At 60.5% G+C, this 56241-nt stretch carries 55 protein-coding genes and 2 pseudogenes (1 of these 57 only partly in view); 27 read left to right on the top strand and 30 right to left on the bottom strand.

Going from position 1 to position 56241, the window contains the following annotated elements; genetic code table 11:
• The 4 genes from BSU04_RS37975 to BSU04_RS37960 form a co-directional block, all read left to right on the top strand.
• Nucleotides 1-339, top strand: the 3' portion of a protein-coding gene (locus BSU04_RS37975) for a YeeE/YedE family protein (RefSeq protein ID WP_089165368.1). 96 nt of this gene lie to the left of the window's left edge; 339 of the gene's 435 nt are visible here — the last part of the coding sequence; its start codon lies beyond the left edge, outside the window; its stop codon occupies nucleotides 337-339.
• A gap of 1 nt (nucleotide 340) precedes the next feature.
• Entirely contained in the window at nucleotides 341-781 is a 441-nt protein-coding gene (locus BSU04_RS37970; protein ID WP_089165367.1) for a YeeE/YedE family protein, read from the top strand.
• Between the two features lie 73 nt (nucleotides 782-854).
• Complete coding sequence (locus BSU04_RS37965; RefSeq protein ID WP_089165366.1) at nucleotides 855-1385, top strand: Mpo1 family 2-hydroxy fatty acid dioxygenase; 531 nt, start codon at nucleotides 855-857, stop codon at nucleotides 1383-1385.
• A gap of 182 nt (nucleotides 1386-1567) precedes the next feature.
• Nucleotides 1568-1888 carry a DUF4148 domain-containing protein gene (locus tag BSU04_RS37960; RefSeq protein ID WP_089165365.1) on the top strand — a complete coding sequence of 107 codons (321 nt, stop codon included), beginning with the start codon at nucleotides 1568-1570 and terminating at the stop codon, nucleotides 1886-1888.
• Nucleotides 1889-2133: 245 nt separating this feature from the next.
• Here BSU04_RS37960 and BSU04_RS37955 read toward each other — a convergent pair whose 3' ends face one another.
• Nucleotides 2134-3516, bottom strand: a complete 1383-nt coding sequence (locus BSU04_RS37955; RefSeq protein WP_089165364.1) for an aminotransferase-like domain-containing protein — start codon at nucleotides 3514-3516, stop codon at nucleotides 2134-2136.
• A 176-nt stretch (nucleotides 3517-3692) separates the two neighbouring features.
• Between BSU04_RS37955 and BSU04_RS37950 the strand changes: the two genes are divergently transcribed.
• The 3 genes from BSU04_RS37950 to BSU04_RS37940 all read left to right on the top strand — a co-directional run bounded on the left by BSU04_RS37950 (nucleotide 3693) and on the right by BSU04_RS37940 (nucleotide 6989).
• Nucleotides 3693-4979, top strand: coding sequence for a hydroxymethylglutaryl-CoA reductase, degradative (locus BSU04_RS37950; RefSeq protein ID WP_179258580.1), 1287 nt, complete (start codon nucleotides 3693-3695; stop codon nucleotides 4977-4979).
• 127 nt (nucleotides 4980-5106) lie between these two features.
• Nucleotides 5107-5607: a hypothetical protein gene (locus BSU04_RS37945; protein ID WP_256983782.1), complete on the top strand. Its 501-nt coding sequence runs from the start codon at nucleotides 5107-5109 to the stop codon at nucleotides 5605-5607.
• Nucleotides 5607-6989 carry a tripartite tricarboxylate transporter permease gene (locus BSU04_RS37940; protein WP_089165362.1) on the top strand — a complete coding sequence of 461 codons (1383 nt, stop codon included), beginning with the start codon at nucleotides 5607-5609 and terminating at the stop codon, nucleotides 6987-6989. The genes BSU04_RS37945 and BSU04_RS37940 overlap by 1 nt, the downstream gene beginning before the upstream one ends.
• Nucleotides 6990-7277: 288 nt before the next feature.
• Here the strand turns inward: BSU04_RS37940 and BSU04_RS37935 are convergent, their stop codons facing one another.
• Nucleotides 7278-7820, bottom strand: coding sequence for a DUF2867 domain-containing protein (locus BSU04_RS37935; protein ID WP_089165361.1), 543 nt, complete (start codon nucleotides 7818-7820; stop codon nucleotides 7278-7280).
• 153 nt (nucleotides 7821-7973) lie between these two features.
• Nucleotides 7974-8654, bottom strand: coding sequence for a TetR/AcrR family transcriptional regulator (locus tag BSU04_RS37930; protein ID WP_089165360.1), 681 nt, complete (start codon nucleotides 8652-8654; stop codon nucleotides 7974-7976).
• 109 nt (nucleotides 8655-8763) lie between these two features.
• Here BSU04_RS37930 and BSU04_RS37925 point away from each other — a divergent pair.
• Nucleotides 8764-9327, top strand: a pseudogene (locus tag BSU04_RS37925) (FAD-dependent oxidoreductase); the annotation flags it as partial.
• A gap of 41 nt (nucleotides 9328-9368) precedes the next feature.
• Here the strand turns inward: BSU04_RS37925 and BSU04_RS37920 are convergent.
• A complete protein-coding gene (locus BSU04_RS37920; RefSeq protein ID WP_179258579.1) occupies nucleotides 9369-9932 on the bottom strand; it encodes a LysR family transcriptional regulator in 564 nt (187 codons plus the stop codon).
• Nucleotides 9933-10043: 111 nt separating this feature from the next.
• Here BSU04_RS37920 and BSU04_RS37915 point away from each other — a divergent pair, with 111 nt between their 5' ends.
• A complete protein-coding gene (locus tag BSU04_RS37915; protein ID WP_089165358.1) occupies nucleotides 10044-11351 on the top strand; it encodes an aspartate aminotransferase family protein in 1308 nt (435 codons plus the stop codon).
• Nucleotides 11352-11568: 217 nt separating this feature from the next.
• On the opposite strand, the gene BSU04_RS37910 is transcribed toward BSU04_RS37915, so the two are convergent.
• Together BSU04_RS37910 and BSU04_RS37905 are read right to left on the bottom strand one after the other, a co-directional pair.
• On the bottom strand, nucleotides 11569-12078 hold the full coding sequence (locus BSU04_RS37910) for a GNAT family N-acetyltransferase (protein WP_089165357.1): 510 nt from the start codon (nucleotides 12076-12078) through the stop codon (nucleotides 11569-11571).
• Between the two features lie 289 nt (nucleotides 12079-12367).
• The gene (locus BSU04_RS37905) at nucleotides 12368-13423 is read right to left on the bottom strand and encodes a GlxA family transcriptional regulator (protein ID WP_256983764.1); all 1056 of its coding nucleotides are present in this window, start codon (nucleotides 13421-13423) and stop codon (nucleotides 12368-12370) included.
• Nucleotides 13424-13500: 77 nt separating this feature from the next.
• On the opposite strand from BSU04_RS37905, the gene BSU04_RS37900 reads away from it, so the two are divergent.
• On the top strand, nucleotides 13501-14049 hold the full coding sequence (locus BSU04_RS37900) for a cysteine hydrolase family protein (RefSeq protein WP_089165355.1): 549 nt from the start codon (nucleotides 13501-13503) through the stop codon (nucleotides 14047-14049).
• Between the two features lie 64 nt (nucleotides 14050-14113).
• Here BSU04_RS37900 and BSU04_RS37895 read toward each other — a convergent pair whose 3' ends face one another.
• Entirely contained in the window at nucleotides 14114-14776 is a 663-nt protein-coding gene (locus BSU04_RS37895) for an alpha/beta fold hydrolase (protein ID WP_256983763.1), read from the bottom strand.
• Between the two features lie 301 nt (nucleotides 14777-15077).
• On the opposite strand from BSU04_RS37895, the gene BSU04_RS37890 reads away from it, so the two are divergent.
• On the top strand, nucleotides 15078-15845 hold the full coding sequence (locus BSU04_RS37890) for an IclR family transcriptional regulator (RefSeq protein ID WP_089165353.1): 768 nt from the start codon (nucleotides 15078-15080) through the stop codon (nucleotides 15843-15845).
• Nucleotides 15846-15850: 5 nt separating this feature from the next.
• Here BSU04_RS37890 and BSU04_RS37885 read toward each other — a convergent pair whose 3' ends face one another.
• From BSU04_RS37885 to BSU04_RS37835, 10 genes are all read right to left on the bottom strand, one after another.
• A complete protein-coding gene (locus BSU04_RS37885; RefSeq protein WP_179258578.1) occupies nucleotides 15851-16675 on the bottom strand; it encodes a citryl-CoA lyase in 825 nt (274 codons plus the stop codon).
• Nucleotides 16676-16677: 2 nt separating this feature from the next.
• The gene (locus BSU04_RS37880; RefSeq protein WP_089165351.1) at nucleotides 16678-17877 is read right to left on the bottom strand and encodes a CaiB/BaiF CoA transferase family protein; all 1200 of its coding nucleotides are present in this window, start codon (nucleotides 17875-17877) and stop codon (nucleotides 16678-16680) included.
• 42 nt (nucleotides 17878-17919) lie between these two features.
• Complete coding sequence (locus tag BSU04_RS37875; RefSeq protein WP_089165350.1) at nucleotides 17920-19353, bottom strand: MFS transporter; 1434 nt, start codon at nucleotides 19351-19353, stop codon at nucleotides 17920-17922.
• A 195-nt stretch (nucleotides 19354-19548) separates the two neighbouring features.
• A complete protein-coding gene (locus BSU04_RS37870) occupies nucleotides 19549-19902 on the bottom strand; it encodes a c-type cytochrome (RefSeq protein WP_089165349.1) in 354 nt (117 codons plus the stop codon).
• A gap of 15 nt (nucleotides 19903-19917) precedes the next feature.
• The gene (locus tag BSU04_RS37865; protein ID WP_031360302.1) at nucleotides 19918-20241 is read right to left on the bottom strand and encodes a ribbon-helix-helix domain-containing protein; all 324 of its coding nucleotides are present in this window, start codon (nucleotides 20239-20241) and stop codon (nucleotides 19918-19920) included.
• A gap of 66 nt (nucleotides 20242-20307) precedes the next feature.
• Nucleotides 20308-21876 carry a GMC family oxidoreductase gene (locus BSU04_RS37860; RefSeq protein WP_089165348.1) on the bottom strand — a complete coding sequence of 523 codons (1569 nt, stop codon included), beginning with the start codon at nucleotides 21874-21876 and terminating at the stop codon, nucleotides 20308-20310.
• 45 nt (nucleotides 21877-21921) lie between these two features.
• On the bottom strand, nucleotides 21922-22554 hold the full coding sequence (locus tag BSU04_RS37855) for a twin-arginine translocation signal domain-containing protein (RefSeq protein ID WP_144021484.1): 633 nt from the start codon (nucleotides 22552-22554) through the stop codon (nucleotides 21922-21924).
• 41 nt (nucleotides 22555-22595) lie between these two features.
• A complete protein-coding gene (locus BSU04_RS37850) occupies nucleotides 22596-22991 on the bottom strand; it encodes a VOC family protein (RefSeq protein WP_089165347.1) in 396 nt (131 codons plus the stop codon).
• A gap of 263 nt (nucleotides 22992-23254) precedes the next feature.
• Nucleotides 23255-24172: a DMT family transporter gene (locus BSU04_RS37845; RefSeq protein WP_089165346.1), complete on the bottom strand. Its 918-nt coding sequence runs from the start codon at nucleotides 24170-24172 to the stop codon at nucleotides 23255-23257.
• Between the two features lie 220 nt (nucleotides 24173-24392).
• Entirely contained in the window at nucleotides 24393-25193 is an 801-nt protein-coding gene (locus BSU04_RS37835) for an SH3 domain-containing protein (RefSeq protein WP_089165344.1), read from the bottom strand.
• Between the two features lie 265 nt (nucleotides 25194-25458).
• Here BSU04_RS37835 and BSU04_RS49035 point away from each other — a divergent pair, with 265 nt between their 5' ends.
• The 4 genes and pseudogenes from BSU04_RS49035 (at nucleotide 25459) to BSU04_RS37820 (ending at nucleotide 27530) form a co-directional block, all read left to right on the top strand.
• Nucleotides 25459-25683 carry a GNAT family N-acetyltransferase gene (locus BSU04_RS49035; RefSeq protein ID WP_089165343.1) on the top strand — a complete coding sequence of 75 codons (225 nt, stop codon included), beginning with the start codon at nucleotides 25459-25461 and terminating at the stop codon, nucleotides 25681-25683.
• Nucleotides 25684-25778: 95 nt separating this feature from the next.
• Entirely contained in the window at nucleotides 25779-26309 is a 531-nt protein-coding gene (locus BSU04_RS37825; RefSeq protein ID WP_089165342.1) for a GNAT family N-acetyltransferase, read from the top strand.
• Nucleotides 26310-26506: 197 nt separating this feature from the next.
• Nucleotides 26507-26614: pseudogene (locus BSU04_RS45990) on the top strand (GntR family transcriptional regulator); the annotation flags it as partial.
• Nucleotides 26615-27068: 454 nt separating this feature from the next.
• The gene (locus tag BSU04_RS37820; protein WP_089165476.1) at nucleotides 27069-27530 is read left to right on the top strand and encodes a GNAT family N-acetyltransferase; all 462 of its coding nucleotides are present in this window, start codon (nucleotides 27069-27071) and stop codon (nucleotides 27528-27530) included.
• A 10-nt stretch (nucleotides 27531-27540) separates the two neighbouring features.
• Here BSU04_RS37820 and BSU04_RS37815 read toward each other — a convergent pair whose 3' ends face one another.
• The gene (locus tag BSU04_RS37815; protein ID WP_089165341.1) at nucleotides 27541-28062 is read right to left on the bottom strand and encodes a DinB family protein; all 522 of its coding nucleotides are present in this window, start codon (nucleotides 28060-28062) and stop codon (nucleotides 27541-27543) included.
• A gap of 99 nt (nucleotides 28063-28161) precedes the next feature.
• Between BSU04_RS37815 and BSU04_RS37810 the strand changes: the two genes are divergently transcribed.
• The gene (locus BSU04_RS37810) at nucleotides 28162-29322 is read left to right on the top strand and encodes a citrate synthase (RefSeq protein ID WP_089165340.1); all 1161 of its coding nucleotides are present in this window, start codon (nucleotides 28162-28164) and stop codon (nucleotides 29320-29322) included.
• A 25-nt stretch (nucleotides 29323-29347) separates the two neighbouring features.
• On the opposite strand, the gene BSU04_RS37805 is transcribed toward BSU04_RS37810, so the two are convergent.
• A complete protein-coding gene (locus tag BSU04_RS37805) occupies nucleotides 29348-30355 on the bottom strand; it encodes a zinc-dependent alcohol dehydrogenase family protein (protein WP_089165339.1) in 1008 nt (335 codons plus the stop codon).
• Nucleotides 30356-30458: 103 nt separating this feature from the next.
• Between BSU04_RS37805 and BSU04_RS37800 the strand changes: the two genes are divergently transcribed.
• Nucleotides 30459-31373, top strand: a complete 915-nt coding sequence (locus tag BSU04_RS37800; RefSeq protein WP_089165338.1) for a LysR family transcriptional regulator — start codon at nucleotides 30459-30461, stop codon at nucleotides 31371-31373.
• Nucleotides 31374-31456: 83 nt separating this feature from the next.
• Here BSU04_RS37800 and BSU04_RS37795 read toward each other — a convergent pair whose 3' ends face one another.
• Nucleotides 31457-31741: a hypothetical protein gene (locus BSU04_RS37795; protein ID WP_089165337.1), complete on the bottom strand. Its 285-nt coding sequence runs from the start codon at nucleotides 31739-31741 to the stop codon at nucleotides 31457-31459.
• A 364-nt stretch (nucleotides 31742-32105) separates the two neighbouring features.
• Between BSU04_RS37795 and BSU04_RS37790 the strand changes: the two genes are divergently transcribed.
• Complete coding sequence (locus BSU04_RS37790) at nucleotides 32106-33170, top strand: AraC family transcriptional regulator (protein ID WP_089165336.1); 1065 nt, start codon at nucleotides 32106-32108, stop codon at nucleotides 33168-33170.
• 26 nt (nucleotides 33171-33196) lie between these two features.
• On the opposite strand, the gene BSU04_RS37785 is transcribed toward BSU04_RS37790, so the two are convergent.
• From BSU04_RS37785 to BSU04_RS37775, 3 genes are all read right to left on the bottom strand, one after another.
• A complete protein-coding gene (locus tag BSU04_RS37785; RefSeq protein ID WP_089165335.1) occupies nucleotides 33197-34471 on the bottom strand; it encodes an MFS transporter in 1275 nt (424 codons plus the stop codon).
• Between the two features lie 210 nt (nucleotides 34472-34681).
• Nucleotides 34682-35776 (bottom strand): adenosine deaminase family protein, encoded by a 1095-nt coding sequence (locus BSU04_RS37780; RefSeq protein ID WP_089165334.1) that lies wholly within the window; start codon nucleotides 35774-35776, stop codon nucleotides 34682-34684.
• 43 nt (nucleotides 35777-35819) lie between these two features.
• Nucleotides 35820-37169 (bottom strand): NCS2 family permease, encoded by a 1350-nt coding sequence (locus BSU04_RS37775; RefSeq protein ID WP_089165333.1) that lies wholly within the window; start codon nucleotides 37167-37169, stop codon nucleotides 35820-35822.
• Nucleotides 37170-37262: 93 nt separating this feature from the next.
• Here BSU04_RS37775 and BSU04_RS37770 point away from each other — a divergent pair, with 93 nt between their 5' ends.
• Nucleotides 37263-38171 carry a LysR family transcriptional regulator gene (locus BSU04_RS37770; protein ID WP_089165332.1) on the top strand — a complete coding sequence of 303 codons (909 nt, stop codon included), beginning with the start codon at nucleotides 37263-37265 and terminating at the stop codon, nucleotides 38169-38171.
• A gap of 19 nt (nucleotides 38172-38190) precedes the next feature.
• Here BSU04_RS37770 and BSU04_RS37765 read toward each other — a convergent pair whose 3' ends face one another.
• The 3 genes from BSU04_RS37765 to BSU04_RS37755 all read right to left on the bottom strand — a co-directional run bounded on the left by BSU04_RS37765 (nucleotide 38191) and on the right by BSU04_RS37755 (nucleotide 41497).
• Entirely contained in the window at nucleotides 38191-39234 is a 1044-nt protein-coding gene (locus BSU04_RS37765) for a nucleoside hydrolase (protein WP_089165331.1), read from the bottom strand.
• Between the two features lie 2 nt (nucleotides 39235-39236).
• Nucleotides 39237-40349 (bottom strand): porin, encoded by a 1113-nt coding sequence (locus tag BSU04_RS37760; RefSeq protein ID WP_089165475.1) that lies wholly within the window; start codon nucleotides 40347-40349, stop codon nucleotides 39237-39239.
• Nucleotides 40350-40549: 200 nt separating this feature from the next.
• The gene (locus BSU04_RS37755) at nucleotides 40550-41497 is read right to left on the bottom strand and encodes an AraC family transcriptional regulator (RefSeq protein ID WP_256983759.1); all 948 of its coding nucleotides are present in this window, start codon (nucleotides 41495-41497) and stop codon (nucleotides 40550-40552) included.
• Between the two features lie 118 nt (nucleotides 41498-41615).
• On the opposite strand from BSU04_RS37755, the gene BSU04_RS37750 reads away from it, so the two are divergent.
• Nucleotides 41616-42698, top strand: a complete 1083-nt coding sequence (locus BSU04_RS37750; RefSeq protein WP_089165330.1) for an aldo/keto reductase — start codon at nucleotides 41616-41618, stop codon at nucleotides 42696-42698.
• A gap of 50 nt (nucleotides 42699-42748) precedes the next feature.
• On the opposite strand, the gene BSU04_RS37745 is transcribed toward BSU04_RS37750, so the two are convergent.
• On the bottom strand, nucleotides 42749-43513 hold the full coding sequence (locus BSU04_RS37745; RefSeq protein WP_089165329.1) for a GntR family transcriptional regulator: 765 nt from the start codon (nucleotides 43511-43513) through the stop codon (nucleotides 42749-42751).
• A 157-nt stretch (nucleotides 43514-43670) separates the two neighbouring features.
• Here BSU04_RS37745 and BSU04_RS37740 point away from each other — a divergent pair, with 157 nt between their 5' ends.
• The 6 genes from BSU04_RS37740 to BSU04_RS37715 all read left to right on the top strand — a co-directional run bounded on the left by BSU04_RS37740 (nucleotide 43671) and on the right by BSU04_RS37715 (nucleotide 52857).
• Nucleotides 43671-44891 (top strand): pyridoxal-phosphate-dependent aminotransferase family protein, encoded by a 1221-nt coding sequence (locus BSU04_RS37740; protein WP_089165328.1) that lies wholly within the window; start codon nucleotides 43671-43673, stop codon nucleotides 44889-44891.
• A 79-nt stretch (nucleotides 44892-44970) separates the two neighbouring features.
• The gene (locus BSU04_RS37735) at nucleotides 44971-48003 is read left to right on the top strand and encodes an FAD-binding and (Fe-S)-binding domain-containing protein (protein ID WP_089165327.1); all 3033 of its coding nucleotides are present in this window, start codon (nucleotides 44971-44973) and stop codon (nucleotides 48001-48003) included.
• A gap of 196 nt (nucleotides 48004-48199) precedes the next feature.
• Entirely contained in the window at nucleotides 48200-49501 is a 1302-nt protein-coding gene (locus BSU04_RS37730; protein WP_089165326.1) for an MFS transporter, read from the top strand.
• A gap of 71 nt (nucleotides 49502-49572) precedes the next feature.
• A complete protein-coding gene (locus tag BSU04_RS37725; RefSeq protein WP_089165473.1) occupies nucleotides 49573-50355 on the top strand; it encodes an enoyl-CoA hydratase/isomerase family protein in 783 nt (260 codons plus the stop codon).
• 1 nt (nucleotide 50356) lies between these two features.
• Nucleotides 50357-51586, top strand: a complete 1230-nt coding sequence (locus tag BSU04_RS37720) for a CaiB/BaiF CoA transferase family protein (protein WP_256983758.1) — start codon at nucleotides 50357-50359, stop codon at nucleotides 51584-51586.
• 374 nt (nucleotides 51587-51960) lie between these two features.
• On the top strand, nucleotides 51961-52857 hold the full coding sequence (locus tag BSU04_RS37715) for a DMT family transporter (protein WP_089165325.1): 897 nt from the start codon (nucleotides 51961-51963) through the stop codon (nucleotides 52855-52857).
• 220 nt (nucleotides 52858-53077) lie between these two features.
• Here the strand turns inward: BSU04_RS37715 and BSU04_RS37710 are convergent, their stop codons facing one another.
• On the bottom strand, nucleotides 53078-53452 hold the full coding sequence (locus BSU04_RS37710; protein ID WP_089165324.1) for a hypothetical protein: 375 nt from the start codon (nucleotides 53450-53452) through the stop codon (nucleotides 53078-53080).
• Nucleotides 53449-54048, bottom strand: a complete 600-nt coding sequence (locus tag BSU04_RS37705) for an NUDIX domain-containing protein (RefSeq protein WP_089165323.1) — start codon at nucleotides 54046-54048, stop codon at nucleotides 53449-53451. The genes BSU04_RS37710 and BSU04_RS37705 overlap by 4 nt, the downstream gene beginning before the upstream one ends.
• A gap of 83 nt (nucleotides 54049-54131) precedes the next feature.
• Between BSU04_RS37705 and BSU04_RS37700 the strand changes: the two genes are divergently transcribed.
• The gene (locus tag BSU04_RS37700; RefSeq protein WP_089165322.1) at nucleotides 54132-54887 is read left to right on the top strand and encodes a DeoR/GlpR family DNA-binding transcription regulator; all 756 of its coding nucleotides are present in this window, start codon (nucleotides 54132-54134) and stop codon (nucleotides 54885-54887) included.
• A 34-nt stretch (nucleotides 54888-54921) separates the two neighbouring features.
• Here the strand turns inward: BSU04_RS37700 and BSU04_RS37695 are convergent, their stop codons facing one another.
• On the bottom strand, nucleotides 54922-55440 hold the full coding sequence (locus tag BSU04_RS37695; RefSeq protein WP_256983781.1) for a nucleoside 2-deoxyribosyltransferase: 519 nt from the start codon (nucleotides 55438-55440) through the stop codon (nucleotides 54922-54924).
• Nucleotides 55441-56241: the final 801 nt, after the last annotated feature.

Below are 56241 nucleotides of genomic sequence, written 5' to 3'. Positions count from 1 at the left end.
CGTATTGCGGGGATCAGCGGGGTTCTTGGCGGCCTCCTGACTGCTGATGGATGGCGTGACGGGTGGAGAGTCTCCTTCGCTGCCGGGCTGCTTGCCGCGCCGGTGCTGTATGTTTTGACGAGACCTCTACCTCCGATCGTCATCCAGGCCAGCGTCCCGCTTCTTATTCTTGGCGGTTTGCTCGTTGGATTCGGCACGCGCGCGGCAAGCGGTTGCACGAGTGGTCATGGTGTGTGCGGAATATCGCGCGGGTCGGTCCGTTCGGTTGCCGCGACCTTGACATTCATGGTGGCGGGTTTCGTGACGGTCTTCGCAATCAGACATCTGTGGGGCGGCTAGCATGCGAAACATGAGCTCGTTTCTGGCCGGTCTGCTTTTCGGTGTCGGCCTGATCGTCTCCGGTATGGCAAACCCGGCGAAAGTGCTGGGTTTCCTGGACCTCGCGGGTCACTGGGATCCTTCGTTGGCCTTTGTCATGATCGGCGCGATTGCGCTTGCATCAATCGGCTTTTTTGCCAGCCGGCATACTGGAAAGCCGCTTCTCGACGACACCAGGCATCTCCCCACGAAGAAAAAAATCGATGTGCAATTGATTGTGGGAAGCGCGATTTTTGGAGCCGGTTGGGGGATAGCAGGATTTTGCCCGGGGCCGGTCATGGTAGCGGTGGGCGCGGGGAAAACCGAGGCTGTGGTATTTCTTTCAGCGATGCTTGCAGGCATGCTCGCTTTTAACTTGTTCGACGCCAGGCGAACAATCCGGGGCAACGCGGATGCGCGTTAAGCCGTCATCGCGTACGCTAACCCGGACGGACGAACGGTTTGAACGCGGTTGACACGCTTTCGGAGGTAGTGCCATGAAATCCCTGGTTGACCAGCTCGGAAAATACGCGATGTATCACCGCGACTCGCGCAACATCGTTTCGCACCTCTTTGGCATTCCACTGATCGTGGTCGCGGTTGCCACGTTGCTGGCGCGTCCGGCGGTTGGTGTAACGGGCACGCTGAGCGTGTCGCCGGCAATGCTGCTCGCCGCCGCGGTCGCCGTGTTCTATCTCAGGCTCGACATACGATTCGGTATCCTGATGACTCTCTTGCTCGCGCTGAGCGTGTGGGCGGGGAAGCTACTCGCGATGCAATCGACCGGACTGTGGCTCGCCTGGGGCCTGGGCCTGTTTTTTATCGGCTGGGTGATCCAGTTCATCGGACACTACTTCGAAGGTAGCAAGCCGGCCTTCGTGGACGATGCAATCGGGCTGGCGGTCGGGCCGCTGTTCATCGTGGCGGAGCTGGCATTCTTCCTGGGCTTGCGCGATCCGGTTCGCCGCGCGATTGAAGAACGCGCTGGCCCCATTCACGGCGGCACCGGTAAAAGAGCCGTTCGGTGACCGTTAGCCGTTTGTATGGCAGCGTTATCGCCGCGCATTCAGGAGTCTAGGGTTTACACCTAATTCGACAATAATCCCTTGCGCAGTCTGCTATTAATCTTAAGCGCGTACTTACCTACACTTGAATCACTGAAACGCGAACAGGGTTGTTCGCGAAGAAAATCAAGATTCGGAGGTAGGTCATGAAACTCGTTCAATCGCTTATTGTTGCTGCCGTCCTGGCTGTTCCGGCCGTGTCGTCTTTCGCTCAATCGAATGCGCCTGTCACTCGCGCCGAAGTGAAGGCTCAACTGGTCCAGCTTGAAAAGGCGGGTTACCAACCCGGCCGTGATGATCCGAATTACCCGGCTGATATTCAAGCTGCAGAAGCACGTGTTGCGGCGCAAAACGGCGCTGCTAACAGCTTCGGCGGTGTGACCGATGGCACGTCGGCATCAGGTGCCCGCGCCGTGGTGAGTCCCGCGCTGAACGACAACGCAAAGTCGGTTTACTTCGGTCATTAATCAAGATTAGTCAATCGCGTTACGAAACCGCCCAGCCACCCTGGCGGTATTGAAGACGGTTCGACGATGGTTGATGAGCGCGCAGCGATCCTGTGCGCTCATCCATTTTTCTCAACTATGTCGAATCAACGAATAGCACCTCCTCCAGCGGGGTTGCTCCGATCCCGATGGAATTTGCCCAGCTATAAGTTGGGCTTTTTTTGCCTTCGACGACCTGCAATGTCAAGTGACGGGTACGGGCGTCTTCAACCGAGTGTGCTGAGTGCGGCCGCGAATCGAGGGTCCTTCAGATACGCGACGTTAAACCGGCAGTACGGCGAAACGCCTTCCGCGTGCGGCGAGAACACGGTCCCCGGCGCGAGAATGACGGATTGAGCGAGCATCGCCTTGGCAAACTTGATTGAGTCTTCGCCATGGGGCAGCGCTGCCCAAAGATAGAGGCTTTGCTCGCTCACCTTGTAGATCTTCGCGCCCAGTGCGTGGAGCGCGTTGACGCCCGCTTCGGTCGCCCGCCGAAGCTTCTCCTGCATGTGATTGGTGTGACGCAGGAAATGGCCATCGCTCAGAATGGCCTCCAGCGTGCGCTCGCAATACTCCGAACTGCTCACGTGCGTCAGCATTTTCACATCGGCGAGATCGCTTGCCAGCGCCGGATCGCACGCAAGAAAACCCACACGCAACGCGGCAGAAACCGACTTCGCGAAGCTGCCGATATAAATCGTCCGGCGCAATTGATCGAGCGTCGAGATGCGCGTCAGCGAGCGCGGTTTCAGGTCCGCGAGCGCGTCGTTCTCGACAATCGTGAGGTCGTAGGTTTCGGCCAACCTGAGTATGCGATGCGCCTTCGCAGCGCTTGTGTCCGTCGCGGTAGGATTGTGTCCCACCGACTGCGTGAAGAAGAGTTTCGGCCGATAGGTTTTCAACTGCTCCTCGAGCACCGCAATGTCAGGGCCGTCGATCTCCCTCGGCACGCCGACCATGTTCGCGCCGCTCAACTTCAACTTCCCGAATAGCGGGTAATAACCGGGGTCGTCGACGAGTACGGTATCTCCCGGGCGCACGAAATATCGCAGCACCATGTCCATTGCCTGATTGGCGCCGTGCGTGAGCACGATCTGCGTAGGCGCCGCTTCTATCTCATACGCGGCCAGTTTTTGCTGAAGGTGCTGGCGCAACGGCAGATACCCGAAGCGGCTGCCGTAGCGAAACAGCGATCCCACGCCGGTACGAACCACGCGCTGATGAAATTGATCCAGACGGGTTTCCTCCAGCCATTCCACCGGCGGAAATCCTTCTCCCAGATTAAGAAACTCGGGCTTGTTCTGCAGTTGTTCCCGCATCAGCCAGACAACGTCCATCGCCCGATCCAGGGTAGTGGGTTCGTCCCCGACCGGCTGTACCTCGACCGAACGTGACACGAAGAATCCCGACCCTCGCTTCGGTTCGATCAGGCCGTTCGCCGTCAGGATGTCGAACGCGCTGATGACGGTGTTCTTGGAGCAACCGTTCCCCTCAGCGTATTCCCTAATCGATGGCAATTTGGCGCCGGCTTGCAGCAGACCGTCTTTGATCTGTCTGGCCAGATTGTCCGCGATGGATCGAGGCAGGCCCGTCTTTTCGCGTTGCATGATCGTGGTTACTCCGTGTTCGACTGAATTGTTCTGGGTACAGTGATTTCACTGTCTCGTGAAAGTGTGCCTTTTAATAGGGTACAGCCGGCCTATTATTCGCTCGATCAAGAAACTTCCGCAAGCCGGGCACGCGGGGCGAATGAATGACAGAGAAAAGCCAAGGAGCATTGCAAGTGAACATCGATTCGAAGTTGCCGAATTTTCGTGGGCTGTCGCCGGCGCAACGCCTGAAGCACATCGCCCAGGCGGCGAATCTGAGCGACGCCGATCACGCGTTACTCGGCAATCCGGGCGCACTCTCGCTGGAAACCGCCAACGGCATGATCGAGAACGTAATCGGGACGTTCCAGTTGCCGATGGCCGTGGCCGGCTACTTCCAGATCAACGGACGCGACGTGCTCGTGCCCATGACGGTAGAGGAACCATCGATAGTCGCCGCGGCCTCGTTCATGGCGAAGATGGCGCGCGAGGCTGGCGGCTTCATCACGTCGAGCACCGGGCCGCTGATGCGCGCGCAAGTGCAGATCGTCGGCGTGAGCGACCCCCATGGTGCACGCTTATCGATCCTCAAGCACAAGGAGGAACTGGTCCAGCTCGCAAATAGCCGCGACAAGGTGCTGATCGGTCTCGGCGGCGGTTGCAAGGACATCGAGGTTCATGTGTTTCCCGAGACGCCGCGCGGGGCGATGGTGGTCGCGCACCTGATCGTCGATGTACGGGACGCGATGGGCGCCAACACCGTCAATACGATGGCGGAGTCGGTGGCGGGTCGTATCGAGGAGATCACGGGCGGTAAAGTTCGCCTGCGGATCTTGTCGAACCTCGCGGATCTCCGTCTCGCCCGCGCGCAAGTTCGTTACTCCGCCGAAACGCTGGCGACCAAGGAGTATTCGGGTGAGCAAGTGATAGAAGGCGTGATCGATGCGTGTCTGTTCGCGGCCATCGATCCGTACCGCGCCGCGACGCATAACAAAGGGATCATGAACGGCATTGATCCGGTGATCGTCGCCACGGGTAACGACTGGCGCGCGGTCGAAGCGGGCGCGCATGCCTATGCGTGCCGGAACGGTCGATATACATCGCTGACCACCTGGGAGAAAGCGGGCAACGGTGATCTGGTCGGCACGATCGAGATGCCGATGCCCGTGGGTCTGGTCGGCGGGGCCACCAAGACGCATCCGCTCGCCCGGCTCGCCCTCAAGATCATGAATGTGCACTCGGCGCAGGATCTCGGCGAGATTGCTGTCGCCGTCGGTCTCGCGCAAAACATGGGCGCGCTGCGCGCGCTCTCCACCGAAGGTATCCAGCGTGGGCATATGGCGCTTCACGCGCGCAATATCGCGATGTCTGCGGGCGCGACAGGCGCGGACATCGATTGGGTAGTCAGAAAGATGGTCGCGGCAAACGATGTCCGTACCGACTACGCAATGACGCTGCTAGCAGGATCTCGCGACGCCTGATCAGCGACCTGACTGGCGGCCGAAACGCACGACGGCGGTACCGAAACAAAAACTTCCGCAAACGGAGGAGACAATGGAACATTCAGTATTGGACGCCGACGAGGCGTTAAGCCCGGCGTCCGTTGGCATGACCGCCGCAGTCGACGCGCAGACTTCCCACCTGGTTGAAGTCTGGGGAGACACCGTCGATATCCGGCATCTCGCGTGGTCGGTCGCGCTGGGCATAGGCATCAGCCTCGGCGCTTTTTTCTCGGCCAATTATTTTCTCGCGCTTTACGTACACGACGCCGCGATGACTCGCGCTTACGCAATGCTGGTGGGTCTCGCCGGCTGCCTGATCGCGGGCGCCGTGTGCGCGAAGCTGTTCAAGCCGAAACGCGTAGTGGTCGACCAGTCATCCGACACGGCTCGCCGTGAAGAAGTGCTCGACCAGCTTGCCGCCGAGGCGGGTGGCCTGGGGTTTGTTTCGGACTTGCCGCTGGCGGTTGCCACGGAGATGAAAGAGCTTGGTCTCTACGATGTATTCCTCAAACACGAGCAGCGCATCGACGCGTCAAAACGGGCGCTCGATGAGGGCCGTGTTACCACAGACGCCATTGAAGAAAATACAAGCAAGGAGTCCTCCTGATGGATGCTCTTGCTCACCAGGTGCTCGTTGCTGTATCCATGGGCCTGATTGGCGCCATCGTGTTCGCCGGGATCGGTCTTATCTCCGGGACGGACGAAACCACGACTCTTGCACCGCTCACATTGCTGGTTGCGCTACTCGGCGTGCCGCCCGCGGGCGTTTTCACGTTCTTCATGGCCGGGGCCGTGGCAAAGCACATGACGCACGCCATCCCGACCGCCCTGCTCGGCATTCCAGGCGACACGCTTGCGGCCCCCTTGCTTCAGCAGGCGACCATGCTGCGCAATCTCGGCGTGCCGCACATTGCGTTGCGAAAGATGATTTCGGGTGCGATTATCGCGGCCTTCGTCGCGGTGCCATTGGCCGTGCTCTTCGCTGTGTTGCTCGCGCCGTTCGGCCCGTCGATATCGAAAGCGGCGCCATGGGTGTTCCTTGCTGCAGCCGTTGCAATCGCGTACTTTTCATCGGGCCGATGGGCGTCGGTGTTGCTGCTCGTGCCGTTCGTGCTGGTGATCGTCGGGCTGCAGGCGTTGACCGGAAAATATGGCGTGAAACTCAGTGTCAGCTATTTTCTGGGCATTGCCATCGGTCCCTTGATAGCGGACCTGTTCTCGATCCTTTCGCCTGCCGATCGCGCGACCATGCGCCGCGATCGGGTCAAGACGTTCTCGCTTGCTCCCGACGTCAAGAGCTGGAGCGGCTACTTCCCCAACCCGCTCAAGGTGCTCGACCGGACGCAGCGGAACTGGACCATTGCGACGGCGGCGGTATCGAGCGCGACGTTCGTGTTCAGCCCGGTCGCGATGACCGTCGTGATGGGCGAACTGGTCGGCTCGCGGATCAAGCACGCGTACCATCGTTTGACTACGGTCATTGCTGCACGAAACGGCGTCACCGAGGCAACGTATATTGCCGAGGCGCTGATTCCACTGATCGCGTTCGGACTGCCTTTGAGTCCCGTGGCAGCGGGTCCGGCTGCGCCGCTTTTCAACGCGCCGCCGCGTTTTTTCGTCGATACAGCCACGGGGCACATGAACAATCTGCACACGCTGATGACGAGCTGGGAATTCCTCGGCTACGGATTAGCGTCGGTGGTGCTGGCCGCGCTGATTGCATATCCGTTTTCGATGAACTATGCGCACCGGGCGGCTTCGTTCGTTGCTCGACGGCTGAGCCACGAAGCGATTATCGCGACGTTCGCTGGGCTGATCGTGGTGATCAGCGTGTGGGAAGGGCAGTTGCTGGGATTCCTGGTGATCGTGACGATCGGGCTGCTGGGAGGACTGTTGTCCCGGCGCTTTGGCTTTAACACCGGCGTTCAGTTCATGGGGTACTACGCGGCAGTACTGAGCGTTCCGGCGTTGACCAAATTGATCGCTTGAGGCGAGCCGGGCAGGCGCTGAATGGCTCCGCCGGCATGCACGAAAACCAGTCTCATTGCTTGAGGCTCGCCTTGATCTGCGAGGCAACGTCTGCGCCTGAGCGCGCAGCGTTTTCGCCGTGCTCTATGGAAATGTTCGATCGATCCAAGCGACACCTGCCAGCGCTCAGCTCCCACAGAGAAGTGGGCGATTACGCCCCGTCCTTCGGCGGCCACCCGCTTGGCGAGATGCGGTGCGCTGTGGCGTGATGGTATGGTGATCCAGGCTCGCGGCGAGCATCAAGCCGCCTCAGGAGGCAGTCGGCCAGCCAATAAGCGCGGCGCGACGCATGCTTGATCGAACCACCATTTCATGGAACGGCGTGATCAGCAGGATGTAGGTACGTCCCAAAAGATTGTGGCATCGCACGACAGTCGATACCGTCAGGTAACGCCCACCGCCCGCGGTCTCTGCCCGCGTCTCCTGAAAGACGGACACCCTGAAGTCGAGATGCTTGTCGTCCTCGCCAAGGACGATCTCGTCGACGGTGCGCTCGTAGATCCTGAAAATGGAGATGTGCTTTTCACGCTCGGAACGCGCGAATTCCTCCAGGTGCTTTGCCGTCTTCAGGCCAAATCCGGCAACGAGCGTGTCGCGTACTCGAAGGAGCTGTCCAATCCACGCGGCCTGATGCGAAAACATGAACCGGGCGAGTAGTTCGGGATCGGTGGTCGCGTTGTCCGGCAAGCGGATGGTATAGGCGTCCGCGAGGTTCGGGTGCGCATACATTTGCGTTACGCGCGAGCTGGCAGGTAGTGCGACGGAGGTCACGGACACACTTGGATTTTGCATGGGTAAGCGACTCCTGTGAGCGGCCCGGGGATCAGATAAGCGCGAGCCTTATTTGCGACTGTACACCCGCCGTGCATGTCACCTTTTCTATGGCTGAACTGCACTTTCCCATGCGAACGGAAACACCAATGCGTTGTGGTACGACCCTTCCGATCAGCGACCGTGCGCTGACGCGATCCCGCGAAGGATGAGATGGATTCCGGCGAGAAAATCGACACGGTCATCGTGAACGCGCAGCAGTCCGGCCACGCTGAGGGTGAAAGGATACTCATTGGGATCGAGCTCGGACCACACGGTCGACACCTCGTCCAGGAAGTTAGACCTGTCAAGGCCCTGCTCCCGAGCGATATGCGCATTCGCCGCGTTCTGCCCGCTCACGCCAAGGATGTAACTCAATAACGCGGACACCGCTGCCCACTGAGCGTCCTCAGGTACGCCGAGGGCGCGGACCTGCTGGCCTATGCGTTCGAGAATACGCACCATGGGCAACTGCCCCGGGGCACGTGTGAGCGCCGAGCCAACCCACGGATGTGCATCGATCGCGTCGAACATGCCTAGCGCGAGCGCGCGAATGGCCGCTTCTGGCTCCGCGCTGATCGACGGCGCGTTCATCGCGCTAGCGATGATGGCGTCGCAGGCGGCGATCAGCAGATCGCTCTTGTTGTCGATGTGCCAGTAAATAGCGCCAGGACCGGTGGCGAGCCGCTCGGACAGGGCGCGGAACGTCAGACCGCGCTCTCCGCTACCGTCCAGGAGCGCGATCGACGCCTCGATGATCCGATCCCGCGAGAGCGATTCCTCCCGTCGTTGCGTGCTACCTGCTTTTTTTACCATGCCGCTTCTTGACACCTCTGGAATGTTGTTCCAATATTACTCTGGAATGATGTTCCAGAGTATGCCAGCAGCAGATCTTGTGGCGACTTCCGACCACTAGGGAATAAGAATGAATACTTCAGTTGCAATCATCGGCGCGGGGCTTGGTGGACTGACTCTTGCCCGTGTCCTTCACGTCCACGGGATTGCCACGACGATCTACGAGGCGGAAGCCTCGGCGAACGCGCGAGCGCAGGGCGGCATGCTCGATATCCACGAAAACAACGGACAGCTCGCACTCAAGGCGGCGGGGCTCTTCGATCAATTCCTCGACATCATCCACGCTGGCGGTCAGACAACGCGAGTTCTCGACAAAGACGGCAATGTCTTGTTTGAAGACCCCGACGACGGCACAGGCGGTCGACCCGAGGTACCTCGAGGAGACCTTCGCCGGATTCTGCTTGACTCACTTCCCGCCGGCACAGTCCGATGGGGACACAAAGTCACAGCAGCGTCTCCACTCGGCGGCGGGCGGCACGTGTTGACCTTTGCTGACGGCTCAACGGTGACTACCGATCTCCTCGTGGGTGCCGACGGCGCTTGGTCGAGAGTTCGTCCGCTTCTATCGGAGGCTAAGCCGGTGTATGTCGGCACGTCATTCATCGAGACGTACCTGTTTGACAGCGACACCCGCCACTTTCGAGCGCACGCCGCGCCGCCTGATGGTCAAGCGTTTCAGCCACCGACAAGGCTATTTGCAGAGTGCCATCGCTTGGCGGAAAGAAGTCTTGCGATGCGATCCACACCAGGTCCCTCCCAGCGAATCACCTGCTCCAGGTTCCCCTCTGGGGCGAGCGACACCAACGCCACATCTACGCGGCGCGCATCGAGCATTTTCTCGAGCAAGGGCGTAGGCGCGCATACGACTTCAAGTGCGACCCGCGGATGCTGCGCCGCTATCGCGCGCAGCACGGACGGAAGGAATTCAGTGCAATAGTCCTCGGGGCATCCGAGTCGAATCGACCCAGTGAGCCCGCGGCCGGTCACGTCGACCAGCGCCTCGTCATGGGCTCGCACCAGCCTTCGGGCGTGCGACAACAATCGATCTCCGCGCGACGTCAGTTCCACGCCGCGTGCGGTACGTACGAGCACCGCACCATCGACGATCTCTTCGATCCTCTTGAGTTGCATGCTGATCGCGGATTGCGTGCGGCCGACTTCCGCCGCCGCGCGCGTGAGCGATCCAGCGTCTGCTATTGCGACGAACGTCCTGAGCAAATCGAAATCCAGCTGCAACATGATGACATCAGCTCCTCGAATGGCAGGCATGAGAACTTTTCATTTCCACCCGCCGACTTAGTTCGCTTACATTGACCTTCGGCACACCTGCCTTCCACTCTGGACACAGTCATGTCAGCACAAACCGATCAGGACTTTTGGTCAAACGCTCAGCGGCACCTGATCCGCTACGGTGGAACATTCTCGCCCGTCATAATCGAGCGTGCCAGCGGCAGCCATGTCTATGATTCCACGGGCCGGGCGATACTCGACTTCACCTCTGGACAGATGAGCGCCATACTTGGCCACTCTCATCCGGAAATCGCCGAAGTGATCGCGGAGAGCGCGCGCAATCTCACTCACCTTTTCAGCGGGATGCTCTCGCGCCCAGTGGTGGATCTGGCAACGCGCCTCGCCGGCATCGCACCCAAGGGACTCGAACGTTCGTTGCTGCTCAGCACCGGTGGAGAAGCCAACGAAGCAGCGATCAAGATGGCAAAGCTCGTGACCGGTCGGCACGAGGTCATCAGCTTTGCTCAGTCGTGGCACGGCATGACGGGCGGTGCAGCTTCGGCCACTTACAGCGCCGGTCGCAGGGGTTACGGTCCGGCCGCCGTGGGGTCCTTTGCCATTGCGGCACCCTATCCGTACCGGCCACGATTCGAACGCAATGGTGCGTATGATTGGGCGGCTGAACTCGACTACGCATTCGACCTGATCGACAGGCAGTCCTGCGGCAGCCTCGCCGCGTTCATCGCTGAGCCAATCCTGAGCTCGGGTGGCCTGATCGAACTGCCGCAAGGCTATATGCGCGCGCTGAAAGCGAAGTGTGTCGAGCGTGGGATGCTATTGATCGTGGACGAAGCGCAAACCGGCATGGGCAGAACCGGAACCCTGTTTGCGTGCGAGCACGACGGCGTGGTGCCCGACATCCTGACCTTGTCCAAAACGCTCGGTGCGGGTCTTCCGCTCGCTGCCGTGCTGACGACCCAGGAAATCGAGAATCAAGCACACGAACGCGGGTTCCTGTTTTATACAACGCACGTGTCGGATCCGATGCCGGCAGCTGTCGGCCTGAAAGTCGTCGAGATCATCGAGCGGGATGGGCTGGTTGAACGCGCTGGTGTGCTCGGTGCTCATTTGCGCGACGGTCTGGAGACGCTTCAAAGCCGCTTTGAATGCATTGGCGATGTGCGCGGACGTGGGTTGATGCTCGGGATTGAAATCGTTGGCAACAGATCGACGAAAACTGCAGCCCCGGCGCTTTCCGCTGCGATCACACGTCGCTGCCTCGAACTCGGCTTGCACATGAATATTGTTCAGTTGCCGGGACTTGGAGACGTCTTTCGTCTTGCTCCGCCGCTTACCATTGCCGAGGCTGAGGTTGACAGGGGACTATCGATCATCGAGCAAGCTATCGAGGAAAGCGTGAGCACGTGACACGCATTGCCAGGTTGCAAAGCCCATGAGGCTAACGCTGTCAGTGGTCGAGCCGGCTGAAGCGGGAACAGCTTCTGCTGAAAGGTGCGAGCGGCCGAACTCCGCCGTTCAGCGGCCATTCACTTTTGAGCATCGAGGGATGGGTTATGGCCGCCGGACAGATAACCCATTTATCGCCGCCCCGAAAGCGACGTCAGTTTGCAGCCAAAATCGTAACTCACGGATGGCGATCTGGCACAAAGCCACAACTCGAGAAAAGCCGCTCCGACGCGTGGTTCCCGACAGTGACCATTGCGCAACATTGAGAATAACCCAGCATTGCCAGCGACCGTACAGCTGCGTCTAATAACGTGTTCGCGTCCCCCCTTTGCCTGAACTCTGGCGCGGTTGCGACGACGGCGATGACCGGGCAACCATAGGGCTTGTAGTCGCTTACAAGGCATACCGACCGAAGCGTTCCATGGTCGATGAAGTTCCATGACGCCGCGCAGACCCAATCGCCGTAGCGGCCGTCCAGGATAGCCTCCACTTTTTGAACATAGTGCATTTCGCGCTGCCCCGCGTCATCAATTGTTCCGCTAAACGCTTCGAAAAGCAGCGCGCCTAAAATTTCGGCATCCTTTCGATCGACCTCGCGCATATACGGCGGCGTTTGGCCAAGCGACGGATTGCTGGGAAGGATGCGTCGCCAAAGCCGCGCGGTTCGCTTTCCCGCTTCTTGCGACATGCCTCTAGCCTCCTTTCCGGCGTGATAAAAAGCGCGTGAGTTCGCGTGATTATCAGCGATACAAAATCAGGCATCTACGTCCGTAGCGGTCAATCAAAATGGTGCATGAGCACTCGTGAAACCTTGATTGCGGCCTCGAGCCGACATTCGTCATTCGCGCAAACAGATCGTTTTAAAGTCATGCCCTTGGGGATCCCCGTTTTTAACGAACTATCTTTAATCGATCGTTTTCCAGATCATCAGCGGACCGTAGATAACCTGGCTGCAACGTTTGGGCCGATCGCCCGCTTCATGCCTGCCCTGCTCGCAGACTCAGCGAGTCACCTTCGCCTTGCGTTCGAAAGCGCTTTCTGTAATCCCCTGGAGACAGTCCGGTCAGCTTGATGAACACTTTCCGGAATGATCCGACATCCTCGTAACCGACTTTCCAAGCGACCTGGTCGAACGACTGTTGGCTCGTTTCAAGCATCTCACGTGCTTTGCCGACCCGAAGATGCTGGCAATACTCTGTCGGGCGAAGACCGGTCGCCTTCTGAAATCGACGAAGAAATGTCCTTTCCTCCAAGCCGGCGCGCTGAGCCATCAAAGCAACTGTGGAATGGCGGGCACCGTCCTGCTGTAACCAGCGCTGCACTTCAAGAATCGTTTTGTCGCCGTGATTGAGCTTCGGAGAGAAGACACTGTAGTAACGTTGTTCTCGTCCCGGGGGATCGACCAAAAGGAAACGAGCAGTCTCTACCATTGCTGCAGAACCGAGCAGACGGTCGACTATCCTGAGTCCCAGATCGGCCCATGCCATCACGCCTCCCGCAGTAAGAATGTCGCCATCGTCAATCAGGAGCTTGTCACCATCCACGTGGATGTCGGGAAAGCGCTCAGCGAGGAGTTGCGTCTGCGACCAATGCGTTGTTGCCGAGCGCCTCGCGAGCAGACCAGTCTGAGCGAGAAGAAACGTCCCGACACAAACGGACGCCAGCACGGCGCCTCTCGCATGGCAGTCGTTCAGCCATTTCACGATTGGAGCGAAAGCATCGCCGATGGGCATGGTCCCGAGCGCGGGCGGAACAATCACGAAGTCAGGTGCACCGTCTGCCCATGGCGGGGACGAGTTGCCAGCGTCAAACTGAATGTGGCTGACTCTGAGCACCGGGTGTTCAACAGCGTTTGAACGCTGAGTCGACCGCTGAGTTGACCGCAGATATAAGCGCTCGGCAATGTGGAACAGGTCCGTCAGCCCATGAACGGCAGCCAGCTGGCTCCCCGGATAGATCAGCAACGCTATTTCCACGGGTGCTATTTTCTTCGCCATTGTCAGTTTTGCCTCGTATTTTGTCAGATCCGCCAATTCGCCGAGCCGTCGCGCAAGCTTACTATCGAGTCTCACAGAATGCTTTTGTTTCTCGTCAATATCAGGAGATAGACATGACCAAGCGTGCACTCATCATCGTAGACCTGCAAAACGATTACTTCCCAGGCGGGAAATGGACATTGACGGGCATCGGGGCCGCTGCCGCCAACGCAGCGCGACTTCTTGAATCAGCACGTGCTGCCGGGCATCTCGTCGTTCACGTTCGCCATGAATCGCCAAAGAGCGACGCGGCGTTTTTTGTCGCGGGTTCCGAAGGTGCGGCGATCGCTCCGCAGGTGCTCAATAAAGAAGGGGAGCACCTCGTCCTGAAACATCAAATCAATGCCTTTCGTGACACCGGTCTCAAGAATATTCTGGACACTCACAGCATAGAAGAAGTGGTTATCGCGGGAGCAATGAGCCACATGTGTGTCGACGCCATCACGCGGGCATCGGTCGATTTTGGCTACAAGGCAACGGTCATACATGATGCCGTTGCCACGCTCGACATGGAGTTCGGCGGCGTGAAAGTTCCGGCTGCGCACGTGCATGCGGCCTTCATGGCAGCCCTTGGCTTCGCCTATGCAACGATGTTGTCCACGGACGAATACATCAACGCTTAGTCCGTGTCGAAAACGGTCTCGCGCTTTGGGCGGGGATGCGAAAGGCGCTCCGCTTATCCAGTGCTCACTCGCCGCGTAGATGCGCGATGACCAGATCCGCCACCGCGTCGGGTGCTTCGCGAGGCGGAAAGTGCCCCACACCGTCCAGCACGACCCGCTTATACCCGCCCGTGAAATGCCCTTCCATCCCTTCCGATGATGCCGGTTCATCGCAGAAATCGGCGCCCTCCTGGATCATCAGCGTGGGTGTCGAAAGCTGGTCGATGGTCGCCAGTTTCTCCCGCAGCGCGGCATACGCCGGATCGGATACCTCGCCCTCACGCCAGCGCCGCCGATAACCGTTGAGCGTGATGGGCACCCAGTCGGGGTTATCGAAGGCGGCGGCGGTGATCGTGAATTCCTCGTCGCCGAACCAGCCGGGCGGCGACCACGTATCCGACTGCAAACGGGCGAAACCTTTGGGATCGGCGGCGACCGCTGCGGGAGCGGCATCGAGTGCCATGAACCACTGATACCAAAACTTCCGCGCCTGCGAGAAGTGCGGCAATTCGAGTGCGCCTTTCGGCTGGAAGGCCAACGCGAGTCCGGCAATACGTCCAATGCGCCCGGGAAACAGCGCCGCGAGCGTATAGGCCGCGCGTGCGCCCCAGTCGTGGCCGACGACATCGAAACGATCGATTCCCAAGACATCGGCCAGATCGATCACGTCTTGTGCGAAGCGCCACACCGGAACCGTCGCGCACCGTGTCGGCCGACAAAAAGCGCGTGTTGCCAGCGGAGGTTGGGTTTTGCACGATGCGCCGTTTTAAGAAAAAGCAACTAACAATCTGCCCCGCGACGCACCCGGGAATTTGTCATCGGCAATCGCCCATTCAAAACACCTTGGAAACTCATCAAGGCGAGTTCCGCAGAAAAGGGGGCTTCCGGCGTCCTATATGAACCGTATGAGACGCGCCCGGCATCGCGTAAAATTCCCCTTCGCTACCCACACAAGACGCGTCGCTCACGTCGCTCACGTCACATAGCCCATGCAAACGCCCGAGATCAAACCTGGCCCGAAAGAGAGCGAAGGCGTTGCCGTCATCGACCGTGCTTGCGCGATCCTGTTCGCATTCAGACCGGACGATGGGTCACTGACGCTTGCCGAGCTCGCGGCGCGTACCGGACTCTATAAAAGCACGCTGCTTCGCCTGGCGGGCGCGCTGATCCAGCACCGCTTGCTGCTGCGTCTCGACGACGGCCGCTATCAACTCGGCGCGGCCACCTTCATGCTCGGCGCGTTGTATCAACGCAGCTTGAATCTCGGCGATATCCTCGTGCCGTTGATGCGAGAGCTCGCCGAAATCAGTGGCGAAAGCGTGTCGTTCTATGTGCGTGACGAAGCGGTGCGCGTCTGTTTGCATCGAGTGGATTCGACGCATGCCGTGCGTTATCACGTGCGTGAGGGCGATGTCCTGCCGCTGGAAAGTGGTTCAGGAGGGTTGGCGTTACTCGCCTTCGGCGGGGCCGAAGGCGAAGCATTCCAGCGCATTCGCGACGACTTCTACTGCGTCTCCATGGGCGAGCGCGACCGCGAGACAGCCGGTATTTCGATGCCCGTCTTCGGCGTGCGCCAGACTGTGCGCGGCGTGTTGACGCTCGCGGGTCCGAGCTCACGAATCGATATGGCGTTCGTTGCGCGCAACATTGGCGCGTTGTTCGATTGCGCCGCCCGCGCAACTGACGCGCTCGGCGGCGACGCGCGCGCGTTGCGCAACGCGCAACGCGCAACGGCACGCAGCCAAGGTTTAGAGTAAATGAGTCAAAGCAAATGACGCTCGGCCTTGCCTGTGTATTTGTAGGCCATCTGACGCGGCATCGGGCCTTTATTACGCTCGTTGCGCCCGCGCTGTTCCCACGCATGCGACAGGATCCCGACCGCACGCGATAAGCAAAAGACGCCGCGCGCCAACTCCGGCGCGAAGCCGAGTTCCGCGTAGATCACGGCCGTTGCACCGTCGATGTTCATAGGCACCGGCTTGTTTTTCCGCTGTTTGAGCAACGCTTCAATACCGCGCGCAACCGCTGCGTATCGTCCACTGATTGAGCCTTGCTCAACGCTGGCATCGACTAAGGCAAGCAGCTTGATTGCACGCGGATCGACGGGATGAAAACGATGTCCAAAGCCCGGCAGATACTTGCCCTTCGTTTCAATAAACGCGTCCACGCCTTGCGCCACAGCATCGGTCTGTGCGGCGCCCGCGTCTTCGAGCGCGACGATCGAATCGTATAGCTCAACCGCTTGCTGGCCGGCACCGCCGTGGACGTCGTCCAGTGCATTGATGGCCGATGCCATTGCGCCGTTCAACGGCAGGCCGCAACTCGTCGCCATGCGCGAGATGGCAATGGACGGCGCGTGCGGGCCATGATCCACCGACGCCACGAGCGCCGCTTCAAACAAACCCGCCTGCGCTTTATCCGGCAATTCGCCGCGCAACATCAGCCAGATCATCTGCGGGAAACTGACCGCGCCGATCAGTTCCTGAATCGGAAAGCCGCGGACGTTGATCGATCCCGGATGGATATCGATGATCGACGTGCTCCAGTAGTCCGCGGCGAGCGTGGCGGCGTCAAATGTTTGCGTCATGGTCAGATCACTCCTTCGGCGCGCAGTTCGTCGATTTGTGTGTCGTCGAAACCGAGCGTGGCAAGATGCTCGCGCGTGTTGGCGGACAACGTGGGCGCGGGTGCAGAAGGTGCAGTGTCGGCATCGGAAAAACGGAAACCGGCGCGGGTGACGCGTTGCCGGGTTGACGCGTCGTCGCTGTTGAACTCGTGCACGAATTCACGTGACACCAGATGCGGATGCGCGAGAATTTCCGGCACCGACATCACGCGTCCTGCCGGCACGCCGGCCTCGGTCAACTTAGCATCCCAATTCATTGCGCTGTCCGTCGCCAACGCCGCTTCAATCTCCCGCTTCAACGCCGCGCGATTCACCTTGCGCGTGTTGCGTTCGGAAAAACGCGGGTCGTCGGGGAGATCCGGCCGCCCGATCAACTTGCACAAACTCACGAACTGCTTCGTTTCGTTTGCCGCGATGTTCAGCAAACCATCGCCCGTTTTGAACGTCCCCGAGGGCGCTGCAGTAAAGTTTTCGTTCCCCATCGGCGCGGGTGTGACACCGGCGTTCAGGTAGTTCGACACGACCCAGCCCATGGTCGAGAGCGTGGCTTCGAGCATCGATACATCGAGCATCCGGCCGCGTCCATTCGCGCGGGCATCGACCAACGCCGCGCAAATGCCGAATGCCGCAGTCAGTCCGCCGACCGTGTCCGAGACCGGATAGCCGACGCGTAGCGGCGCACTGTCGGCATTGCCCGTCACGCTCATTACGCCGGAAATGCCCTGGATAATCTGGTCGTACGCGGGCCGCTTCGACAACTCGCCGTCCTTGCCGAAACCGGAGATCGCACAATAAATGAGCTTCGGATTGATCTCGCTCAAAGCTTCGTACCCCAGGTCCAACCGCGTCATCACGCCTGGCCGGAAGTTCTCCACGAGCACATCCGCCGTCTTCACGAGCGAGCGCAAGATCTCCTTGCCGCGCGCATCTTTGAGGTTCAGCGTGATCGACTGCTTGCCCGCATTGACTGCCACGAACGATGCACCCATGTCGCGCGCCGACGCATCTTTATCGGCGCCCAGGCGCCTTGCCAGATCGCCGCCTTCCGGGTGCTCGACCTTGATCACTTCGGCGCCGAGCAACGCGAGTTGATACGCGCAGAACGGGCCGGCCAATACATTCGATAAATCCAGCACCCGCACGCCAGCTAACGGAAGCGTCATGTCAAAACCTCATGTCCAAAGCTAAAAAGCCGATGCAAGACGTCATTGCGAAATTTCGTCGAGATTGCGATTGTTGGTACGCGGCCCGAAGATGCCGATCGCGCCCATCACCATCACCATCGACACGCTGATCAAAGCGAACACGCCGCTCACGTCGAAGTGGCGCAGCGCGAACGCGATCATGAAGCCGGAAAACATGGCTGAAAGACGCGAGATGGAATAGACGAAACCCACTGCGCGAGCGCGTAGACGCGTGGGGAACAGCTCGGTCTGATACGCGTGATAACCGACGGAAAGCAGGGTGCCGCAGAGCGTGATCAGCACGCCGAGGATCATCAGCATGACCGGCGATGTCTGGGTCGCGAACAAGCTGCCGAACACTACGATCCCGAACGCCGACAACACGATCAGCGTCTTGCGCTCGATCCGGTCCGCAATAGCCATGCCGATCAGCGGTCCAAACGGATTCGAGATCGCGATGACGAACGAGTACAACAAGCTGTGCGTGATCGTGACGCCTTTGGAGACGAGCAGCGTCGGCACCCAGGACGCAAAGCCGTAGAACCCGATTGCCTGGAAGAAGTTGAAGGCGAGCATCGTGATCGCGCGCTTGCGATACGGCGGCTGCCAGATCTCGCGGAACGCGGCTTTCGTTGTCACCGGTTCGACGGTCGCAACGGGCGTCGGTAATGCGCGTCCGTACTGCGCAGCGACTTTCGTCTCGATCGCTTGCAAGACCTTCTCCGCTTCCGCGGTGCGGCCTTGTTGCGCGAGCCAGCGCGGAGATTCAGGCACACGTCGGCGGATCGCCCAGACCACGATCGCACCCAGTGCGCCGATGATCACGACCCAGCGCCACCCGTCCAGGCCAAGAGGCTTTTGCGGCACCAGCCACCACGCGAGAAACGCGACCGAGGGCACCGCCGAATATTGAACCAGGTGCACGAACGCGAACGCGCGGCCACGCAGATGCTTGGGGACGAGCTCGCTGACGTAGGTATCGATGGTGACCAGCTCCACGCCCACGCCAATGCCTGCAATCAGCCGCCACAAGTTGATTGCAGGCGCGGTGGTTTGCAGCGCCATGATCAGCGTTGCCGCCGAATACCAGAGCAGCGAGACGGTGAAGACGGTGCGGCGGCCGTATTTGTCGGCGAGTCCTGCGAGGAAGAACGTGCCGATGAACAAGCCCGCAAACGATGCAGCCACGAACGCGCCGAGTCCCGAGACGCCGAAGAAGGACGCTGTTGTCGTGGAATAGAGGCCGCTTTTGACGAGGCCGGGACCAACGTAAGCGGTGAAAAACAGGTCGTAGAATTCGAACCAGCCGCCGATGGACAGCAGGAACACCAGCATCCAGACGGAACGCGTTGCCGGCAGCCGGTCGATGCGCGCATTGACGCCGAATGTTGTGTCGCCCACGCCGGCGCTTGAATTAGGCGACCCGTGTGTCACATCGATTGGCACGCTTGCCATTGAACCCTCCTATGGGCGTCTCGCTTTGTGATGTTCTATCTAACAGAACGTCGTTCTGTTTATCGGTGACGCGAGAGTAGTGCGTAGGAGGTCACGCGAAATCAGGGGTTTTACCTAGACAGGAGAGGAATACCGCGCGCGGCATAGAAGGGGCGGCGCACGCGGGTGTGGCGACCGGCTTAGTGACGTGGCTGCTTAATGCTCAGGCGCGCCGGCGAGAATCCAAGCGATAACGGTACGCAGGTCGGCGTCGCTAATACCAGGGTTCGCCGGCATAGGGACTTCTCCCCAAACGAAAGCCCCGCCATTGCGGACCTTAGCGAACAGCTTGTCGGGCGCCGTAGCGTCGCCGTGATATTTCTTCGCGATTTCTCGATACGCCGGCCCGACGACCTGCGAATCCACGGCATGACAGGAGAGACAGTTGTTCTTCTGCACGATCGACAAGGCAACTGCCGCGTCCGGGGCGGCATGCGCCGTCTGTACCGGCAGCACAAACGCCGCGAACAGCACGCCCCAAAACCATTTCACCCCTGCACGTCCGGTCATCGGTTTTATCATCGATCAGCCCGCCACCTTATCAGTCGTCGCCGCTGCCACATGGCTGCGAAAATCCATCGATGCGTTCGCCCTCAGCCCTTGATATCGAAGACAGGTGACGCGCAGGAACGACGCAAAATTCGTCGTTTCGCCCAAATGCTGCGTGATCTCCTCGTGCAACTTCGCGATCAGCTGGTTGGTCGTCATGTCGTTGTCGGCGGCGAGTTCGGACAGCGTTTGCCAGAACAGGTTCTCCAGCCGGATGGTTGTCGTCACGCCGCTGATGCGCACCGAGCGCGCGCGGCATTCATAGAGAATCGGATCGGTTTGAGCGTAGATCCTGCACATGGACAGCTCCTCACAATGAAGAAGGAACCGCCGGGCGGCGATTCCTGCGGCTCCTTTCGCAAGCCTCTAGATATTACGGCGTTTCATCTGGTCCGCGATGTAATCCGATTGCCGGATCGCCAGCGTCACAATAGTCAGCGTTGGATTTTCAGCCGCGCTCGTGGTGAACTGACTGCCGTCTGAGATAAACAGGTTCGGTACATCGAAGGTCTGGCCGTGCTTGTTACAGACGCCGTCACTCGCTTTCGCGCTCATGCGGCAGGTGCCCAGATTGTGCGTGGACGGGTAGGGCGGTGTGCGCAGCGTCTTCACTGCCCCGGCTGCCGCGTAGATGGCCTCACCTTGCTTGAACGCATGATCGCGCATGGCGATGTCATTTGGATGATCGTCGTAATGGACGTTCGCCACCGGCAATCCGACCTGATCCTTCACGTCATGATTCAGCGTGACACGGTTGGACTCACGCGGCATGTCCTCGCCGACAATCCACATGCCGGCGGTATTTGCGTAGTTATCCATATAGTAAGTAAAGTCCGATCCCCATGCGCCCGGATCGAAGAATGCGGCGGCGAACGGCAAGCCGAGCGAGATGGTTTCCATTTCGTAGCCGCCCGCAAAACCGCGCTTCGGATTGAATTCCGCTTCGTCCGTGATGATGCCTGCCATCACCGTGCCGCGATAAAAATGCACGGGCTCCTTGAACACGCCGAATACGGAGCCCGTGGTGTGCCTCATGTAATTGCGGCCCACCTGGCCGGAGCTGTTCGCGAGGCCGTCAGGATGCTTCGACGATTCCGAGAGCAATAACAAGCGCGGCGTTTCTATCGAGTTTCCGGCGACGCAGACCACGCGTGCGCGCTGACGCTGTTGCTTGCCGTCGGCATCCATGTAGACCACGCTGCTGGCTTTGCCGGCTGCGTTCGTCTCGATGCGCATCACATGCGACTCCGGCCGCAATTCGAGCTTGCCCGTGGCTTCGCCCGCGGGGATCTCGGTATAGAGCGTCGACCATTTTGCGCCCGATTTGCAGCCCTGGAAACAGAAGCCGAGTTGCATGCAGCGGCCGCGTCCGGCGCGCGGCCGGCTGTTGATTGCCATATGGCCGGTACTGCAGTTCTTGTAGCCGACCTTCGTCGCGCCGTCGTACATGATCTTGAAGTTGTTGTTGCCCGGCAGACCCGGAATGTTGTTCGTACGCGTGACGCCCATCTTGTCTTCGGCGCGCGCATAGTAGGGTTGGAGATCGGCGAGCGTGATCGGCCAGTCGAGCAGGTTAGCCTGATCGATGGAACCATAGGTCGTACGGGCTTTGAACTCATGCTCATGGATCCGCAGCGACGCGCCCGCCCAATGCGTGGTCGTACCGCCCACTGTCTTGCAGATCCACGCTGGCAGTTCCGGGAAGTCCTTGGCGACCCGCCAGCTACCCGATGTGGTGCGCTTGTCGGTCCAGGCAAGTTGCCCGAAGGACTTCCATTCGTCGTTGATGAACGTAGCCGACGACTGGCGCTTGCCTGCCTCCAGCACCACCACTTTCACCCCTTTCTGACATAACTCATTCGCCAGCGTCCCGCCGCCCGCGCCCGAACCGACGATCACGACAACGGAGTCGTCGTTGTAGTCGAACTTAGCCATGCTTGCCTCCTCGGCAGTATCAGATGTGCGCCACTGTTCCGACTATCACGCGACCGGCGGACTTGCGTCGGTGGGCGGATTGGGCAACCAGGTCAGGTCGTTAAAGCCGCGATACACGTAGCCGCCCTTGCTGAACGCTTCACCTTCGTAACCGAAATGGGCAAACGCCAGCTCGTTGTTGTAGAGCGAGGTGACGCACTGGCCACGCACGAGCAAGACGAACGGATCGGTCTGGTTGGCCTCCACAATGGCAGTTCGCTGCGCGTCCGAGAGGCTTGCTGTGTCGTTCCATTTACCGGACGCGGCATCGTTCAGTTTCGCTACGCCGGTCTTGATGACATCGATGGTCTTCGGATCCGTGGCTTTTGCGTCCACGTCCTTGACCGCGAGCGCATAGACCGCATCAGGCAGCGTTTTGTGCGGATAGAGCGTGCGCGCGAGCATCATGATGGCGTCGGCCTGGTTCTGGTCGATATGACTCAGTTCCACCGCCCAGGCGCGGCTTGGCGCCAGCAGGGCGATCGGGGTGCCGGCCACCAGCAAACCCGTCAGCACGACGGAACCTTGGAGGAAGTGCCTGCGGCTCACGCGCGCAGACGACACAGCGGGGACCGCGTCGCCCGTCGATCCAGTGATGGTCTCGGCGACGACTACGGCAATGGGGATTGCCTTGGGCATGATTTGTCTCCTTTTATATTGTGTACCGCGCCAACGTCAGTTCATACGTAGTGACCCTCCCTGGATAGCACCTCGATCTTGTAGCCATCGGGATCGGTGATGAAGAAAAAGCGTGCGGCGATGGCGCCGTTGTGCGTCAGCGATTTCAGGTCGCCCGGTTGTAGCCCTTGGTTTAGCAGACGGTCGCGGAATGCTTCGATGTCATCGACGGCGAATGCGACGTGGCCGTAGCCCGTGCCGTGCGTGTAAGGCGTTGTTGTGCCTTTGTTCAGTGTAAGTTCGATCTCGGCGCCGGTCTCGGGATCGCGAAGGTAGACGAGCGTGAATGTATCGAAGTCAAGACGGTGCGACTCGCGCATGCCAAACGCGTCTTGATAGAACGCAATGGAGCGATCCAGCGATTCAACGCGAATCATGAGATGAAGGAATTTGGACATGCGAGACTCGTGTCATAGCGTCGCTTCAGTATGCAACGTTGACACAAAAGCGGGTAATAGCGGGTTATTACGGCAGCAGAGTTTGCTCGGGTGAAACACCTAGTAGGACGGTCGTCACGCTCATGTTGGGGGACGAGTGTCGAGTTTGAGCCGGCGGCGCGCTTCGATACCAGTGGCTGAGACAGCGCAAGGGACACACATGTTGCGCGTTCAACTGCGTTTCATGACCATGTCAAGGTAACGGGTTCCGGCCCGCTTTGTCGTCACGTTTTTCTTGGGTTAGCGCTTGATGTCGACCAGGTGGCGAGCGCCACACCAGCCACCGCAAACACCATTGCGCCCCATGCCAGCGGCGGCATGACTTCGTCGAGCAACAACCACGAGAGCACAGCCGCAACCGGCGGAATAAAGAAGAACAACGATGCGATCTTCGACGCCTGCCCCGCGCGAACCAACGCAAGCAGCAAGGTGATCGCAATCAGCGAGTTGCCAATCACGAGATACCCCAGCGCAGCGACGAACGTCCCGGTCCATTGCACATGAACGTCTTCCAGCAGCAGCGCCAAAGGTGCGCAGAACACAAGGCCAATCGAATACTGGATCAGGTTTGCCGTCACTGGATGTTGCCCGACACCGAACCGCTTTTCATAAAGCAACGCGGCGGTCATTCCAATCAACGCGCCGATGACAAGCAGGAGACCCGACACCGAATGCACCGACAGGCTCGATCTCGCAACAATCACGCCGGTCGCCCCAATGAGTCCAAGCGTCAACCCCAGCCATTGCCGGGCGCCCACGCGCTCGCCCACGAGTCGCGGTGCCAGCGCAGCCACGAGCACAGGCTGTAGCGACACGATCACCGCCGCCACGCCTGCTGACACCCCCGCTTTAAAGGCGAGGTAACTCAGGCCAAAGTAGACCACCTGCACGAGGAACCCGACCACGCACGCATGTGCCCAGGCAGTTCGGGTCTTCGGCAATGCAGGTTTCATGATGATAAAGAGCGGGATGAGCAAGCAAACGGAGCATCCGTAGCGCAACGCCAGCAAGGTTAGCGGCGGTGCATATCCGACGGCCATTTTCGCTATTGGAAAGCCTCCCGACCAGAGCAGCACAAAAGCCATCTTGGCGGCGAAAGTCTTAACGCTTGCATGTTGCGTTGAAGCATTGGCTTGCAGCATTGTTCCTGGCTCGAGTGTTCAGCAATCCCGCGTTGCACGGGTAGCGTTTTTGCCCATGCTTCAGGCGCCCGCGGAAGCGGGCGCCTGGTCGGGAAGGCGAATCTTCCAAGCGCGCGGCGCGGGTGCGAGCGACGCGAAACCCGTGATGTTCCGGTCGCCGCTTGGGTGTTCCTGCCGGCGTGGATCCGTGCCACTGGCCGCTGGCGGCGAAAAATCGCGGCTAACCGTGCGGCTGCTGGTTGTTTCCACCGCCGCGGCCGCCTTGTCCGCCACCTTGTCCGCCACCGCCGTGGCCGCCACCATTGCTTCCTCCGCCGCCACGGCCGGGCGGTGGTCCCGGAGGGCGCCCGCCGCCGCCTGGCTGCCCGGGAGGGCGGCCGCCGGCGCCATGACCCGGCTGTGGTCCGGGAGGACGTCCGCCCGCACCTTGGCCCGGGGGTGGTCCGGGAGGGCGGCCGCCCGCACCTTGGCCCGGGGGTGGTCCGGGAGGGCGGCCGCCGGCGCCATGACCCGGTTGTGGACCAGGAGGACGACCGCTGCCATGACCGGGCTGTGGTCCCGGCGGAGGACGACCGCCATAACCGGGTGGACGGCCGGGACCGGGACGAGGAGGCGGACGATTCGCCCAGCGTGATTGCTGGTTATACCAGGGGCGGCCGCGGTAATAACTGCCCCAGTACGAACCGATGGAAAACGTCACGATAGGCAAACCGATCGTGGTTCCGTAAGTCAGGATCGGTACATTGCCACCCTGATACGGATAGCTGAGACGCCCCGCGTAGACCCAGCCGCGCAAGTTGGGCGCCACGACGTCGCACCAGGTGTAGCCGCTGATGCAACCCATGACCGTGACGGGCACGCCGCCTGGCAACTGAGTCACGATCGGGTAGTCGCCCGCTGGCCCGGCGCGCATGTTGACGGGGCTATTCGTGTAGGCCTGCTGCTGCGCGAGCGTCACGCCGGGCAGTGCCAGCAACCCGGCAAATCCAATACAACCCCATTGAAGCAATTGTTTTCGCATATGGCCTCTCATCGTGGGAGTGCGCCTTCCGATGCTTATCGGTAACCGTCCCCGCAACAGCGGTCTTCGACCCCGAAATTCCGAAAACTGGACGGATTAAGCAAGTATGGAGTTCACGCTTCATGGAGTCTATGCGGGTGAAACCTGTCGGAACAGGAAATTTGGATAAACTTGAATCCGTCCCTGTGATCTGTCGTGATTGAGGACTGCTCAAGCATAGGCGCAGCGATCCGACTCCACCGTTGACGCAGAATGGCGATGACACCTGTATGTAGCCCCTTCCGTGCGGCGGCGCGGGATTGACGCGGCCCTGGTCGATGCGCTCCTCCAGCGTGCATCAGGAAGCTTTCGGGTCGTCCGCTTGACGACTGACACGCAAGCAGGCGCCGACTTTTATCTGCGATGTGGTTTTTCTCAAGTGGACGATGACTCGGCCACGCATGCGAAGCCGATTACGGATGCGCTTGCCAAGAGGCACCCCGGCAAGTAAGAACGTTGCGGGCAGGGTGGGCCTGATCGCGCTTGCGCAGTTGAAAAGCCGTGCCGGCGCCATGGTCGCCGTCAACATCAACCCAGGGACACGGCATGCTTGTTGAAATACGCGAGGCTACGGTCGAAGACGCGCGGGCTATCGCCACGATCCACGTGGACTCATGGCAGGCGGCTTATCGGGGAATCTTGCCCGAGGCGTACCTGGCCAACCTGGCTGTGACGCAGCGCAGGGAGGCATGGCGTAAGTCGATCATCGCCGGAAGGCCCCGGGTGCTGGTCGCTCACGCCGACACCGATGCCGAAAAACCCATTCTCGGCTGGGTCGCGTTTGGGGATTCACGGGACGGGGATAAGGATCATCGCTGGGCCGAAGTGGAGACGATTTACATTGCGCCGGCTTTATGGCGTAAGGGTGTCGGCAAGCGATTGATGGACGCCGCACGACACGCCCTTCAGTCCGCCGGATACACGGACGTCGCCCTGTGGGTCTTGCTGGACAATCGTCGCGCGCGCGCTTTTTATAAACGAAGCGGCTTTGTCTGCGATAACTCGAGCAGAGGCGTTCAACTCGGCGGCAAGTGGCTGACGGAGCTTCGTTATTGCTGCCCGCTTGGCGCAACATGAACGACCGCTTCGTCATCGTCGGGCAAGCGCGGGCAGCAAGTCCTCAACACACAAATAGATCGGGTTGTATTCAATAGGCCGAGAGGGAAACGGCCCACGTTGCGTAGCAACGCCATTTGACGCAACACGGCACGAGGGGAAGTCATACAAACCTGTGCATGTTTTACATCTAAGATCAATTACATTCAACATCACGCATGCAAGCCGACAACCGACTCCCCCGATACCAACGCCTGCGCGACGAACTTGCGTCGAAGATAGCCGAGCGCCGCTGGCAACCCGGCGAGGCCATTCCCACTGAACAGTAACTTGCCCAGAGCTTTGGAGCGAAGGCGCTCGGCCAGTCTGCCGACGGGCTTATGGTCCATGCGCAAGCCCGGTCGTGGCTCTAGCTTTAATGGCTCTATTGGATCTATGAATGGTGCCAGCATCGTTTTATTCTTATATCCAATCTCACGAGCCGGAGGGACACGATGCGAACGACTACACGACAGCTTGAAACTCGCGCTTTCGCGTGGACTGTGGTTCGGCTGCTACTTGCCCTGTCGCTTATCGTGGCGCTCATGTTGGCTCATCCCATTCGCCGCATCACTGACGCATCGAAAAGAACGTTTGATTCTTGCGTAGCGAGCCGTAACGCCGATGCGCAGGGAAAACAAACACCTGCCGAGCGCTACGCCCGGCTTAGTGATTGCGCTGCTTCTACCTGAAGCTTGCGGCCGCTCAAGCGCGATCCTCCAATCACGACAACCGTCCGATATGACCGAAGCCATTCACGTACGTCCCGTCGTGTTATCCGATTTCCCCGCATGGAAGGTTCTCTGGGATGGCTACAACGCTTTTTACGACCGCCATGGCGACACGGCGTTACCGCTCGAAATCACCCGGATGACGTGGTCCCGTTTCTTCGATGTCTATGAGCCCATGCATGCGCTGGTGGCTGAAAGCGCGGGAGAGCTGGTCGGATTGACGCACTTTCTTTTTCATCGAAGCACGATCCAACTGGGCCCGAGTTGTTATCTGCAGGATCTGTTTACCGCTGAGGCAGCCAGAGGAAAAGGGGTGGGCCGCAAGCTGATCGAGGAGGTTTATCGGCGTGCGCAGACATCAGGTGTGGAGCGCGTGTATTGGCACACGCGAGAGACCAACACCACGGCAATGCAACTCTACGATAAGGTTGGCGAGAAGCAAGGCTCGGTGGTGTATCGCAAGTCGCTGTAAAGCCCGCTCCCTAAGCAAGCCCCTTTTCTGCGAGACGTTGGTAAAACAGCAAGTCAAGTTCCGGCGCTCGTCCTGCCAGACCCGTCAGCAGCGCGTGCACCTGGCCACGGTGATGCGTCTGGTGATTGAACCAATGCGCGAGTGCAGGCGCGAGAGGTTGCGTGATCGCTTCCGGCGTGGAGACGCGCCGATACGTAATCGTACCCTCCAGGGAAGCATCATCGAGTCCTGTTATGTACCGCACGATCCGTGCATCCTCCGCCTCACGCGCATGGCGCAGGGACTCAAGCGGTTCGAAGAGGATCGCATCGAGCCGATCAGGTGAATGCCCCTCGCCGGTGAAACGAAACATCCATACGTGGTCCGTCACGAGCAAGTGATTGAGTGTGCCGTGTACAGATCGGAAAAACGCACCGCGGTCCGCTCGATAGTCGGCGTCGCTGAGGAGGGCGGCGGAATCGAAGAGTCGCGTGTTCGCCCAGGCGTTGTAGCGCGCGAATGTGTCGAAGTGCTGTTTTAACAAGCCTTGCATGTCGTCCTCCTTGCGGCTCCAAAAGGTCCATACCGTACCGATATTAATATTGATAAAGTTGACGTCAATCTTGATTCAATTCATCAATGTGAGATCCCCATGGCATGGATGACGGCCGCCGAAGCCTTGAGTGTGATGAACGTCCGCGCGCAGACGCTCTATGCAAACGTGAGTCGTGGAAAAATCCGCGCGAAGCCCGATAAGGCTGATCCTCGCCGCAGCCTTTATCACCGCGACGATGTATTGAAGATGGCGGAGCGCCGTAGCGGCCAGCGCAAGGTCGAAAAGGTCGCGGCGCAGACGATCGACTGGGGCGACCCCGTTTTGCTTTCTGCCATCTCGACGGTGTCGAACGGGAAGCTTTGGTATCGCGGGCGGGATGCCATCGAGCTTGCGAATACGGCGTCGTTTGAGGAAGTAGCCGGGCTGCTATGGGAGACCGATGCGGTCTTGATCAGACCGTCAAACACGCGCAAAGCTGCCAGCGCCGACGATCCTTTGACCGCGAGTCTCGTCGCGTTGGCCAGGCGTAGCGCGCGTGATTTGCCATCGAGTGGACGCACGCCTCTTGTGCTGCGCGACGAGGCCGCCAGCGTGCTTTCGACGCTCGCACAAGCCATCCTTGGCGGTACGGCTTCTCCGCGTGCGGGAGGCACGTTAAGCGAGCGCTTGGCCGTATCGTGGGGATGCAGCGAGGCGCAAGACGCGATCCGGCGCGCCCTCGTTTTACTCGCCGATCATGAACTGAATGCATCGACCTTCGCGACGCGCGTCACGGTCTCCACCGGCGCGTCGTTATCGGCTGGCGTGCTGGCCGGCCTCGCTACGCTCACTGGACCGTTGCATGGAGGGGCATCGTCGTCGGTTCGCGCGCTGAGCGAGTTGGCAACCGACATTGGCCCGGAAGCGGCCGTGCGCAACTGGTTGGCGCAAGGCCGTGCATTTCCGGCGTTCGGTCATCCGCTATATGCCGATGGGGACCCCAGGGCAAGCGCGCTGCTCAGCACAGTGAGCGTGCCGCCGCTATACGCAGAACTAGCTGCGTGCGTGGAACGGGCGGTTGGCGAGCGGCCGAACGTCGATTTCGCGCTCGCTGTTCTCGGGGCTGCTTTCGATCTGCCAGCGCAGGCGCCGCTGTCGCTGTTCGCGCTTGCACGCTGTGCTGGCTGGCTCGCTCACGCGTTGGAGCAAGCGCAGACGGGCCGCCTGATCCGGCCTCGCGCACGTTATGTCGGGCTACAACCGAAGCCCTCGGAGTAAGTCCATCCGAGCAGCAAATTAACCGTCAAGCATCCAGGTCGATGGCAACTTTCCCGAAGTGCGCTGCGCTTTCTAGGAAGCGGTAAGCATCGACGGTTTGCTCGAAGCTGAAGGTTCTATCGATCACCGGTTTGATGCCCGTCGTAGCGATTGCGCGCACGGCATCGGCGAGATTCGCCGTCGATCCCGTGTTGCTGCCCATAATATTGAGCGTCTTCAGGTTGATGGGCAGGATAGGGATGGAGAGCTCCATCCCGCCGACAAAACCCACCACGAAGATCGTCGCCGCCACGGCTGCCGCGTTAAGTGAGCGCGCGAAAGTCGGCGCACCGACCGTCTCGACAATCAGGTCCGCGCCCGAACCGCCGGTTGCCGCGAGCACCGCTTCGTCCCAGGCGGGTGTCGTTTGATAGTTGATCGTCACGTCGGCGCCGAGCGAGCGGGCGCGGGCCAGCTTTTCATCCGATGACGACGAAATGATCACGCGCGCCCCTGCTGCCTTGGCGAACTGCAGGGCGAACAGGCTGACACCGCCGGTACCCAGCAACATGACTGTCGATCCCGGGCGGACACGTCCCATGACCATGGCGTTCCAGGCGGTCGTGGCGGCTATCGGCAGCGTGGCCGCTTCTATAAAAGAAAGCTGGTCGGGGATGCGGACCAGCGACGTCGCGGGAACGACCGCGTAGTCGGCGAGCGAACCCGGCATGCTCACGCCTCGCAGGCGCCTGGTGCTTGCCGTAGTCAACGGCCCGGCTGACCAGTCGACCATCAGTCCGGGGACGACCCTGTCACCGGCTTTCCAGTCCTCCACGCCGCCGCCTGTCTCCACGATTTCGCCCGCGCCGTCCGTCCCGGGGATGAACGGCATGCTCCCGTCGCCGAAGCGTCCCCATGCAACCATCAGGTCGAGGTAGTTCAGGCTCGCCGCACGCAGGCGGATCAGTACCTCATTGGGCTTCGGGCGGGGTGTTGGGGCTTCGACAAGCTTCAACGCATCGAGCGAGGCAGCGCTCAGGTGGAAGGCACGCATGGCAATCTCCAATGTGAATAGTGATGCAACGGAGAAAATAGTAACCACGCCCTGACGCTATAATTCATCTCGAAAACATAACACTACTGCGTGTGGTGCATGAATGGATAGCGTGGAAGCAGACCAGACGGCGGCGTTTCTTGCCGTCGTGGAATCGGGGAGCTTTTCGGCCGCCGGCCGCAAGCTGGGTCGCGATGGCTCGGTCATGTCGCGGCGGGTCGCGGCGCTCGAGGCGCGGTTGGGGATTCGACTGCTCGAGCGTTCGACGCGCCGCGTGTCTGCGACTGAAGCCGGTATCCGGTTCCGGGACCGGATGCGCGATGCCATGGAGATGGTGCGTGCCGCCGAGGACGAGGCACGCGCAATGGCAGCTGCGCCCACGGGCCGTTTGCGGCTTACGCTGCCCGTCACGTTCGGGCGCATGTGGATTGCGCCGCGGTTACCGGAGTTTCTTGCGCGATACCCGGCCATTCGCGTCGAGGCGCTTTATGCCGATAGATACACCGACCTGATAGACGAAGGATTCGATGCCGGAATCCGGGTTGGCGAGCTGAAGGACAGCCGGCTCATCGGCCGCCGCCTGGCGATGACGTGCCGGCTGCTTTGCGCGGCGCCCTCTTATCTGGATCGACGGCCCGCGCCAAGCGAGCCGGACGACCTGCAGCGTCACGATTGCATCTGCTTCACGCGGCTGACGACCCATCCGGCCTGGCATCTGTATCGCGACGGCAAGAACCGTACGGTCAGGATCATGGGGCGGCTGGAGACGGACGATGCCGAGGCCGCGCTCCAGGCGGCGCTAGCGGGCACGGGCATCATCATGGCGGCTGACTGGCTGGTGGCGCGGGAACTGGCCGACGGCCGGCTCGTGCCGGTACTGACGGACTGGACGGTGGGCGGGGAGTCGGGGGTCAGCGTCGTCCGGCCTTCCGTTCAACATGAACCGGCGAAGACCCGCGCGTTTGTGGATTGGGTGGTTGGGATCTTCGCCGACCGGCCGTGGCAGGATCCACGATAGCGGGCGACGGCTCACCGAGGTTGCAAGCCCGTGCCAGTGTCCGCGCCCAGGGATCAGCGCTCGTTCTCCCGTCTCCCCCCGATTCACGCCGCCGTTTGTTTCAACGCGTTCGGCCGTAGGCGCTTGGCCAGATCCTGTAAAAGCCGTTGCACACGGTGTTGTTGCACAGCCACGAGGTCGCTCTCGTTCACCAGGGCGTGCAGCCGGCTTTCCCAGTACTCCTGGTCCATGCCGTGGACGGGTCTGGCCGAGTTGGCGCGCACGATGGACCTGACCATGCGCTCGATATGGTCGAGCTGGCGATCGGCTAGACTTGCGGGCAGCAAGTTGCCGGGATTAGGCGACGGTGCTTTCTTTAAAGCGCTCATTTGCTGATATCTCGTCGTGCTTCACTGAGCTGTCTCAGGAAGGGTATGGCGTTCAATTCGTCCGGACATCGCTGATCAAGCCGCTCGTTTCGCCAATGCAAATGCAATGTCGGCGATCGAGCGTGGCGGTATCGTTTTCCGTTACCGCCGCCTTTTGATGGAACGAGCCTGCGTTTCCCGCTTGCAATGCCGTAAACCAGGCATTGCCTCTCACGATGCGGAATGGACGGCGAAGTTATTGATCTGAAGATATCGCACTGTTTTTGGCAGGCTTTACCCTATGTCTCAATTCTCGAAAATAAATTGATCACCGCGACCCGGGCCGGATAAGTTGGCCGTTTTGGGGCGCCATCAGGTAAAAACAATGGCTTCGCATTCCCGTCCAGACGGGCTCACTCAGGCTGCGGCGCCGGACGCTGGCATCGTCCGCAGCAGTTTCAGCACGTACGCCTCGGAGGTGGATCAGCAGATGCTCGCCTGGCGCGACCGGGTGGGGCATGTCGTGGATGCCTTGCCTTCGAAGGCCCAGATCACCGGCGGCTTTCACGGCCGTATTGACCGGCATGCTGTCGGCGATTTCGTCTTTACGGATGCCGTCACCGACGCCATGTTGCTTGAACGCTCGGTCGCGAGAGTGTCCACCGACGTACGGCGCAACTACGTTTTCCACATCTTCGTGCGCGGCGAGGTGGACACGGGAGTGGGCGTGCAGAAGAAACGCAGCGCCCCGAATTCGGTTCAGGGAATAATTGTTTTCGACATGGATCAGCCGTTTCGCGTCGAGCGGTCTGCGTGCCAGGTGTTGACGATGTTCGTGCCGAGAGCGGTCGTGGAAGCCACGATTCCAGACGCGGATTCAATTCATGGCCGAGTGGTCCAGCACGGCGCCCCTTTGACCCAGCTCGTCGTGAACCACGCGTTGGCGCTCAGCCGCGATCTGCCGACAATGGGCGCGGCGCAGGCGGCGCGTGAACTGGATGCCGGCGCGCAGTTGCTGCTTGCCGCTTTCCGTAAGCAGGCGAGTTTGACCGGCGATGCCCGCGCGGCCGTTCAGGCGGCCGTGATGAGCCAGGTCCGGCGGTTTGTTGAAGCGAATCTGAACCAGCCGGATCTTTCGCCTTCGAGCGTGGTGGAGGCGCTGCAATTGAAGCGCGCCACGATTTATCGCTGGTTCGAGCATGAGGGCGGACTCGGAGCGTATATCCGCAATCGCCGCTTGCGCGAGGCCGCCGACGAACTGGTCCGCTTCCCGCATCTTCACGTTATCGATATTGCCTACGGACTGGGGTTCAATAGCGCGTCGGATTTTACGCGGGCGTTTCGCCGCGCTTACGGCATGAGCCCGCAAGACGCGCGCGCTCGCGCACTCGAGCTGCAGCAGGCGAGCAAGCTGGACCTGCTGTCATCGTATGGACCCGGCGGCAGATAACGCGCTAACCTGGTGCGATCACCCATTCACTCAGGCGTGTTTTCCGGAAAGCGTTGCAGGGCAAAAAGCGTGATGCAAATGGCGACGATCAGATACCACGCGGGCATCATCGGATTGCCGGTCTTGGCGATCAGCCACGTGACGATGAGCGGAGAAAAACCACCGAAAATCGCGACGCCGAAGCTGTACATGATGGACAGCGCGGCGGCGCGATGCTGTGGCGCGAAGGCCTCCAGCATCATCACCGTGCTCGCGCCGGCATTGCTGAGCGCGACCGCCACGTACGCGAGGATGATCAGTAGCGCGGTGACATCGCTTACCCCCATCCTCAAGGCCAGGAAGGCCGGATAAGTCAGCGCAAGACATACCACGAGCGCCAGGTACTGGATTGGCTTGCGGCGTTTTTGGCCGTCGGCGATCCGGGCCACCAGCGGGTTCACCACCAGGATCACGAGACCGGACAGGCTGGCGGTCAGCAGGCTGATGACCGGGGGCCGATGCAACGTCCGCACCAGATAGCTCGGCATGTAGAACACCGTGATGTAAATGCCGATCGACGGTGCGGCCATCATCAATGTTCCGTATACGAGCGGGCGCGCGTGCTCCGAAAACAGGGTCGCGAGCCGGGGGCGCTTGGGTACTTCCATGACGATCGACGGCATGCGCCGGCGCAGATACCAGCCGACAGGACCGATCAACCCACCGAGCACGAATGGAATCCGCCATCCCCATTCAAGCATGTCGGCCGGCGCGAGTAAGGCGGTAGTGATGGCGCCGACCATCGCGGCGGCAAATGCAGCCGCACCCTGGCTGGCACCACGCCAACTGGTGAGATAACAGCGGCGGTTGCGCGGGACTGACTCCATCAGCACGGCCGACGCCGGGCCGATCTCGCCTCCTGCCGCGAGCCCCTGCATGAGTCGCGCGACAACCATCAACACCGTAGCAGCCGGGCCGATGGAGGCAACCGTTGGCAGGCAGGCGATCAGCCATGTGCCGAGTGTCATGAAGGCGAGCGACCACGTCATGCCGGCGTTGCGTCCCCGGTTGTTGGCGATCTGCCCGATGATGATCGCCCCGAGCGGGCGCATGACGAAGCCTGCGCCGAAGGTGGCCAGCGACAGCAGCAGTGAAGACAGCGGGTTGTGCGACGGGAAAAAAAGTTTGCCGATAATGACGGCAGAGAAGCTGTAGACCGTGAAGTCGTACGCGACAAACGCGTTACCGATGATGGTAGCCAGGACGATGCGGGCGGGTCTTGCTTTTGGGGCGCGGGTCAGGTGGTCTGCTGCGGGGTGCATGGGTGCGGTCTTGGGAGCGGCAGTGCCAATAGGGTTGAGCCGGGTTGAGCCGCTATCTTTGGCTTGGTTTTGGCTTGGGCGATGCCGGGAGAATGATAAGGCAACGCAAATACTTGTGCTTGAGGCCGCATCGGCGCTGACCACGGAACTCAGCATCGACCCAGCCCCAACGCCCCTCACCGGCCGCCGGCTCCAAAACCTGTCCAGCCCCTATGGCAATTGCTTGGCCAACGCATCAAATTCGCCTGGCCACTGGGCTCTCCACGCGTCGCGCGTTGCGTCATCGACCCAAGCTCCGTCAATGCCGTTCAGCATGAAACTCCGCAAATCGCTGATGCCAAAGCCGAAATGGCTGAACATCAGTTCCCACGCTTCACTCGGATTCACCTTGTGCAGCGCCGGGTCGTCGGTATTCGGATGGATCTTCAAACCAAGCCCGGGCATGCGGCGGATGGGATGAAGCTCCGCCCATTTCTCCGGCGGCAAGGTGCGCAAGTAATAAGAGTTGGTCGGTACGACCGTGAACACCAGGCCCGACGCCGCATATCTCGCGGCCAGCGCGGGATTGTCGACGATCGTATAACCATGATCGACACGATCGACCTTCAGCAACTCGACCGCCGTCTCCACGTTGCGCCAAGGCATGCCGAACTCGCCCGCATGCGCGGTGGTCTTGAAGCCCGCATCCCGAGCGTTGCGATACGCCTTCCAGAACAATTCCGGCGGCCGGTCATTCTCGCGATAATCCACGCCAATGCCCGCGACTTCATCGGCGCGATTCGCTTTCATCCACTCGACCAACGTCACCGCTTCGTCGGGATCGGCCTCGCGGTCGATACTCGGAACCAGCAGCGCGGACATGCCAAAGTCCCGCGATGCATCGCGGATCGCCGCGACAATGCCCGCTTGCGCATCGCCGTATTCAATCTTCGATACCCTTACCGTGCCGGTTGGATTCCAGAAAAATTCGGCATGGCGCACGTTGTGCGCGGCGGCGTCTTCCAGATATTCGTAGGTGATGCGGTGCAGGTCATCGGCGTCGGTGAGCAGGTATTCATCAAGCGCGCGCAGCACGCGCAAGACGCCAACCGGCTTCTCGCCGCGCGTATAAAACGCGTCGATCTCAGCTCGCTCGATCGGCGCATGGCTTTTTTCAGCCAACGCGATAAACGTCTCATGCCGAACCGCGCCCAGCAAATGGCAGTGAAGTTCGACCTTCGGGATTGCCTTGAAAAATGCCCGGTGCGCAGGCGTGATCTTGATGCCGGTGCGTGAAGCGGGCACGTTGCCAAATGTCTCGTTCATATTTTTCAGTTCTTGCGGTAGTGCGGAATCAATGGTGCATGGGTTAATGGTGCTTAACAACGGTCCAGAAGTAATAACCGAGCGGAATGGCCAGCACGACAAGACCCCAGGGGACTTCTTTAAAGCGGCCCGCAAGCAGCTTCACAATCACGAAACACAACAAGCCGCCCGCAATCCCTGTGCCGAAACTATTCGACATCAGCGTGAGCAGGACCATGGAAAGGACCGGGAAAGCGTCCGTGAAATCGTCGAAATGCGCGTGGCGGATCGTGCTGAACATCGACAGGCCGATCAGGATCAGCGCCGGCGCGGTGGCTTCCTTGGGGATCGCAAGCGCGAGCGGCACGAACAGCAGCATCAAGGCGAACATGCCGGCAGCCGCCAGCGATGAGAGACCGCTGCGCCCGCCCGCTTCCACGCCCGCCGCCGATTCGACCAGCGCCGTGAGCGCGGGAATACCGAACACGGGGCCGAGCGTGGCTGCGATCGAATCGACGAGGAACGGCCGGTTGATATTCGGCAAGTTGGCGTTTTCATCGAGCAGGTTCGCTTTGGCGCCGACGGCGAGCGTCGTGCCGAGTGTCGAGAAGAACTCGGCGGCGAAGAACACGAACAAATAAGGAATGGCGGCCACGCTCAGCGCGCTCGGAATATCCAGCTTGAACGCGACGGGCATGATGTCGTGCGGCAACGAGATCATCGATTGCGGCAGATGCGTAACGCCCAGCGGAATGCCCGCCGCGGCTGCGATCAGGATTGCCCAGAGAATGGCGCCGGGAATGCATCGCCCCTGCAACACCACGGCTGCGGCCAAGCCGATCAACGCGACGATCGTGCCGGGTCGCGAAAAGTCGCCGAGCGCGAGCGCATTGGTCTTTGCGTTCGCGATCACCATGCCTGCGTTACGGAATCCAAGCACCGCGATAAAGAGCCCGATGGATGCACCGAGACCCAGCTTGATCTGAGCTGGAATCAGCCGCACGACCAGACTGCGTGCGCCGACCAGCGTGAGGATGAGAAACAGCACGCCGGAGATGAACGCAATGCCGAGACCGGTTTGCCAGGCGACGTGTTCGGTCGCCGCCAGCGTCACGCCAAGGATCACCGATCCGCCAATGCCAGGCCCGACGATAAACGGCAGATTCGTATAAAGCCCCATGAAAATGGTGCTCAAAACGAAAACGATGATGGTCGACGTGGTCGCCGCGCCCCGATCCATGCCGCCCGTTGCGAGCAGCGACGGGATCACGACCAGCAGATAAGCCGCCGCGAGAAACGACGTAATGCCTGCAAGCGTCTCAATGCGAACGCTGGTATTGCGAGCGCTCAATGCGAAGCGGCGATCCAGCCATCCGCTCGATGTTTTGGGTGCGGCGAGGTCGTTCGATGCCATCGAAGATTCCTTGTTCACTATTATTTCCTTTGCGTATCCTGGCTTGGTCGCGCCTTATACTGCGGCGCATCTGTCCACACGCGGTGGCGCTCAATGTCCGATCGTTCGTCCCTTTTGCCCGCGCTTACGCTGCGGCAAGTGCAGTACTTCGTTGCGCTCGCGCATGCGCGCAGCTTCACGCAAGCGGCGCAATCGCTCTCCCTGACGCAACCCGCCCTGACCGCCGCAATCCGGCAGATCGAGTTCCTGCTCGGCGGCCCGTTGTTCGCGCGTTCCGCTCACCGTCTCACGCTGACCGCTGCTGGGGCAAGCATACTGCCGCTCGCCGAACGCTTGCTCAACCATGCGCGCGGCACCTTCGACGACATGGCCAGCACCTTCGCGCAACGCCTGCAAACCGTGCGCATCGCGATGATTCCATCGGTGGCGGGACGGCTGCTGCCGGTGTTGAACGCGTTCCGCGAACAACGGCCATCGCTGCGTTTCACGCTCACCGACCTGCCGAATTCCGCGCTGATCGACGCTGTGCGCGATGGTGTCGTGGACATCGGCATTGGCGTGCATGAACCGGAAGCGAACCACGAGGCATTGCGGTTCAAAGACGTCTTCGAAGACGAAATTGTCGTGGTCCTCCGGCGCGACGACCCGCTCGCCAGACGCAAGACCTTGCCGTGGGCGAAGCTTGTCGGCCGAGACCTCGCAGTGTTTGTGCGCGGCAGTGTGAGCGACGCGTTGCATCGTACGAGTGGCGATGAAAAGCTGCGTCTCTCGGTGGCCTACCGGATGGAATACTCCGAGCCGTTGTACGCGCTGGCACGCAACGGACTTGCGATAGCGGTGCTGCCGAGCCTCTATACGCTGCATCTGCACGATCCCGAACTCGTGGCGCTGCGTCTCGACAAACCGCGCGTCACGCGTGCCATTGCGTTGATCTCGCTGGTTGGAGAAGATCGCGGCCCGCACGTGAAAGCGTGCTGGGACTATATTGCTGCGCACATCTGAACCATTGGTCAGCCTGGGCTTAGGGCAGCGTAGCAATGCTCGCCCGTAACGCGGTATAAAACGCGTCGGCATCCACTTCGGTGATCCATGTCGCGTTCGGTGCGCGGCCGCTATGACCGCTCCAGTCGACCACCGTTTCGCCAAGCGTCCACTGCCCGGTCGTCTCCACTACGACGTTGACCAGACGACCCTTGAACAAGGTCGGATCGACAAGATAACCTGCTGCGGTGGGGTCATACATCGGTGCTTCTTCCACGCCGCGCCGGCCCTTCTGATACTTCACTTCCGCCGCCATGATGTCCGCGACGACCGCGCCGCAGCGATTACCGATGGCGCGTATCGGCGCGATGCGTGCAGGAGTGATGGGCGCTTTCACGGCGACATCGCGTGGCAATACGACAATCGGCACGCCGCTCGCGAACACAATGCTCGCCGCTTCCGGATCGACGTAGACGTTGAATTCGGCGGCCGGCGTGATGTTGCCGCGCTCGAAGAATGCGCCGCCCATCAGCACGATTTCGCGCAGGCCGTCGCGGATTTCGGGTGCTTCGGTGAGTGCAGTCGCCAGGTTCGTCAGCGGTCCGATCGCGCAGATTGTCACGCTATGGGGCGGGGCTGCTTTCAAGGTTTCGATGAGATACGCCACCGCGTGCTGCTGTGCGACCGGCCCCAGCGGTTCGTGCAACTCCACGCCCTCAAGGCCCGTCTTGCCATGTACGTTCGCGGCGGTAATCAGCGGGCGCATCAGGGGACGCGGGCAGCCTGCGTACACCGGCAACGTCTTCGTCTGACCCGCCCAGTCGCGCACGATGCGCGCGTTGCGTTCAGTCAGATCCAGCGGCACGTTGCCCGCCACCGCGGTCAGCGCACGCACATCCAGCCGGTCGCGCGCACCGAGTGCGAACAGGATGGCGATGGCATCGTCCTGACCCGGATCGCAGTCAATAATTACCGTGCGCCGCTCGTTTGCCGCGTGCGCGAGCGGGTTGAACAGCGCACCGGCAGCCAGCGCCGCCGATGCCTTGAGGAACGTACGACGGGGGACATTAAAAGTTTGGCTCATTATCAGAATACGTGGCGCATGCCGATGGTTGCGACCAGCTGACGTGTGGTGGTCGACTGCGAGAACGCGAAGATCTGCGCATGCTGCGCGTCGCCGGCAGCTAGCTGGCCGATTACCGTCAACGCGATGTCAGTACGTTTAGAGAGGAAATAGTCTGCCTGCAAGTTCACTTGATGCCACTGCGGCTTCTGGTTGATGACATCGTACTTGCCGTCCGTGTAACCGTAGGCCGCGCCGAGGAACAGCGAAGGGGTCATGGTGTACACCACGTTCACGCCGAAGTTCTGCAAGTGCAGGTGGGAGTTGTCGAGGTAATCGTAGTGGACATCGGTGAAGAGCGCAGCGAATTGCGCCTTCCCGATGGTGTAGAAACCACCTGTGCCGGCAATGCGCTGTTTGCTCGCGAAGACGGACGGGTGGGTCGCGCTCTTATCGAAGATCAAGATGGGTGAAGCGTAGTCGTTGGAGATCGCGCCGTCCGGATTGGTGGGGCTGTCCGGGTGGTTGTACTGTGCGTAGACTGCGCTCCACTTCAGCGGGCCATTCTCGTAACCGACCCCGAAGCTGTACGCGTTGTTGTCGCCGAAGCCGGTCGAGTTGCTGAAGCCATAAATGGCGGTGGCCTTCAGCCCGCGATAATCCGGGCTCACATACTTGACCGAATTCTGGACGCGGATGTCGTTATAACCGTTGTCGTTATCGCCGATGTTCACGCCGTTGCTCGCAATGATCACCGGGCCGATGTAGTCGTGAATTGCGTCGTACTGGCGGCCGAGGGTCAGCGTGCCGTAGGTTTTATCGGCGAGGCCGACGTACGCCAGCCGGCCGAATTCGCGGCCGTTCTGCGACGCCGTGCCACTCATGATGTTGAAACCGTTCTCAAGCTGGAACACCGCGCTCGTGCCGCCGCCCAGGTCTTCGCGTCCCTTCAAGCCCCAACGCGGATTCTGGTTCGTACCGCTGAGCGCCTCATAAGCGTTGTGACCGCCCTGGTTGGTCGCGAAGCCGACACCGCCCGAAATCAGGCCGTAAAGGGTGACACTGCTCTGTGCATACGACGACGCCGTGAAGGCGCCCAGCACCGCGAGAGGGGCAAGCTTGAGTAGTTTCATGATGGTCCGGTGGCGAGTGGATGTTCTTGTCGCGCTCGATTTTTGTTGCATGGCGCGTTGTGACTGCACCGGACTGTACAAAGCCGAAAACCATAAAAATAATTGTGTTTTCTTATAAACCCATCAATTGGATTTATACAAGGGGCATCAGATGTGGGGAATGTGTGCGGGTTCAGGACGTGCTGATGGGAGCGTGCGAAGGATCAGGCGATGCCTTGCTCCAGCATCGGCACGGTGCGTAAGCGTGCCACGTCCCGGCCCGGCGGCGCGCCGAACAGGCGGCTGTATTCGCGGCTGAACTGCGACGGGCTGTCGTAGCCCACCTCGAATCCCACCGCAGCGACATCTCCCGATTCCGCCAAGAGCCGCGCACGCGCCTCCTGCAGACGTATGCGCTTCTGATATTGGAGCGGGCTCATCGAAGTAACTGCGCGGAAGTGCCGATGAAATGACGAAACGCTCATGCCAGCCAGCCCGGCGAGCGCTTCGGTCGCGAGCGTCTCGGCGTAGCGGCTGCGGATCCAGCGGATCGCATGGCTGATTTGCGACAAGCGGCTGTCGGCGAGACCGATCTGCCGCACCATCGCACCCTGTTCGCCCGCGAGCAAGCGCCAGAGAATCTCGCGCTCGATCATGGGCGCGAGCACCGGGATATCCTCAGGGTGATCCAGCAGGCGAAGCAAGCGCACGATCGGATCAAGCAACTCCGGCGATGCATGGCTGATGGCCAGGCCCAGGGGTTCGGCGGCATTTCTGTCGCCGGCCGCAGTCTCCAGCAGCAGCGTGGCAATGTTCGGCGGCTTTAGCACCAGTCCCATCGCGAGAAAGGGTTCGCGCTCGCTTGCCTCGACTACGTGCCCGGTGATCGGTAAATCGACGGACACTACCAGGTACTGCCCCGCGCGGTATTCGAACACCTTGTCGTTCAGCACCGTCCGTTTGGTGCCCTGGGCGATAACGGCAAGCGTGGGTTCGTACACATGGTGGATCGGCTCGGTGGTTGTGTCGGACGCCATGATCGCCACGCCCGGCAGCGCTTCGACCATCATGTCGGCGCGGGCATGGCGGGTGATCAGTGTGCGAAGTTCGGCGAGATGTTCCATCTTTCCACGGTAAGCGGCGAATGCACAAACTGCAAGCACTGCACGCATGATTCGCTCAACGTTGGCAGGATTGTGCAAGAGCTTGCGAGCATTGATCTATCGCCGGGAAGGCGCGCGGTGGTTTTATTGACGTCAGGTCAACCCGTCAATTTTCAGGAGAAACATCATGTCGCTGGATTCCTACGTCACGCTCGGCCGCTCCGGCCTTCGCGTCAGCCCGTTCTGTCTCGGCACCATGACCTTCGGCGAAGACTGGGGCTGGGGCTCGAGCCCCGCTGAGGCAGAAGCCATCCTTGCGGAATATCTCGACCGGGGCGGCAATTTCATCGATACCGCCAACATCTACACCGTCGGCCATTCCGAAAAGATCATCGGCGACTTCTTTGCGCGGCAAAAAGGCCGCCGGGATCGCACGGTCATTGCCACGAAGTTCTTTGGCAACCTGCATCGCGGAGATCCGAACGGCGGCGGGGCCGGGCGCAAGGCGATCGTCCAACAATGCGAGGAATCGCTGCGCCGGTTGCAGACGGACTACATCGACCTGTACTGGATGCACAACTGGGACCGCACGGCTCCCATTGAAGAGACGATGCGCGCGATGGACAATCTTGTGAGCGCCGGCAAGGTGCGTTATCTGGGGTTCTCCGACGCGCCCGCCTGGAAGGTCGCGCAGGCGCAGATCATTGCGCAGTTCCGCGGCTGGACGCCGTTGATCGCGATGCAGGTCGAATACTCCCTTCTGCAGCGGACCGTGGAAGGCGAACTGACGCCGATGGCGCAAGAGCTCGGCATCGGCGTGATGCCGTGGAGTCCTCTCAAGAACGGCTGGCTGTCGGGGAAATACAGCCGTGAGAATGTGAGTACCGTTGCGTCGGATCGCGGGTCTCTGGTTGGCTTGCCGGGCGAGAAGGATTTTCAGGTTATCGATGCGCTGACGGCCGTTGCCAAGGAAGTGAACGCCACTCCGGCAGCGGTTGCGCTCGCATGGGTACAAAACCGTCCGGGCGTGACATCGACGATCCTTGGTGCACGCCGGATTGACCAGCTTCGGGCGAATCTTGCCGCGCTCGACCTCAAGCTGACTGACGCACAGATCGCAACCCTCCACGAGGTATCGAAGCCCGTTCTCAACTTCCCCGCGGATCTCAACCGCGACCTTTCGCCGAGCTTGGCTTTTGCAGGCGCAACCGTCGACGGTCAACGGACGGCGGTCTTGCCCTTGCTGTCCGAAAACGCGCCTCGATATTGACCGCGTGTGAGTAACGGCGCCGGGAATTTGTGGTTTCGAACCCCGGCGTTTCAACCCGGCGGCGCGTCCGGCAGCGTGCCGCCCTCCGAGCGCGTGCGCAACGTCGTCATGGTCCTTTCGGCCAAAACCGCATCGCGCTTGGCCAGCAAATGGCCGCGCAGGACAGAAGCCATGCGCTTGCCGTCGCGTGCTTCCAGGGCCTCGATCATGGCTTCGTGATCGCGGATCGCGCTGTCCCACTTTACCGTCTGGAAGTTGGACCGAAACCGCAGGGCCTGCAACCGCCGGTTCACCGATATATAGGTCTGCCTCAGGGCCGAATTACGCGCGGCGTCGTTGATCTTGTCGTGAATGGCCTGATTGCGGCTGTAGTACCCCGACAGGTCGTTCTGCTCCCGACACGCCAGCATGGCGTAATGCAGCGCCTTGATTTCGCTCAGCTCAGTGGACGTTATCCGCTCACAGGCGAGTTCGCCCGAGAACGCTTCCAGGCCGCTCATCAGTTCGAAGGTCTCGCGAATCTCCGCCTCGCTCATCTGAGAAACCGACGCGCCCCGGTTCGGCAGGATGTCGATCAGGCCCTCGGACGCCAGCACCTTCAGCGCCTCACGCAACGGCGTGCGCGAAATGCCCAGCGTCTCGCACAACGTGCGTTCGTTGAGCTTCACGCCCGGCGCAAGCATGCCCTCGACGATGAAATTGCGCAGGTGCTCAACCACCGTGTCATGCAACCGCTGCCGCTCGACTTTTGGAAGCGTGGCCGCGACTTGCGAAATCTGCGCGATCTGTGAATCCTGCAGATGATCATTTTGCATTCAATACCTCTACCCATTTTGTTGACACGATTTTACCGTATGGCGCCGGTAAATTTGGAGGGACGGGTTTCTACCTAACAAAAACAAGCATTTATCGCTTCCGGTCATCGCGATGGTGCGATAAAGTATTTTGCATGCAAAATTCAAAGGACGCATCATGTTAAAACTCGATTTCCATCCCGCTGGTCGCCATTTCCTGCAGATTCCGGGTCCCAGCCCGGTCCCGGACCGCATTCTACGGGCAATGAGCTACCCGACGATTGACCATCGCGGGCCGGAATTCGGTGCGTTGGGCCTGAAAGTCCTGGACGGCATCAAGGCTATCTTCAAGACGGCACAGCCGGTGGTGATCTATCCGGCCTCGGGCACGGGCGCATGGGAAGCAGCGCTCTGCAACACGCTCAGCCCCGGTGACACCGTGCTGATGTTCGAGACCGGCCACTTCGCGACGCTCTGGAAAAAGATGGCCGAAAACCTCGGGCTGAAGCCTGAATTCCTGGGACTGCCGGGAATCGAGGGATGGCGGCGCGGCGTGCAGGCGGACATGATCGAAGCGCGGTTGCGCGAAGACACACAGCACTCGATCAAGGCGGTTTGCGTCGTGCATAACGAAACCTCGACGGGCGTGACATCGGATATTGCAGCGGTGCGGCGAGCGATCGACGCTGCCGGGCATCCGGCGCTGTTTCTCGTCGATACGATCTCTGGCCTTGCGTCCGCGGATTATCGGCATGACGAATGGGGTGTGGATGTTACCGTGTCCGGTTCGCAAAAAGGCTTGATGCTGCCGCCCGGGATCAGCTTCAACGCGGTTTCGCAGAAGGCGATCAAGGCTAGTAAAGACGCCAGGTTGCCGCGTGCGTTCTGGGCGTGGGACGAGATCATCGAGATGAACAAGAGCGGCTACTGGCCGTACACGCCGAACACCAATTTGTTGTACGGCTTGTCCGAAGCGCTCGAGATGATCGGTGACGAAGGGCTCGACCAGGTCTTCGCGCGGCATCAGAGACTGGCTGCGGCTTGCCGCGCTGCGGTCAACGCATGGGGACTCGAGATTCAATGCGCCGACCCGGCGGTTTATTCGCCGGTGCTGACGGGCGTGATGACGCCCGAGGGCGTCGACGCGGACGCAATCCGCAAGACCATCTACGACAACTTCGATATGTCGCTCGGCACCGGCCTCGGCAAGCTCAAGGGCCGCATGTTCCGCATCGGGCACCTGGGCGACTGCAACGACCTCACGCTGATGGCCACGCTCACAGGCTGCGAGATGGGCCTGAAGTTGTCCGGCGTGAAGCTTGCGGGCAGCGGCGTCCTGGCGGCAATGGATTACCTGACGAGTCACACCGCGGCACCGGCATTGAAGGCGGCGGCGTGACACGGAGCCGGTCCGGCGGCAACGCATGACCGGCTTTCCTTCTCGGACTCCCCATTTACTTAACCGCGCGTAGACGCCGATGCTGACTAAATCATCCGAAGCACTCGTCCAGCCGATCCACTTGATGCCGGCCTCGGCGCGCGCCACGCTGTCGCCGCTGGCCATGCGCCTGCGTCAAGAGTTGAGGGGCGATGTGCTGTTCGACCGGGCGGCGCGCGGACGCTACGCGACGGATGCATCGATCTACCAGATCATGCCGCTGGGCGCAGTTGTGCCGAAAGATCAAGCCGACTTGCTGCTCGCGTTGCAGATTGCAGGCGACGCACATGTTCCCGTGCTTGCACGCGGCGCGGGAACGAGCCAGTGCGGGCAAACGATTGGCGAAGCGCTGGTGATCGATACAAGCAAGTGGCTCAACAACATCGTCCACTTCGACCCTGAAGCCCGCACGGTAACGGTAGAGCCGGGCGTGGTGCTTGATCATCTGAACGCGTGGCTGAAACCGCACGGCTTGTGGTTTCCCGTCGATGTATCGACCAGCGCGCAATGCACGATCGGCGGCATGGCGGGCAACAACTCGTGCGGCTCGCGGTCGATGGAATACGGGATCATGGTGCACAACGTGGCGTCTATTGACGCCGTGCTGGCCGATGGTCATCAAGCCACGTTCGCGGCAATGCATGCGATGTCATCCGACGCTCGCACGCGTTCGCTGGTCGAAGGCGTGCAACGCATCGCGCAACGCGAGCGCGATGAAATCCGCGAGCAGGTACCGAAGGTATTGCGGCGCGTAGCGGGCTACAACATCGATCTCTTCGATTGCCAGAGCCCCTTGCCCTTCAGCGCCGACGGCGAGCCGAATCTCGCGCAATTGCTGGTGGGCTCGGAAGGCACACTCGCGTTCAGCCGGCAGCTCACGTTGAAACTGTGGCCCTTGCCCGAACACAAGACGCTTGGCGTCGTGAACTTCCCGACGTTCTACGACGCAATGGACATGACGCAGCATATCGTCAAGCTGGGGCCGGTCGCGGTGGAACTGGTCGACCGCACGATGATCGATCTGTCGATGTCCAATCCGGCGTTCCGTCCGGTGATCGAGCGTGCGCTGGTCGGCCAGCCGCAAGCCGTGTTGCTGGTCGAATTTGCTGGTGCGGACCAGGCCGTGCAACTTGCGAAGCTTGCGCAACTCGTGGAGTTGATGGGCGATCTCGGCTTGCCGGGCGCGGTGGTCGAGATGCCCGATGCCACGCAACAAAAGGCCTTGTGGGAAGTACGCAAGGCCGGCCTCAACATCATGATGAGCATGAAGGGCGACGGCAAGCCGGTGTCGTTTATCGAAGATTGCGCCGTGCCGCTCGAACATCTCGCGCAGTACACCACCCGTCTTACCGAGGTCTTCCACAAGCACGACACTGAAGGCACCTGGTACGCGCACGCGAGCGTCGGGACGCTGCATGTGCGGCCGATTCTGGATATGCGCCGCACCGGTGCGCAGAAGATGCGGGCGATTGCGGAGGAAGCATCGGCGCTGGTGCGCGAGTACAAGGGCGCGTATTCGGGCGAACACGGTGACGGTTTGTGCCGCGGCGAATGGGTAGCGTGGCAATACGGACCGCGTCTCAACGAGGCGTTCCGCGAGATCAAGACGCTTTTCGATCCCGAGAATCGCATGAGTCCGGATCGCATCGTGAATCCGCCGAAGATGGACGACGCGACGAACTTTCGTTTCCCGCCGACGTATCGGGAGCGTGAGATCGCGACGCAGCTCGACTGGTCGCAATGGAACGTGACACGCGATCCTTTGACCGGCATCGAGACCCCGCCTGGAACCGGCGACGATCACACCGGCGGACTCGCGAAGGCCGTCGAGATGTGCAACAACAACGGCCATTGCCGCAAGTTCGATGCAGGCACGATGTGCCCGAGCTATCGCATCACCAAGGACGAACAGCATGTCACGCGAGGCCGCGCGAACACGCTGCGGCTCGCGATCAGCGGACAACTCGGTGAGGGCGGCCTTGCAAGCCAGGACGTGAAGGATGTGCTGGACCTGTGCGTATCGTGCAAGGGCTGCAAGCGTGATTGCCCGACGGGCGTCGATATGGCGAAGATCAAGATAGAAGCGCGTGCGGCGTGGACTGCGGCGAATGGCCTGCGCATGCGCGACCGGCTGGTGGGCTTCCTGCCGCGTTACGCGCCGTATGCGAGCCGCATGCCGTCTTTGTTCGGATCGGTCGAGCGTTTGCCGCGTTTCGCCGGCTGGCTGAAAGCCCGCCTTGGGTTGGCGCCGCAACGCGCGTTTCCGCACTTCGTGAAGTCGTTCTTATCGACCGCCGAGCAGCCCTTGCCACCCGTGCAGGGCGACAAGGAAGTGCTGCTTTTCGTCGATACCTTCAACAACTATATGGAACCCGACAACGCCCGTGCCGCGAAGCGCGTGCTCGAGGCGGCGGGCTATACGGTTCATCTGAACGTCAAGGCGGGAGAGCGGCCGCTGTGTTGCGGGCGCACGTTCCTGTCGGCGGGACGGGTTGACGAAGCGAAGGCTGAAGCGCGTCGCACGCTGGACACATTGCGGCCTTATATAGAGCGCGGCGTGCCGGTCGTCGGCCTTGAACCATCGTGCCTGCTTTCCTTCCGCGATGAATTTCTCGACTACGGTTACGGCGATGAAGCGCGCAAGCTCTCGCAGTCATCGTTCCTGTTCGAGGAGTTCCTGGTCCACGAAAAAGAGGCGGGACGCCTGCGACTTTCGCTGAAACCCCTCGCTCAGCCGAAGGCACTGGTGCACGGTCACTGCCATCAAAAGGCCTTCGACGTGTTTCGTCCCGTGCAGGCTGTACTCGGCTGGATTCCTCAGCTGGAGGTCTCGGTGGTCGAATCGTCGTGTTGCGGCATGGCCGGGAGTTTCGGTTACGAAGCCGAGCACTACGAAGCATCGAAGGCGATGGCGGAGCTGTCGCTGCTGCCTGCCGTGCGGAAAGCACGGAAGGCACAGGACACCGTGATTGTCGCCGACGGCACCAGTTGCCGTCACCAGATAGCCGATGGCACCGACGCAAAAGCGCTGCATGTCGCCCAGGTCCTGGCTGCGGCGCTAAGAGATTATTGACCGGCACGGGTTCACATAAACAGCGGACGGCGTCATGTTCCGCGCATTGGAGACCAGCATGGCACGACCGCGCAAACCCAGGATTCGTTACTTCGCTTTAACGCCCATTCAGTAAAGCCTTATCGAAGTTCCGGATGCAGTTCGCTTCAGGCGCCCCTTAAGCGCCTTTATGAAGCACGCACTACTCAAGGAGACGATGATGTTCCGTCGAGCTACGACGCGCGTTCTGTTGCTGCTGTGCGCAATGTATTTCATCACCTACGTCGACCGTGTCAACGTCAGTACCGCCGCCTCGCAGTTCGGCGCGGAACTGCACTTGTCGCATATCGAGATCGGCTTTGTATTTTCCGCGTTTGCCTATCCGTATCTTGTGTTCCAGATTATTGGCGGATGGGTGGGGGACCGTTTCGGGCCGCGCCGGACGCTTGCTGTTTGCGCCGTGATCTGGGCGGGCGCCACGATCATGACCGGGCTGGCTGGCGGTTTTGTATCGCTGATCATTGCGCGCTTGTTGCTCGGGCTGGGCGAGGGCGCCACGTTTCCCACCGCTACCCGCGCCATGTCCAACTGGATGCCAGCGGACAAACGCGGCTTCGCGCAAGGGACGACGCATGCCGCGTCGCGTATTGGCAATGCGGTTGCGCCGCCGTTGATCGTCTGGTTGATGATCGCAACGAGCTGGCGTGGTGCATTTATTGTGACGGGGATCATCAGTTTTCTGTGGGCGATTGTCTGGATCTTCTATTTCCGCGACAACCCCCGCGAGCACAAGAGCATTACCGCCGACGAGTGCGCCACGCTTTCGTCGTTCTCCGGAGTCAAGCAGCGCGTGCCAGTACCGTGGCGCGCATTGCTGGGACGGATGGCGCCGGTGACTGCCGTGTACTTCTGCTATGGCTGGGTGTTGTGGCTCTTCCTCGGCTGGATTCCGCAGTACTTTCTTCACAACTATCACATGGAGTTGGGGAAGTCGGCACTGTTTGCATCGGGCGTTTTCTTTGCCGGCGTTCTTGGTGACTGGCTCGGCGGCTCGGTCACGGATCGCATCCTGCGACGCAGCGGCAACCTGCGCATGGCCCGCAATGTGATGGTGGGCGTCTGCATGTTCCTGACCATGCTTTCGCTCGCACCCATCATGCTGGTTTCGAATATGTCGATCACGTTGGCCGCCGTTTGCCTGAGCGGCGGGTTCTTCTTCAACGAGATGACGATTGGACCCATGTGGGCCGTGCCGATGGACATCGCGCCCAAACACGCCGGCACCGCTAGCGGCATCATGAATTCGGGTTCCGCGCTGGCCGCGATTATCAGTCCGGTTGTTGGCGGGTTCCTGATCGACAGGACCGGCAACTGGAACCTGCCTTTCACGATTTCCATGATCCTGATGGGCGTTGGCATTGTGCTCTCGTTCACCATGCGGCCGGACCGGGCGCTGGACGACTTTGCTGCGGGCGCTGAAGGAAAGGAAGGCGCCAAGGCGGCGAGGAAATTTGTTTAGAAATTTGCTTGGAAATGTGCTTGGAAGCGCGCTCGCGCCGGAAGCTGTTATTTCTCTCTCCAGGAGACGATGTGGCTGAACCATCCATCTTGATCGAACGCGAGGGATTTGTAGCGACGGTTGTCATCCATCGGCCCGCGAAGCTCAACGCGATGACCAAGCCGCTTTGGCAGTCGCTGGGCGAAACCATTGATGCGCTTTCCGCCGATGACTCCATCCGCTGCATCATCCTTCGCGGCGCCGGCGAGAAAGCCTTCTCGCCCGGCAACGACATAGCCGAGTTCCAGACGGATCGCTCCAACGTCGAACAAGCCCGCGCTTATGGGGCGATCATGCATCGCACGCTTTCGTCGCTTGCTGCTTGCCGGCATCCGATTGTCGCCATGATTCACGGCATCTGCGTGGGCGGCGGACTCGAGATTGCAGCCATGTGCGATCTGCGCATCTGCGGGGAATCCAGCCGCTTTGGCGTGCCGATCAAGAACCTCGGCCTGGTGATGGCGCACGCGGAACTCGATGCGCTCGTACAACTCGCAGGTCCTGCCGTCGCGCTCGAAATCCTGCTGGAAGGTCGCATCTTCGGGGCGCAGGAGGCATTGGCCAAGGGGCTCGTTACGCGGGTCGTAGCCGACGATCAGGTCACCGCTGAAACGCTTGCTACTACGCGCCGGATTGCCGAGGGCGCGCCTTTGGTCGCGCGCTGGCACAAGCAGTTCGTGAAGCGCGCGATGAACCCGGCCCCACTCACGCCCGAGGAACATGACGAAGGTTTCGCGTGCTTCGGCACGGAGGACTTTCGCACGGGTTATCAAGCTTTCCTCGACAAGGTCAAACCGGAATTCAAGGGGCGTTGAAATGCTCGAATCAGAAACAAGCAGCAAAGGCCCGCTTAGCGGGATGCGCGTTATCGAACTGGCTCACATCATGTCCGGACCCATCTGCGGAATGATGCTCGCCGACATGGGCGCCGATGTCATCAAGGTCGAAAAGATTCCCGGCGGCGACGACTGCCGTCGTTTCGCCCCCATCCTGGAAGGTGGAGAGTCGGCGTCGTTCATGATCGTGAACCGCAATAAACGCGGCGTGGCGATCAACCTCAAGACTGACGGCGGCCGAGAAGTGCTGCGCAAAATGCTCGCCACCGCCGACGTAGTCACCGAGAATTACCGGCGCGGCACGATGGAAAAACTCGGCATGGGTTATGAAGCGCTCAAGGCAGAAAATCCCGGCTTGATCTATTGCGCGATCTCGGGTTTTGGCCGCAGCGGACCCATGGCCGACAAGGGCGGTTTCGACCTGATCGCGCAGGGTATGAGCGGTCTCATGAGCATGACCGGCGAACCCGGTCAGGCGCCGATCAAGGCGGGCTCGCCGGTCACCGATATCAACGCGGGCATTCTCGCCGCGCTTGGAATTTGCGCGGCTTACGCCGGCAAGCAAAAGACCGGGCTGGGCCAGATGGTGGACACCTCGCTCTTCGAAGCCGGTTTGCAGCAGATGTACTGGGCCTTCGCCAACTACTTCGCCGACGGCACGGTGTTGCCCAAGGCAGGCTCTGCCAATCCGACCAGTGCGCCGTATCAGGCATTCCGGACTCGCGACGGGTGGGTGAATATCGGTGCGGCGAATCAGAGTAACTACGAGCGGCTGGTCGGCGCGCTGGATATTCCGGGGCTTGCCGAAGATGAGCGTTTCAGGACCAACGCGGGGCGGTTGAAGCATCGCGGTGCGCTGGTCGACATCCTGACAGCGCGGCTCGTTGAGCGAACGACGAACGAATGGCTCGCGGCTTTCGATGCGATCGGCCTGCCGTCCGGGCCGGTGCTCGGCGTGCCCGAAGCGGTGACGCATGAACAAGCGCTGGCGCGCGGAATGATTGTCGAGACGACGCATCCGGTAGCGGGGCGCATGCGTGGTCTCGGTTTGCCCATTCATTTCTCTGACGGGATCGCCCAATCGAGCTTGCCCGCGCCGCTGCTAGGCCAACATACGGCGGAAGTGCTGCGGGAATATGGTTTCTCCGACGAACGCATTCATGCGCTAAAAGAGGAAGGCGCCATTATCGCCAGCGATGTAACGGTTTGAGTTCGTGTCTGAAAAGACGTCTGGCTCGCTGGACGTCTCGGAGCTAAATTAGCTTGGACTGGACTTCACCCATGACGCCAAGCACATTCCTGTTATGCAGGGATATCTTAAGCCGCCAGCAAGATGGTTTAATCCGTCATCGCCCGGAAACACCGTGTCGCATTTGATCAATATCGTGAGCATAAGCATCACCTGATCCCCAGTGGTCCGGTGATAAGCTACGCGATGTCCAAACACCCGGTTCTCGTCTCGGACTCGCCCGACTCAGCGTTTTCGCATGGGCCTTGGCAGCTATACGGTCACGGCTACGACAATCGGCGTTATCCAGGACGCTTGCGCGGGGACGCCGCGTTTCCTTCGGATCATGAATCACAATGCCTGCAACCATTGCCCAAAGCAGAGCGGTGCCGCTGCGCAGCATCACGCAAATCCTCGCGGCCATGCTTTGCTTTGCTGTGGTCGATGCCCTGGCAAAGTCGGTCAGCCTGAAATATCCCGCTAACGAGATCACGTTCTTTCGGATGATCTTCGGCTTGTTGCCAGCGTTTGCGATGTGCTTGCAAGGCAAACCCTTAAGCGAGCGGCTAAGGACACTGGATATTCGGGCGCAGACACTGCGCGCGATTACCTTGCTTTGCGCACTCGGACTGTTCTTCGCGGGGTTGCCTTATGTGCCTTTGAGCGAAGCGGTTGCTATTGTCTATTCGGAGACGATCTTCGTGATCGTGCTGGCGCCCTTGCTTCTCAAGGAAACGCTAAGACGTCGTGACGCCGGTGCGGCCGCGATCGGTTTTATCGGCGTGCTCTTAGTCGTGCGTCCAAGCAGCGACCAGACAAGTTGGCTCGGTCCCGTGCTCCTGGTGGCCAGCGCGATTTTCGGCGCGTTATCGATTTTGCAAATCAAGCGCATCCGCGCATCGAACGATTCAAGTGTCACCGTGCTTTACTTCACCTTCATCGGTGCGCTCGTCAGCGGGCTTTCGCTCTTTTTCGCGTGGCAAACACCGACGCTGGATTTCCTGGCCGTCATGGGCTTGCTCGGTATCCTCGCCGGCACCGGGCAATTGTTGTTGACCATGGCGTTTCGACAAGCCGACGCAAGCGCACTCGCGCCGTACAACTACACGAGCATTGTCTGGGCAGCGATCTTTGGTTATGTGGTCTGGGGCGAGACAGTGGGCACGTTGTCGCTGATCGGCATCCTGTTGATTGTCGGCAGCTCGATACTGGTTGCGATCAGAAGCAAGCAAGCCGACGGCCCGCTGGTTTGACCAAGCAGGCCGAAGTCTGTCTTACTCAATCGACAACCTCAACGCAAACGCCAGCAAGGCAACGGAGAGGGTCCAGCGTTGCACGACCTGAGCGCGCGGGTGACTGCGCATCCAGCGACACCATGAGCCAACCTCCATTTCGAATGGCTTGATATTGCCGTTAATCGACGAGCGTTTTCTGGCGTAGTTAGGGAAAAACGCCAAGCTCCCGGTACGCAGGCTATGCAGTCGCCGCGGCGACGGGAATATCCGCCGTATTTCTATAAACCGGCAAACCGAGTTCTTCAGCCAGGCGGACATCGGCATCGGCGCCGTGCGACGCGCCTTCGATTCGATACACCGCGTGGCACTGCCTTATCAGGCGATTCGCGACAGGGTACAAGATCGTTTCGCTGATCGGATCGCCCACCGCTTTCGAGCCTGCCGCAGCCGCTAGCGGAAGCGCTACCCACTCGCCGATCATCGGCATATGTCCGAGCTGGTAGACCTGCAACGCGGCCTCTTCAAGCCGATGCAGATTGCCGGCAATCAACGCGGCATTCCCATTGGTGCCGCTGCGGTACGGTCCCGCGATGAGTATCAGTTGAGGACTCACGACACACGCCTTTCAAGCACAGGGTTCAAAGCGGCGAACTGCAGAAGCATGATGGTTTTCGCATCGACGATCTCGCCACGACGCACCGCGTCCAGCGCATCGTCGAGCGTCAATTCGATCACTTCAAGATCCTCTCCCTCCGCCTCCACGCCGCCGCCGCGTCCCACGCGTGCAGAGGCGTCGTACTCGGCGATGAAGAAATGCAGCTTCTCCGTGACCGAACCGGGGCTCATGTACGCTTCAAAAACCTTCTGCACGTTATCCACCCGATACCCGGTTTCCTCTTGCGCTTCGGCCCGGATTCGCTCCTCGGGCGTCGCGTTGTCGAGCAGCCCGGCGGCCGCCTCGATCATCATGCCGTCGTGACCGTTGACGAACGCGGGCAACCTGAACTGCCGGGTCAGCACGACGGTTCGCTGGTCGCGGCTGAACAGCAGGATCGTCGCCCCATTACCCCGGTCGTAGGTCTCGCGGCTTTGACGCTGCCACACTCCGTCGCGGCGCTGGAAGTCGAACGTCGTCTTCTTCAGCACGTACCAGTCGTTGGACAGAACAGTCGTGTCGATAATGCGAACCCTGTCTTTTGTGGCCACCATCTCGTCAGCTCCATATCGCGCAAAAGGAGTAGTCATGGTATCGTGCAGATTCGTGCAATATCAAGACATTTCGTGCAAACACCATGCTGACCTCTCAACGCAAGAAAGCGATCCTCAAGACTCTGGGGCGTGATGGACAAGTGCTCGCCAAGGAGCTCAGCGAGACGTTCGGGGTATCGGAGGACACGGTGCGGCGCGACCTGCGCGAGTTGGCCGGCGAGGGATTGCTGCAGCGCGTTCACGGCGGCGCGCTGCCGGCTTCCACGGCCGTGGCGCCGTTCGCCGAGCGGCGGGCCCTGGAGTCGACGGCCAAGCGCGCGATCGCCGCAGCGGCGGCGGCCATGATCGAAACCGGGCAGGTGGTGATCATCGACGGCGGCACGACTTCCGCTGAACTCATCCGCCAGATCCCGCACGATTTATCGGCAACGGTGGTGACGCATAGCCCGAGTGTCGCCGTCGGGCTGGTCGATCATCCGTTGATCGAGGTGATAGTCATCGGTGGCCGTCTTTTCAAGCATTCGATCGTGACGGTCGGCGCCGCCGCCATTGAAGCGATGTCGCATATCCAGGCCGATATCTATTTCATGGGCGTGACCGGCGTGCACCCGAGCGCGGGCTTGAGCACCGGCAATTTCGAGGAGGCGTTTGTGAAGCGCGCGCTTGCCGCCCGGGCGGCAGAAACGGTGGTGCTGGCTTCATCCGATAAGATCAATGCCGCCTCGCAGTACGTGATCGGTGGCATCACGCTGGCTCAGACGATCATTGTCGAGCGGGAAACCGAGCTTGCGCTAACCAAGCCGCTAGAGGACGCAGGCATTACGATCGTGCGTGCTTGACTAAGCGACACGCTAAGCCGGCGGCCGCTCACGACTAGAGCTGTCCGCTTGCAAGCATGGCGTCCAGGCACGCTTGCGGGTCACCTACGACAATACGGGCGGTGCACGCCAGCATCAGATTCATGTTCAAGCCGAAGTCCTCGACCAGAAAGCCGTTTGCGCAATACGCAGCGGATCCTACCGTCTTCACCGATACACGATCGAGCAGCGAGCGGTCGTTATCGATATACGCCCATATCGGCTTGCCGAGCGCGGCGGCAAAACCAACTTCGAATGCGGTTCCGCTGTCCGGTTCGCCGGCTCCGCGAAAGTCGTTCAGGTTGGCTAGGACCACATCGGCTGAACGAATAGCGTCCATGTTCGCGCGGCAAATCCACTGCGCCTTGGCGCGGGGCTCGAGTTCGTCAGGAACCTGTCCGTCGAGCGGATAGAGACCGATCATTCCGCGGGCCTGGCAGAGCGCTTTCAAATGCTGGCCGTGACTGAGCGCATTGTCGCGGAACACGTCGAAGCCCGCGAGATAGACGCGCGGGGTGGCCGCAGCGCGCTCGATGGGTAGCGGGGCGGGTGCAAAATGCCCTTCGCGCACTTTGCGTCGAACCCGGTTCAGTTGCTTATGAACCGACGCCACCAGTTTCCCGGTGCGCGTCGCGATTTCCTCGACGCTCAAGCCCTGGTCGACTAGTTCGATTAAAGTCAGTTGCTTCTTGGTTGGGCCGCGCATCGCTCTCCTCATATACCGCTTCCGGCAGGCATTCCCCGCCAGGGTTCCCGTAGGGGCGTAAGTAGAATAGCGAACGCGGGTCAAGTCAAGAACCCCGTTGTGCGCGCTCAAAACAAAGGATACGACAGTACCGGGAAAGTCGGCGACCTCGACGCAGTCCGCTTCCGGTTAACACCCTTTAGCGGGATAGCGAGGTCGAGTGTCGGGATTCATTAGTTTGAATGAGTCATGCGGCTAGAATCGGGCTTCCCGCGCGTTGCTCAGCCAACTTTGAATTTTTCTGCCGGCGTGCAGGGGCAGCGTGGTGCCCGAATCGCCGATGCGTGGCGTGTCAACGCAACTGCGGATGAACGCCTTTCATCGACGCATCCCGGTCGCTCACTTCAATGTATATGACTGAACGCAATCGAGGCGCTGCGGCCATTCGATTTTCCAACGTATTCGACCTTACGTCGGCCATTGCGGCACTTAAGCTCTTGCGTTGCGAAGGGCAAATAAGTCGCCGATAACGGCATTCTCGAGGTCCGCGCTTCGGCCGATTTGGGACCATGCTCTTCAGCACGACTCCCCATCAACCGACAATAACCGCGAATAACCGCGAATAACCGCGAATAACCGCGAATAACCGCG

Source organism: Caballeronia sordidicola (assembly GCF_002220365.1).
GTDB lineage: Bacteria > Pseudomonadota > Gammaproteobacteria > Burkholderiales > Burkholderiaceae > Caballeronia > Caballeronia sordidicola_C.
This window is presented reverse-complemented; position numbering and strand designations above follow the sequence as displayed.

Coding starts and splice junctions, on each gene's coding strand:
- BSU04_RS37910 (WP_089165357.1), bottom strand. CDS start 12,078: ATGTCGCAAGAAGCGGGAAAGCGAACCGCGCGGCTTTGGCGACGCATC.
- BSU04_RS37735 (WP_089165327.1), top strand. CDS start 44,971: ATGCTGACTAAATCATCCGAAGCACTCGTCCAGCCGATCCACTTGATG.
- BSU04_RS37730 (WP_089165326.1), top strand. CDS start 48,200: ATGATGTTCCGTCGAGCTACGACGCGCGTTCTGTTGCTGCTGTGCGCA.
- BSU04_RS37755 (WP_256983759.1), bottom strand. CDS start 41,497: ATGCGTGCAGTGCTTGCAGTTTGTGCATTCGCCGCTTACCGTGGAAAG.
- BSU04_RS37705 (WP_089165323.1), bottom strand. CDS start 54,048: ATGGTGGCCACAAAAGACAGGGTTCGCATTATCGACACGACTGTTCTG.
- BSU04_RS37810 (WP_089165340.1), top strand. CDS start 28,162: ATGGCATGGATGACGGCCGCCGAAGCCTTGAGTGTGATGAACGTCCGC.
- BSU04_RS37900 (WP_089165355.1), top strand. CDS start 13,501: ATGACCAAGCGTGCACTCATCATCGTAGACCTGCAAAACGATTACTTC.
- BSU04_RS37915 (WP_089165358.1), top strand. CDS start 10,044: ATGTCAGCACAAACCGATCAGGACTTTTGGTCAAACGCTCAGCGGCAC.
- BSU04_RS37945 (WP_256983782.1), top strand. CDS start 5,107: ATGACCGCCGCAGTCGACGCGCAGACTTCCCACCTGGTTGAAGTCTGG.
- BSU04_RS37965 (WP_089165366.1), top strand. CDS start 855: ATGAAATCCCTGGTTGACCAGCTCGGAAAATACGCGATGTATCACCGC.
- BSU04_RS37930 (WP_089165360.1), bottom strand. CDS start 8,654: ATGGTAAAAAAAGCAGGTAGCACGCAACGACGGGAGGAATCGCTCTCG.
- BSU04_RS37820 (WP_089165476.1), top strand. CDS start 27,069: ATGACCGAAGCCATTCACGTACGTCCCGTCGTGTTATCCGATTTCCCC.
- BSU04_RS37775 (WP_089165333.1), bottom strand. CDS start 37,169: ATGGCATCGAACGACCTCGCCGCACCCAAAACATCGAGCGGATGGCTG.
- BSU04_RS37890 (WP_089165353.1), top strand. CDS start 15,078: ATGCAAACGCCCGAGATCAAACCTGGCCCGAAAGAGAGCGAAGGCGTT.
- BSU04_RS37765 (WP_089165331.1), bottom strand. CDS start 39,234: ATGAGCCAAACTTTTAATGTCCCCCGTCGTACGTTCCTCAAGGCATCG.
- BSU04_RS37720 (WP_256983758.1), top strand. CDS start 50,357: ATGCTCGAATCAGAAACAAGCAGCAAAGGCCCGCTTAGCGGGATGCGC.
- BSU04_RS37870 (WP_089165349.1), bottom strand. CDS start 19,902: ATGACCGGACGTGCAGGGGTGAAATGGTTTTGGGGCGTGCTGTTCGCG.
- BSU04_RS37935 (WP_089165361.1), bottom strand. CDS start 7,820: ATGCAAAATCCAAGTGTGTCCGTGACCTCCGTCGCACTACCTGCCAGC.
- BSU04_RS37805 (WP_089165339.1), bottom strand. CDS start 30,355: ATGCGTGCCTTCCACCTGAGCGCTGCCTCGCTCGATGCGTTGAAGCTT.
- BSU04_RS37700 (WP_089165322.1), top strand. CDS start 54,132: ATGCTGACCTCTCAACGCAAGAAAGCGATCCTCAAGACTCTGGGGCGT.
- BSU04_RS37880 (WP_089165351.1), bottom strand. CDS start 17,877: ATGACGCTTCCGTTAGCTGGCGTGCGGGTGCTGGATTTATCGAATGTA.
- BSU04_RS37955 (WP_089165364.1), bottom strand. CDS start 3,516: ATGCAACGCGAAAAGACGGGCCTGCCTCGATCCATCGCGGACAATCTG.
- BSU04_RS37960 (WP_089165365.1), top strand. CDS start 1,568: ATGAAACTCGTTCAATCGCTTATTGTTGCTGCCGTCCTGGCTGTTCCG.
- BSU04_RS37920 (WP_179258579.1), bottom strand. CDS start 9,932: ATGTTGCAGCTGGATTTCGATTTGCTCAGGACGTTCGTCGCAATAGCA.
- BSU04_RS37790 (WP_089165336.1), top strand. CDS start 32,106: ATGGCTTCGCATTCCCGTCCAGACGGGCTCACTCAGGCTGCGGCGCCG.
- BSU04_RS37865 (WP_031360302.1), bottom strand. CDS start 20,241: ATGTGCAGGATCTACGCTCAAACCGATCCGATTCTCTATGAATGCCGC.
- BSU04_RS37845 (WP_089165346.1), bottom strand. CDS start 24,172: ATGCTGCAAGCCAATGCTTCAACGCAACATGCAAGCGTTAAGACTTTC.
- BSU04_RS37770 (WP_089165332.1), top strand. CDS start 37,263: ATGTCCGATCGTTCGTCCCTTTTGCCCGCGCTTACGCTGCGGCAAGTG.
- BSU04_RS37855 (WP_144021484.1), bottom strand. CDS start 22,554: ATGCCCAAGGCAATCCCCATTGCCGTAGTCGTCGCCGAGACCATCACT.
- BSU04_RS37780 (WP_089165334.1), bottom strand. CDS start 35,776: ATGAACGAGACATTTGGCAACGTGCCCGCTTCACGCACCGGCATCAAG.
- BSU04_RS37815 (WP_089165341.1), bottom strand. CDS start 28,062: ATGCAAGGCTTGTTAAAACAGCACTTCGACACATTCGCGCGCTACAAC.
- BSU04_RS37715 (WP_089165325.1), top strand. CDS start 51,961: ATGCCTGCAACCATTGCCCAAAGCAGAGCGGTGCCGCTGCGCAGCATC.
- BSU04_RS37825 (WP_089165342.1), top strand. CDS start 25,779: ATGCTTGTTGAAATACGCGAGGCTACGGTCGAAGACGCGCGGGCTATC.
- BSU04_RS37875 (WP_089165350.1), bottom strand. CDS start 19,353: ATGGCAAGCGTGCCAATCGATGTGACACACGGGTCGCCTAATTCAAGC.
- BSU04_RS37785 (WP_089165335.1), bottom strand. CDS start 34,471: ATGCACCCCGCAGCAGACCACCTGACCCGCGCCCCAAAAGCAAGACCC.
- BSU04_RS37940 (WP_089165362.1), top strand. CDS start 5,607: ATGGATGCTCTTGCTCACCAGGTGCTCGTTGCTGTATCCATGGGCCTG.
- BSU04_RS37750 (WP_089165330.1), top strand. CDS start 41,616: ATGTCGCTGGATTCCTACGTCACGCTCGGCCGCTCCGGCCTTCGCGTC.
- BSU04_RS37795 (WP_089165337.1), bottom strand. CDS start 31,741: ATGAGCGCTTTAAAGAAAGCACCGTCGCCTAATCCCGGCAACTTGCTG.
- BSU04_RS37745 (WP_089165329.1), bottom strand. CDS start 43,513: ATGCAAAATGATCATCTGCAGGATTCACAGATCGCGCAGATTTCGCAA.
- BSU04_RS37970 (WP_089165367.1), top strand. CDS start 341: ATGCGAAACATGAGCTCGTTTCTGGCCGGTCTGCTTTTCGGTGTCGGC.
- BSU04_RS37740 (WP_089165328.1), top strand. CDS start 43,671: ATGTTAAAACTCGATTTCCATCCCGCTGGTCGCCATTTCCTGCAGATT.
- BSU04_RS37835 (WP_089165344.1), bottom strand. CDS start 25,193: ATGCGAAAACAATTGCTTCAATGGGGTTGTATTGGATTTGCCGGGTTG.
- BSU04_RS37885 (WP_179258578.1), bottom strand. CDS start 16,675: ATGACGCAAACATTTGACGCCGCCACGCTCGCCGCGGACTACTGGAGC.
- BSU04_RS37800 (WP_089165338.1), top strand. CDS start 30,459: ATGGATAGCGTGGAAGCAGACCAGACGGCGGCGTTTCTTGCCGTCGTG.
- BSU04_RS37850 (WP_089165347.1), bottom strand. CDS start 22,991: ATGTCCAAATTCCTTCATCTCATGATTCGCGTTGAATCGCTGGATCGC.
- BSU04_RS37860 (WP_089165348.1), bottom strand. CDS start 21,876: ATGGCTAAGTTCGACTACAACGACGACTCCGTTGTCGTGATCGTCGGT.